The sequence below is a fragment of the Photobacterium minamisatsumaniensis genome, from assembly GCF_050336695.1.
GTDB lineage: Bacteria > Pseudomonadota > Gammaproteobacteria > Enterobacterales > Vibrionaceae > Photobacterium > Photobacterium minamisatsumaniensis.
In genome coordinates this window covers 57,672-101,641 of the sequence record NZ_JAKJSI010000032.1, presented here as the reverse complement: position 1 = coordinate 101,641, position 43,970 = coordinate 57,672, and the positions used below count along the sequence as shown (strand labels likewise).

Sequence of the window (43,970 nt, the reverse complement as noted above, 5' to 3'; positions counted from 1 at the left end):
CCACCTGATCCCATGCCGAACTCAGTAGTGAAACGTAATAGCGCCGATGGTAGTGTGGGGTTTCCCCATGTGAGAGTAGGACATCGCCAGGCTCCCAATTTAGATATTCATATTGAACGATGGATATCGGATAGATACGCGAGTATTTATCACCGTGTGGAGCGGTAGTTCAGTTGGTTAGAATACCGGCCTGTCACGCCGGGGGTCGCGGGTTCGAGTCCCGTCCGCTCCGCCACTTATACTAAACCCGAGTCTAACGACTCGGGTTTTTTTATGCCTGCAGTATGGGAAAAGGACTTTCGAGCCTGCGGCTAGAATTCCGCTTGAATGTAATACCAACCTACATAAGTGCTTGATCAGTCTTACTGGTTAAAACCTCTGTTCTCTACATTAGAGATTTTGTAATTAGAACCACTAGTTACTGCAATATCTGTCTTGATAACAACCATTTTTCCTGCGCAATACTTAGATCAATTACTTATCCAGATTGGTATAAGTAACTAGGTTGAGCCTGCCTATTGTGTCTCTTTAGCGATTGTTAATCGCGGTACTCTATGTATTGGAGCTGAGAGTGCTAATTTCATCACCGTATAAAGTTACCTTCTAAGTTGCTCCGTTTCCGCAGCGATAGGCTTATGCATGTACAACCGAACTTAAAACAATTGAAGTAGTGCGTTTAACAATGGCTCAGCCTGACGACTTTGCTTACAGCAGAGACCTAGTTGAAGTGGCTGAATTGCTTCTTTATCAAGCCGTTTTATCTTATTGCTCATGGGGCTATTATCGATAACAACGTCGGGTGCTATTCCTATTCCACATCCGAGTGCCACCATGCTGACGATAGCTTCATGACCTCCCACTTGTGCATAGATATTGGGTTGTATCTTTTTACTTTTTAGCCAGCGGTCAGCCCGATCTCGTGCCGTTCCAGACTCTGGTAAAATATAGGGTAGCTCTTCCCATGATGGTGGATCAGTTAATTGTTTTTGAAGATTGGCAGGTGGAAGTAATGGTGCAATCACAGACATTGAAACACTATCTAGTTCGATATAGGTAAGCTTTGCTGGCAAACTGTCTGGCCTGGCGGCAATCGCGATGTCAGCTTCATCTTGTTGAACCTTTTCGATGGCTTGAGCGGGATCGCCAGTTATTAATTGAATTTCAACCTGAGGGTACAATTTGCGGAATTTGTTTAAGATATCAGGCAAGTGGCTATAGCTTGCTGTTACAGAACAGAAAAGTTTAAGTTTCCCTCGAAGCTTTATTTTCTGGGTATTTAGCTCTGCTTTTACTTCTTGCCAGTTTGACACTATCAATGCGGCGGTAGGAAGTAGGGTTTTACCTGCCGATGTTAACTCTACACTTCTGTTGTCTCTAATGAATAAGTTTTGTCCCAGCTCATCTTCAAGGCGCTGAATAATGCGGCTTAGTGCTGAGGGGCTAATATGCATAGCTTGGGCGGTTTGGCTAAAGCTATTGGAATCACATAGATGAAGAAATAGTTGCAAGGTTTTTATATTCATATAGCACGTTGCATTTTTTGCAATAAGTTATTGTGAATATATCACTTTGCGCAACAAAGTGAGTGATTTACTATCAGCTTATTCGACAAGTATATGTCGGCCCAAGGAAAAGAATTCACGGAGTTTGTTGTTATGGCTAATTATTTTAATACCCTAAATCTACGCCAGCAGTTAGATCAACTAGGTCGCTGCCGATTCATGGATCGTGCTGAGTTTGCTAATGAAGCCGATTTTCTTAAAGGTAAAAAAGTCGTTATCGTTGGTTGTGGTGCTCAAGGCCTCAATCAAGGTCTAAATATGCGCGACTCGGGATTAAATGTTGCTTATGCCTTACGCCAAGCTGCAATTGATGAACAACGCCAATCTTTTAAAAATGCTAAAGAAAATGGTTTTGAAGTTGGTAGCTACGAACAACTTATTCCTCAGGCAGATCTTGTTGTAAATCTAACACCTGACAAGCAGCACTCTAATGTTGTAGAGACGGTGATGCCATTAATGAAAGAAGGTGCGACACTAGGTTACTCTCATGGATTTAATATCGTTGAAGAGGGTATGCAGATTCGTCCTGATTTGACTGTCGTGATGGTTGCACCAAAATGTCCTGGCACAGAAGTCCGTGAAGAATATAAGCGTGGCTTTGGTGTTCCAACGCTAATCGCTGTGCACCCAGAAAATGATCCACAGGGAGATGGTCTGGAAATTGCGAAAGCATGGGCTGCAGGTACTGGTGGTCACCGTGCTGGCGTACTTGAATCTTCGTTCGTTGCGGAAGTTAAATCTGATTTGATGGGTGAGCAAACGATTTTGTGTGGCATGCTACAAGCGGGTTCTATCGTTTGTTATGAGAAGATGATTGCTGATGGCATTGATGCTTCTTATGCTGGTAAATTGCTGCAATTCGGTTGGGAAACGATCACTGAAGCTCTGAAGTTTGGTGGCGTTACTCACATGATGGATCGTCTATCAAACCCAGCTAAAATCAAAGCGTTTGAGTTATCAGAAGAGCTGAAAGACTTAATGCGTCCGCTATATAATAAGCATATGGATGATATTATTACAGGTCATTTCTCATCTACGATGATGGCTGACTGGGCAAATGATGATACGGATCTTCTAGGTTGGCGTGGTGAAACGGCTGAAACAGCGTTTGAAAACTATCCAGACTCTGATGTTGAAATTTCAGAGCAAGAGTACTTTGATAACGGTATTTTGATGGTTGCAATGGTACGCGCAGGTGTTGAGTTGGCGTTTGAAGCGATGACAGCATCAGGCATCATTGAAGAGTCAGCTTATTATGAGTCGCTACATGAATTACCGTTAATTGCGAATACAGTTGCTCGTAAGCGTTTGTATGAAATGAACGTTGTTATCTCGGATACGGCTGAATATGGTAACTACCTGTTTGCAAATGTTGCAACACCGTTGCTACGTGAGAAGTTTATGCCAAATGTCGCGACTGACGTGATCGGTAAAGGTATAAATGAAGAATCTAATTTTGCTGACAATCAAAAGCTAATTGAAGTAAACGAAGCTATTCGTAATCATCCAGTAGAGTCTATTGGCCAAGAACTTCGTGGCTACATGACTGACATGCAGCGTATTGCTGTTGGTGGTTAGTAACGTCACAAAAAGCTGAATAAAGAAAAGCCCAAATGCCATGCATTTGGGCTTTTTTAATGGACTTAATATAAATAAAGCAGAAGGAGCCCTTTAAGCGTGCTCTTTATTCACTCTTATCTTCACTGCTTAGTTTACTTTCTAGCGCTTCCATCTTTTGCTCAAGAGCGGTTAGCTTTTGACGTGTACGCAATAAAACCTGTGTCTGTACATCAAACTCTTCACGACTCACAACGTCAAGTTTACCAAGCTGTGCTTGGATCACTTGGCGAACTTTTTGTTCAACATCGTTGCCAAGCTCTTTAACGGGCTGTGGCATCGAGTCTTGGATTTGTTTGGCGACTTGCTCAAGTTTCTTTGGATCAAACATAGCGTGGTTCACTCCGTAAGGGGTTTTTAATCTGTTATCGTTATTTTATTCAAATCGATGGAGATTGTCGTTGATGATTGTACAAAATAAAAGAGGCCGCGATAGCGGCCTCTTTAGATTAAGCTTGCAATTAACAATCCCGGGCATCTTTTAATGCATTACGGGCTTCATCTGCTCGCTTTAGTTTCTCTAAGTCCTTATCTTCAAGGAAGACTGGCAAAGGCTTATGAATGCTTGCAAGGTAAGTGTAAATTACCGGTAGCACAAATAAAGTGAAGACCGTACCAATAGCAAGGCCAGAAACAATGACAATACCAATACTGAAGCGCTGTGCGGCACCAGCTCCTGTGGCGTAGAGGAGAGGGATCAAACCAGCAATCATTGCCGCTGTCGTCATTAGAATCGGACGTAGACGGATTTTAGCTGCCTCCATCACTGCAGCCATGCGATCTTTTTGATTGTGCAGTTGCTCCTCTTTTGCTACTTCACAAATCAAAATACCGTGTTTGGTGATCAAGCCAATTAGCGTGATCAAACCTACTTGCGAGTAGATATTCATCGATGCCGCTCCCCATGCCAAGGAGATCAAGGCACCACAAATTGCCAATGGTACAGAAACCATAATAACTAATGGGTCACGTAGCGATTCGAACTGGATCGCCAACACTAAGAAGATGATAGCCAGTGCGAGAGCAAACGTCGTGTACAGAGCATTACCTTCGGTTACAAACTGACGAGCTTCACCCATGAAGTCATACTGGTAACCTGTCGGTAGGGTATTCACCGCTTCATTTTGGAACCAACTAATAGCATCACCCATTGCCACACCTGGCGCAGGTACTGCCCCCACTGTTGCTGAGTTAAGTTGATTGAAGTGAGGCAACGCACGAGGCTCTGCAACAACATCAATATTCACAAGGCTACCTAAGGGGATAGCATTACCGTCAGCAGCTCGTACATAGTAGCCTTTAAGTGACTCTGGGTTCAGGCGGTATTTACGCTCAACCTGTGGAATCACTTCGTATGAGCGACCATTAAGGTCAATACGGTTAACATAACCATCTGCCATCATGGTACTTAAGGTGATGCCGATATCTTGCATGGTCACACCATATGCGCCTGCTTTGTCTTTATCGATCTTGATTTTCATGGTTGCTGAATCGTAGTTCAGATCAAGGTCGGAATAGACAAACATTGGATTACTTTTCACTTTATCCAAAACATCGCTACTTACTTGGAATAAGCTTTCAAAACTGCTTGGTGTGGTAATCACAAACTGAATAGGTAAGCCTGAACCTGCTCCTGGCAACTCAGGCATCTGGAAGGCTGTTACCGCCATTTCAGGAACGTCTTTAACCAAGTCAGTAACGCGCTTAACCACATCTGCCTGACTGGCTTCTCGTTCACTCCACGGTACCATTGAAGCGATACCAAACGCTTGGTTTGAGTTTGGCACCCCTGAGAATACCTGAGCATAGGCGACTTCATCCTGCTCGTTGAGGATGTTGTTGACCTTTTCCATGGTATTTTCGATGTAATCCAAGTTTGACGTTGACGGGGCGGTACCCATCATCATTAACACACCCTTATCTTCAGCAGGGGCAAGTTCACTTGGGATAAACTTAAACAGCAGTGGCAGGGTTCCAAACACGATGAGGGCAAATACAATCACGACTGGACGCATTTTCATAACACCGCCAAGCATTTTCTCGTAGCGGTTTGTCATGCGATCAAGGAAGTGATGAACGGTTAATTCAAACTTGCTTGGCTGCTCATTGGCTTTAAGCATTTTTGAACACATCATCGGTGAGAGCGTAAGGGCGATGATCCCTGACACAAATACCGCACCGGCTAACGTTAAGGCAAATTCCTTAAAGAGTGAACCTGTGATTCCGCCCATCATTGCAATAGGCGCATATACCGCACCAAGCGTCAGTGTCATGGCGATAACGGGAACGGCTATTTCTCGAGTACCAATGATGGCTGCACGAAACGGAGACTCACCTTCTTTTATATGACGGTCGACGTTTTCCAATACAACGATGGCATCATCTACCACGAGGCCGATAGCCAATACCATTGCGAGCAGTGTCATCAAATTCCAAGAGAAGCCAAAAGCTTGCATAACCATTGCCACACCAATTAATGATAGTGGGATGGTAACGATTGGAATGATAACAGCACGGAATGATCCCAAGAACAAGGTGATCACAACAAGTACGATCAGAGCCGCTTCAGCAATCGTTTTGATTACTTCGTTGATGGACTCATTGATTGCAATGGTCGAGTCATACATCACATTCATCTTGATATTATCAGGCATATTGCGCTCAAGCTCAGGCAATAGCTGAAGTACATCGGCTGCAATGTTGATCGGGTTGGCACTTGGTGCTGCGTTAATTGCAGCAACGACGGCCTCTTCCCCATTTGCAGATGCACGGTAAACATCGTGACTTTTCTCTAAGGTTACTTTGGCAATATCGCCTAAGCGGATCACTTGGCCTTCTTTGGTTGAGACAACTAGCTTTTCCAGCTCATCAGTATTGGAGACCTGCGTGTCAGCAGTACCATTGTAAAGAACGAATTCGCCAGTAGCTTGTCCTGTTGCCGATTGATAGTTGTTGGCATTCAGTACGTTCATCACGTCATTAGCCATCAAGTTGTAAGCAGCCATTTTGGCTGGGTCCAACCAGACACGCAGCGCGTATTTCATTCCACCGTATAGATCGACTTTCGACACACCGTTAACCGTAAACAACTGCGGGTTAATCACGCGCTCTAAGTAATCGGTGATTTGGCTCGAGACCAATTCATTACTGGTAAAACCGATATACATTACCGCGGTCGTTGAACCGGTTGACATGGTTACCGTTGGATCTTCTGATTCCTTGGGTAATTGAGAACGCACCGAGTTGGTTTTAGCCAATATATCGGCCAAAGCGGCATTCGGATCGGTATTCAACTTCATCGTAACCGTGATCGTTGATGCACCAAGCACCGAGGAAGAGGTCATGAAGTCGATATTATCAGCCTGAGCAATGGCTTGCTCCAGCGGCTGGGTGATAAAACCCTGGATCAAATCAGCACTGGCACCATAATAGCTAGTACTGACCGTGACCACGGTATTGGTCATGTCTGGGTATTCCCTGACCTGCATTTTAAAAATGGCTTGCAGGCCCAGCAGTGCAATCAAGAAGCTGATTGATACCGCTAAGACAGGACGTTTGATAAAAACATCTGTAAAGCGCATGTGACCTCCGGATTACAGCATTGGTGTTTCGGCTGGAACATCCAGCGAGTCACTTTCAACCATACGAACTTTTGCATGGTTGCTGAGGCGAATTTGACCTGAGGTCACGACGGTATCCCCTGCTTTGACACCACTAAGGACATGAACATATGGGCCTTTACGCTCACCAACTTTTACCACTGACTGGCTCACTCGCAATACACCATCTTCGTCTTCGTTCGCAAGGTACACATTATCCCCGTATAAGGTGAAGGTGATTGCGGTTTGCGGCAGGATGATTTGATTTTCCAGTGTTGGAAGAATGATATGCGCACGTGCGAACATACCACTACGTAGCTGGCCACTGTTATTCGGGATGTCAGCTTGAATTTGCACAAGGCCACTCTGGTAGCTTACTGCTGGTTCGATTGCACTGATCTTGCCGCTAAAGGGTGTTTCAGGGTATGCATCAACAAAGATTTCGACTTCTTGGCCAAGGTGAATATCAGAAATATCCGTTTGTGGCACCGTGAAGCGTAGCTTCATTAAGGTGGTATCTTCTAAGCGTACAACATCAGTTCCCGGCTGGATATATTGGCCAAGGTAGACATTACGTAGGCCAACAACACCATCAAATGGGGCTCTGATAGTACGACGATCTATTGTTGCTTTTAAGCTTTCGATATCAGCCATTAGAGAAAAATAGGAGGCTTCAGATTCGTCAAAGGCCTCTTTTGAAATCGATCCTTTCTTGAATAGGCCACGGTAGCGTTCATATTTGGCTTTGGCGGCTGGCAAACGTGCTTGAGCACTTTTCAAGTTGGCCGCCTCAACATCAGAATCTAGCGTTAGCAGTTGTTGCTCTGCTTTGACGGTTGAGCCTGATTCAAAATCGAGATCTTTGATCACACCAGCAACCTCGGTGGTGATGGTCACGCCTTGGTTTGGTTCTATAAAGCCAATAGCTTCGATAGCGGGAACCCAATTGGTCGATTGAGCTTCGGTGGCAGTAATTGGAAATTCAGGCTCAGGCATATTCGCCATGAACTCAGCTATTTTTTGTTGCTTAAAAAGGTTGAAACCAATCACGCTTCCAAACAGTAAGAAGGCGAGAAATAGCATCACTATCCATTTTTTCATCGTCGGGTGTGCTCCGGTAGTGCTAATGTTTATGTTGAACAATGGCGTCCCAAGAGGCATCGAGAGCAGATTCCATCGCTGTCTCGTTGACTTTGAATACGCCATTAACATGTTTGCGAGCCAAGCAAGCGCATGGCTCAAGGCTTAAAACGCTCAAGATCTCGTTATCTAAATCTTTAAAAAGGCCAATGGCTTTTCCTTCGTTAAATAATCGGTCGACCTTGGCGAACATTTTCTTTTCAAGTAACCGCTGTTCATGACTTTCGCGACGGGGTAAGTTTTCGAACTGGCCACGGTTGATGATGGGGGCATCCTCTTGCGTGGTCATATCCCAAATATTCAGCCACATAGTACGAAAGCGCTGCTTCAAAGGCATATCATCAGACACGTTCTGACTGATTTTGTTCGCGACATAAGACAAAATGTGATCATGAAGTTGCTGAAGGAGATCTTCTTTATCTTCGAAATAGCGATATATTGTGCCTGCCGCAACACCGGCTTCCTTGGCAACCATTTGCATTGAAATACCGTGAAACCCATATATAGCCAGTAGTTTTTCAGTCGCCTGAAGGATCTTTTTTTTCTTGTCGCTCATGTAATGGTTTTGTAACTAAAGTTAATGAATGAATGTTCATTCATCATCTTATGATGTCTGTATTTTTGTGCAAGTAATTTTTTGAATTGTCATGATTAAGGTGCTAAATGGTTGGGTGAATAGACAATGGCTTAGAACCCGTTAAAATGCGTTTGCCAGCCCGATGATTAACACAGGATATGCAATGAAACTGAATCCAAGGCAGAACGAAGCGGTAAAATATGTGGCAGGACCCTGTTTGGTTCTTGCTGGAGCCGGTTCCGGCAAAACCCGTGTTATTACCAATAAAATTGCTTACTTGGTTCAGCATTGTGATTACAAAGCGAGGAATATTGCTGCGCTTACTTTCACCAATAAAGCCGCGCGTGAAATGAAAGAGCGAGTCGGGCAAACCTTGGGACGAGATGAATCTAAAGGGTTAATGGTGTCGACGTTCCATACTCTCGGGCTTAATATTATTCGCCGTGAATATAAATTATTGGGGTTAAAAGCAAGCTTTTCTCTGTTTGATGACCAAGATCAGATGGCCTTGCTCAAAGAATTAACTGAAGCCGAAATCGATGGTGATAAAGACTTACTCAAGCTATTAATATCGAGCATTTCGAATTGGAAAAATGACATGTTGTCGCCGGCGGCTGCGAAAGCGCAAGCAAGCTCGGAACGGGATGAGTTATTTGCTCACTGTTATGAAATGTATCAACGACAGATGAAAGCGTATAACGCACTGGATTTTGATGACTTAATTTTGATGCCAGTATTGCTGCTGCGTGATAATCAGGAAGTGCGTCAACGTTGGCAGAATCGGATTCGTTATTTATTGGTGGATGAATATCAAGATACCAATACCAGCCAGTATATATTCGTAAAACTGCTGGTGGGCGAACGCTCGCGCTTTACTGTTGTTGGTGATGATGATCAGTCCATTTATTCGTGGCGTGGTGCCCAACCAGAGAATCTTAATTTATTAAGCAAAGACTTTCCTAGTTTACGAGTGATCAAGCTGGAGCAAAATTACCGCTCTACCAGCCGTATTTTACGTACTGCAAATATATTGATTGCGAACAACTCGCATATTTTTGAAAAAAAGTTGTTTTCAGAGATCCCTGATGGGGAAATGCTAAAGGTGATCACGGCTAAGAATGAAGATCATGAAGCTGAGAAGGTTGTAGGTGAATTGATTGCCCATCGCTTCTTGAATAACACGAACTACAAAGATTACGCCATATTATACCGAGGTAATCATCAGTCACGTTTGTTTGAACGGGCACTGATGCAAAACCGTATCCCGTATAAAATTTCGGGAGGCACATCATTTTTCTCCCGTGCCGAAATTAAAGACATGATGGCTTACTTGCGACTGCTAACGAATCAGGATGATGACAATGCGTTTTTGCGTATCGTGAATACCCCACGCCGTGAAATAGGGCCTGTCACACTCGAGAAGCTGGGTACTTATGCCAATATGCGCGGCAAGAGCTTATTTGCGGCGAGTTTTGAAATAGGGCTAGAGCAGCATTTATCGGGGCGAGGGCTGGAGTCTTTGCAGCGCTTTACCCGTTGGATTGTTGAGCTTGCCGACAATGCTGAGCGTGGTGATACCGTTGCGGCTGTTCGTCAGCTAGTGCGAGATATCAACTATGAAGATTGGTTGTATGAGACCTCGCCGAGTCCGAAAGCGGCTGAAATGAGGATGAAGAATGTCTCTGATTTGTATAGTTGGATCACCGCTGACTTAGAAGGTGATAACTATGATCAGGAAGTTAAGACGTTGAAGGAAGTGGTACAGCGCCTTACTCTGCGTGACATGATGGAACGTGGTGAAGATGACGATGACGCTGATCAGGTTCAGTTAATGACGCTACATGCCTCTAAAGGTCTTGAGTTCCCATATGTGTACTTGGTTGGTGCAGAAGAAGGTATTTTGCCGCACCAAACCAGTGTTGATGAAGACAATGTCGATGAAGAGCGTCGTTTGGCCTATGTTGGGATCACCCGTGCCCAAAAAGAGCTGACGTTTACTCTATGTAAAGAACGCCGACAGTATGGTGAACTATTAAAGCCGGAGCCAAGCCGCTTCTTGTACGAGCTTCCACAAGATGACTTAGAGTGGGAGGCGGATAAAAAGCCAATGACTCAACAGCAACGAATGGAGAAAGGACAAGCGCATATCGCGAATATTAGATCGCTATTTAAAAAGTAGGGTGATTTAAGCGAGCGATATGTATGAAAAAGGGTTGATGTTTTACATCAACCCTTTTTCGTTTATTTCAATGTGTATTTGACTTATAGCCCATCAATCATGTGATTAATGGCTGCAATGATTTCATCATCGCTACAATCCATACACGATCCTTTTGCTGGCATAGCATTGAAGCCATTGATGGCATGGTCGGCTAAGACATCATTGCCCTTGGCAAGGCGTGCATCCCAATCGGCAGCTTCGCCTTTTTTCGGCGCTCCCATCAGGCCTGAACCATGACAGGCGATACAGAACGTGCCATAAACCGCATCGCCGCTGCGAGGTCCTGCTGCAACAGCGGGGCCAGTAGGTGCTTCCCCTTCAAGATAGACTGAGCCCACTGGCTTGATACGTTCTGCGATAGCTTCGTCTGACATATCGGCAGCAACGGCGGTGCCTGCCAGCGTTATTGCTGTGATGGCCGCGACCATTAGTTGTCGAAGAGTTAATTCCATTGAGCTCACCTTACACTTCCAGATAATTATGTGCGATTGCCATCATAGCGTCCTTGTCACAGTCTTCTGCATGCTTGTTATTAGCTGAACTGTTGATACAAGGGTATGGTTATTGACAAAATGTTTAAATTGTAAAAACAAAGTGATTATATCTGCTTATGTTGTAGTGATAAACCAGCGAGCTGATTTTGTATGATACGAATCAATAGATAATTGCTTATCTTTCCAGCGAACGGAAAAAAAAACGAAAAAAACACTTTACGAATCGGGGCGTGATCCGTAATATCCCTCCCCGTCGATAGGGCAAGGCGCCCGTAGCTCAGCTGGATAGAGCGTTGGCCTCCGGAGCCAAAGGCCGAAGGTTCGAATCCTTTCGGGCGCGCCATTCCGGATAATAAATATTGGCAAGTGACATTGGTGGCTATAGCTCAGTTGGTAGAGTCCCGGATTGTGATTCCGGTTGTCGCGGGTTCAAGCCCCGTTAGCCACCCCATATTAAATGATATTGATTGTTATAATTAGTATCAGAGGTGAGAGACCTCATACAGAACAAAGTCGGTGAATAGCGCAGCTTGGTAGCGCATCTGGTTTGGGACCAGAGGGTCGGGGGTTCGAATCCCTCTTCACCGACCACTTACATTGGTGGCTATAGCTCAGTTGGTAGAGTCCCGGATTGTGATTCCGGTTGTCGCGGGTTCAAGCCCCGTTAGCCACCCCATATTTAGGTAGTGTTTCACTCCCTTGGCTTCAAGCCTAAAATGTTGTCGGTGAATAGCGCAGCTTGGTAGCGCATCTGGTTTGGGACCAGAGGGTCGGGGGTTCGAATCCCTCTTCACCGACCACTATTAAGAACCCCAGTCGAAAGACTGGGGTTTTTTGCATTTATAGCTTTTATCTTCTTATTACCGCTAACCATATCCTGCGACAGTTTTTCAATTTTACCTATACCCTCAAATTTCATCACTATCCTCACTTACCTCTATTTTCAAAAGTGTGATCTTCTGCTGATAACATCCTGTTACATGCGATCATCTTAAAATCCCCTAATTTTCTAGTGTTTATACATGACATTGCCGTTATAGGGAGTTGATTGTTTCTGTTGTGTTAAATGTTATTTTCATATTTGTGCATAAGTATTTATTTCGATTTATTTTTTGGTTATAGCATATAACCAGTATTTCAGCTCAATCCTCTGCGCTAAGCGGGGTTTATTCGTTATACAAATACAAGTAAACGATCTGTTTAATTGCTGTCTAAAGTCGTTTTTTTTGACTACTTATGCTTTTTATATTCATTTTGTCGGTTTTTACTAATGTTTTGTTGCTTTTCTGTGAAATTTTTGACAGATTGTGTCCTGAACATATATTCAGCAAATTATGCTGATTGAAGGGAATCAATTTTTCAGACAGGGCAGAAAGCTGCCAAGCAGTTGGGGTCTGGTAATGGCTTTATTGGAAGTAAAGAACCTACGTATTGAATATCCGTCGCGTCATGGCGTTCACGCAGCTGTTAAATCGTTGTCATTTTCTATTGAACGCGGTGAAATTGTCGGGGTTGTTGGAGAGTCAGGTGCGGGTAAATCAACCGTTGGTAATGCGGTAATCGATTTATTGAGTCCTCCGGGGCGAATAGCCAGTGGTGATGTTTTCCTTGATGGAGAGAAAATATCTGGGCTTGATAATAACCAGATGCGTTCAGTAAGAGGGACAAAAATTGGGTTTATTTTTCAAGACCCGATGACATCATTGAACCCTCTATTTACAGTTGAACAGCAGTTAACTGAAACGATTGTGACCAACCTGAAGGTCAGTCAGGAGGATGCCTTCAAGCGTGCCCTGAACTTAATGGAGCAGGTTGGGATCCCTCAGCCAGAGTTGCGCATTAAGCAATACCCTCACCAGTTTTCAGGCGGAATGCGTCAGCGCGTTGTTATTGCGATAGCACTTGCGGGTGAGCCTGATTTAATCATTGCCGATGAACCCACCACCGCACTGGATGTCTCGATTCAAGATCAAATTCTTAATTTGATCCGTAAGCTGTGTGTAGAGAAAAATGTCGGCTGTATGCTGGTGACTCATGATATGGGCGTGGTGGCCAATGTGACCGATCGGGTTGCTGTGATGTACCGTGGTGATTTGGTTGAGATTGGTGAGACAGAGCAAGTACTGCGTCGTCCAAATCACCCTTACACCCAGAGTCTTATCTCTGCCGTACCTCGCTCTGATATTAAGCTTAAGCGTTTTCCGCTGGTAAGCTACATTGAAGAAGCCCATGAGATGAGCCAGCTCGACGTTAAAAATCACTGGCTGGGACAAAGTGAAGATCAGCGCAGCTATACGGGGGCGTTACTTCAGGTGGAAAACGTTAGTTTACGCTTTATCACCAAAAACTCATTTTTTGAAAGCCGCCGTGAATACGTACAAGCGAATAATGATGTTAGCTTTGAAATTGTTGAAGGTGAAACATTCGGCTTGGTAGGAGAGTCTGGTTCTGGGAAGTCGACGATAGCCCGAGCGATCACTGGTTTATACCCGCCAAACTCAGGCAAAATCACGTTTGAAGGGGTCGATCTTACCGCATTGAAAAATGAAAAAGATCGCCGTCCGTTACGCCGCCAGATGCAGATGGTATTTCAGAACCCTTATTCTTCAATGAATCCACGTATGAAAATTATGGATATCATTGCCGAGCCTATTCGTTTCCATCGATTAACCGAGAGTGAAGCGCAGACGCGACAAATTGTAAATGACCTTCTTGATCATGTCGGGTTAGGTGTTGCTGCGGGTGTAAAATACCCCCATGAGTTTTCTGGTGGCCAGCGTCAGCGTATTTCGATAGCCCGAGCGTTAGCAACCCGTCCTCGTTTATTGATTTGTGATGAACCGACTTCTGCATTAGATGTTTCGGTACAGGCACAAATTCTTAACCTACTCAAAGATCTGCAAGACGAGCTGAATCTCACCATGCTGTTTATTAGTCATGACTTACCAGTGATCCGCCAAATGTGTGATCGTATCGGTGTTATGCAAAAAGGGGAGCTACTTGAAGTTGCACCTACAGAACAGCTGTTTACTGCCCCTAAGCATGCGTATAGCAAACACCTAATTTCACTGATGCCAGAGTTTAAAGGCATCAGTCAAGAAGGACTGAAGTTAGCTTGATTGTTACCTTGGCTCAAAGTATCGCATGAGCCAGTCAAAGTATTCATAACAAGTAATCACAACAGAAAGGGAGTTCGCTCCCCGCATAAAGGAGTTATGCATGAAAACCATTAAGAGTAAGCTAGCTGTTGCACTGATCGCGGCAGGTTTAAGTTTCAGTGCTACAGCTGCCGACATTAAAGTGGCTTACGATGCCGATCCTGTATCGATGGATCCACATGAGCAATTATCTGGTGGTACGCTACAACTATCGCACATGGTTTTTGATCCTCTGGTACGTTTTGATCAAGAGTTAGATTTTGAACCTCGTTTAGCGACAAGCTGGAAACGTGTTGATGATCAAACGTTCCAATTTACCTTACGTCAAGGCGTTAAGTTTCATTCTGGCAATGAGATGACAGCCGATGATGTGGTTTGGACGTTCAATCGTTTGAAAGAATCGGCTGACTTCAAAGCCATTTTTGACCCATTCACTGGTATTGAAAAAGTCGATGCTTACACGATTGAGTTGAAAACGACGGGCCCATACCCATTGGTCTTGCAGACCGCCACTTATATCTTCCCAATGGACAGTAAGTTTTATTCGGGTAAAACGGCCGATGGTAAAGACAAAGCTGACATTGTTAAGCATGGTAACTCTTTTGCATCAACCAATATGTCAGGCACTGGGCCGTTTATCGTGACAGCGCGTGAGCAAGGCGTAAAAGTAGAGTTCGAACGTTTTGCTGACTACTGGGATACACAATCGCCAGGTAACGTAGATAAAATCACACTGCAACCAATCAAAGAGAATGCCACGCGTGTTGCGGCACTGCTTTCTGGTGGGGTAGATATGATTGCTCCTGTAGCGCCAAACGATCACCGCCGTGTTGGACAATCTAAAGATATCGACCTTGTAACAATGGCTGGTACCCGCCTTATTTCTTTCCAAATGAACCAGAACAGTCACGAAGCATTGAAAGATGTGCGTGTACGTCAGGCGATTGTTCATGCAATTAACAATGAAGGTATTGTTAAGCGTATCATGCGTGATTTTGCTACCGCGACGGGCCAACAAAGCCCTGAAGGGTACGCAGGTTATAACGAAGCGCTTGTGCCACGTTTTGATGTCGCTAAAGCAAAAGAATTAATGGCTGAAGCGGGTTATAAAGACGGCTTCAAACTAACCATGATGGCGCCAAACAACCGTTATGTGAATGATGCAAACATCGCACAAGCGGCATCACAAATGCTGGCGAAAATTGGTATTCAGGTTGATTTGAAAACAATGCCTAAAGCGCAATACTGGCCTGAATTTGATGTGTGTGCTGCAGATATGATGATGATTGGCTGGCACTCTGATACCGAAGATTCTGCCAACCTATCTGAATTCTTGACGATGACACGTAATGAAGAAACAGGTCGTGGTCAATATAACTGTGGTTATTATGCTAACAGTGATATGGACAAGTTAGTGGATGCAGCAAATATCGAAACGGATCCGGCTAAACGTTCGCAGATGCTGAAGCAAGTTGAAGCAACGCTATACGATGACGCTGCATTTGTACCGCTTCACTTCCAAAACTTAGCGTGGGCAGCAAAATCAAACGTTAAGATTAAACCGATTGTTAACGCGATGAATTTCCCGTACTTCGGTGATTTAGTGGTAGAGAAGTAATCACTACCAGATAATGCATCGGGCCTGAAAGGGCCTGATGTTGTTTTAAGGACGAAATAAGGGGCAAGGAATGTTGACGTTTCTGGTCAAGCGCCTGTATCAGGCACTGATAGTGATGTTTGTGATCAGCTTGGTGGCTTTTGCCATTCAGGATAACCTGGGTGACCCGTTACGTGAGTTAGTTGGTCAATCGGTCTCGGAATCGGAGCGCCAAGCGTTACGCGATGATTTAGGGTTGAATGACCCCTTTGTAACCAAATATGCGCGCTTTGTTGGCAATGCTGTACAAGGTGATTTAGGGACATCTTATTTCTTTAAGCGTCCAGCGCTTGATGTCATTTTAGATAAATTGGTGGCGACACTTGAACTGGTGTTTGGCGCCGCGGTGATCATTATTGTGGTTTCTATTCCGTTGGGGGTGTATTCCGCCATTAAACCCAATAGTTTTATGACTAAAGTGATTATGGCTTTCAGCAGTATCGGAATATCCATTCCGGTCTTTCTTACCGCCATCATGCTGATGTATGTTTTCTCGATTGAGTTAGGTTGGTTACCCTCTTATGGGAGAGGCACCACCACTGATACCTTTGGGTGGCAGTCAGGTTTATTCAACCTTGACGGTTTAGCGCACCTTGTCTTGCCGTGTGTGGCGCTAGCGTCGATTATGTTACCGCTTTTTATTCGTTTAGTTCGCTCCGAAATGCTGGAAGTCTTGAGCTCCGAATACATTAAATTTGCGAAAGCAAAAGGGTTGGCATCCAATAAAATTTATTACCAGCATGCGCTGAAAAATACCATGCTACCAGTGATCACGGTAGGTGGGGTACAAATCGGTACCATGGTTGCCTATACCATACTAACAGAGACTGTTTTTCAGTGGCCGGGCACTGGCTTTTTGTTTCTTGAAGCGATCAACCGTGTCGATACACCGCTCATTACCGCCTATGTCATTTTTGTTGGTTTGATTTTTGTCGTTACCAATACCATTGTCGATTTGCTCTACGGGCTGATCAACCCCACTGTCAATCTTACTGGTAAGGGAGAGTAACGATGTCTTCTACTCCAATGCATTATCCAAGTCGCTGGGAGCGATTTAAAAACTCCGACATTATTTATTACTTTCTAAAAGATAAAGTGGCGATGGTGAGCTTTGCGCTATTCATGGCCTTTTTCCTGAGTGCGCTATTTGCGCCATTGATTGCCCCCTTTAATCCGTACGATCTGAGCCAAATTGACATCATGGATTCAGAGATGGCGCCTGTTTGGATGGAATATTCTGATCCTCGCTTCTTGCTAGGAACGGATCCACAAGGGCGAGACATTTTGTCGACCATTCTCTATGGCATGCGGGTCTCTTTGATGATCGGCCTGCTGGCTGTCGCGGTACAGATGGTTTTAGGGGTGGTAATTGGTCTATCTGCGGGTTATTACGGCGGGCGAATTGATAGCTTTTTGATGCGCTTTGCCGATATCCAACTTTCGTTTTCAACAATGATGGTGGCGATCATTGTGTCTGCCATCTTCCGTGCAGCTCTTGGCGCTCAGCTATATAGTCAATACGCGGTGATAATGCTGGTGGTGATCATTGGTGTGGCTGAGTGGCCGCAATATGCGCGAACGATTCGAGCCTCGGTGCTGGCAGAGAAGAAAAAAGAATATGTTGAAGCCGCAAAAGTGATGGGCTTTAGGGCGCCTCGTATAATGTTTCGTCATATTTTACCAAACTGCTTATCGCCGATTTTGGTGATTTCAACCGTGCAAGTCGCAAATGCCATTATGTCGGAAGCGGCACTGTCGTTTTTAGGCTTAGGGTTACCCGTTGATCAGCCTTCACTAGGTGCGTTGATAAGTATTGGCTTTAACTACATATTCTCTGGTTCATGGTGGATAACCGCTTTCCCAGGTATTGTGTTGGTATCGCTTGTCTTGGTGATCAATCTATTGGGTGACTGGCTGCGTGATGCCTTTAACCCAAAAATTTACAAAGGGTGATAGCCAAACTGCCCCGAGTCCTCTAAGTTATTCCGGTATAGAACGTTTTTAAATGGAATAATCATGATAGATATCGGGGTGAACCTGACTAATAGCCGATTTGATAAAGATCGCGATGAGGTTATTAGTCGAGCACAACAAGCGGGTGTCAACGGGCTGATCCTAACTGGCACTAGCATTGAAGAAAGCCAGCAGGCGTTGCAGATGGCACGTCGCTGGCCTCAATATTGCTATAGTACTGCTGGTGTTCATCCGCACGACGCCAAAACAGTCGATGATCTAACCTTTCCTCAAATCCGTGACTTAGCCCTATCGCCAGAAGTTGTGGCAATTGGCGAATGTGGCTTGGATTTCAATCGTGACTTTTCCCCCCGCCCGCAACAAGAAGCCGTGTTTGAAGCGCAGCTTGCTTTGGCTGCAGAGCTGAACATGCCTGTATTTATGCATTGCCGTGACGCACATGAACGTTTCATTGATATCCTTAAGCCATGGCGGGATAAATTGCCTGCTGCAGTGTTACATTGCTTTACGGGCAGCGATTCGGAATTACGCGAGTGTTTAGCACTTGATTTACACATCGGTATTACCGGCTGGGTGTGTGATGAGCGTAGGGGGACTGAGCTACGTAATATTGTGCAGTATATTCCAGATAATAGGCTGATGATCGAAACTGATTGCCCTTATCTATTGCCGAGAGATTATCGACCAAAACCTAAATCGAGCCGTAATGAACCCAAATTTTTGCCCCACATTGCGACTGTAATAGCTGAATGCCGCCGTCAACCTGCTGAAGTCGTTATGGCTCAGTCATATACGACCACGAAGGCATTTTTTCAAATTGGATCTCCTGTCACCTGATGGGAGTGGTATTATCAGCAAAAAGAACGTTAACCTTCAACAAGGAGTATGCAGTGTCTGTATCTATTCAGGGCGCGTTTCCAGCTCGCCGAATGCGTCGCATGCGCAAGCATGACTTTAGCCGTCGTTTAATGGCAGAAAACCAGATCTCAGCCAGTGATCTTATTTATCCAATGTTTATCCTGATGGGTAAAAACCGCCGTGAAACAGTGGATTCAATGCCGGGTATCGAGCGCTTGTCTATTGACCTAATGCTGCTAGAAGCGGAATACCTAGCTAAGCTGGGTGTACCAGCGATTGCGCTGTTCCCTGTTGTTTCTCAAGACTTTAAATCCATTTGTGCAGCAGAGGCGTATAACGCTGAAGGTTTAGTACAACGTGCTGTACGTTTACTGAAAGAGCACGTGCCACAGATGGGGGTGATCACTGATGTCGCTCTTGATCCGTTCACAATCCATGGTCAAGACGGCATTATTGATGACGATGGCTACGTAGTTAATGATGTCACTACAGAAGTACTGATCAAACAGGCATTATCACATGCTGAAGCGGGCGCCGATGTTATTGCGCCGTCAGATATGATGGATGGTCGTATTGGCGCTATTCGAGAAGCTCTTGAGGAAGCGGGTCATATCCATACTCAGATTATGGCCTATTCCGCAAAATACGCTTCTCACTATTATGGACCATTCCGTGATGCCGTCGGCTCGTCGGGCAACCTAAAGGGTGGCGATAAGAAAACCTACCAGATGGACCCTGCAAACAGCGATGAAGCATTGCATGAAGTGGCGATGGATATCAATGAAGGCGCAGACATGGTGATGGTGAAGCCTGGCATGCCTTATTTGGATGTGGTTCGCCGTGTGAAAAGCGAATTGCAGGTACCCACCTTTGCTTATCAGGTTTCGGGTGAATACGCGATGCACATGGCTGCGATTCAGAACGGTTGGCTGAAAGAGCGCGAAACGGTGATGGAATCATTGGTGTGTTTCAAGCGTGCGGGCGCAGATGGTATTTTGACTTACTTTGCCAAGAGTGTGGCTGAGTGGTTAGCAGAAGAAGCCGCAGAGCGTGGCGCTGAATTAGACAATAAGCCAGAATAATACCAGCGTGACTAATTTGTTAGAGCGAGGCTATTTAGCCTCGCTTTTCTATGGCTGCACGTTACGATTTATGGGGTTTTGCAATGAAATCAGAGTTTCGGTTGATTGAACTTCATCAATGGCTTGCAGCTTGTCGATCAACACATACTGCAGTTCTTCAATGGACTTACACATCAACTTTACAAAAATATTGTATGCCCCAGTCGTGTAGTAAGCCTCTACCACCTCGTCTAATTCGTTCAGTTTGGCCAGTGCGGAATGATAGTCGCGGGCGGCATTAAGGTTGATGCCAATAAAGCAACAAACGTCATACCCAAGTAATTTCGGGTTTATTATCACCTCTGTGCCTGTAATGATTTCTGCTGCACGCATCTTTTCAACCCGGACATGCACTGTTGCAGGGCTAACATTAAAGCGTTTAGCCATTTCAGCGTAAGGGGTACGCGCGTCGGTCATGAGTGCGTTGAGGATTTCACGGTCGAGATCATCGATTCGAATTGAAGGTGTCATGATGCAAGCAATCCTTTGTTTATACCAGCATGCTCATATCTTATACTGTCCACGCCTAAGTCTCTAAATATAAATAAACAAAGGCAATAAATATCATCTTGACTGGGGGACACTCAGTGTCAGCAAGAATGGATATAACCAATACACAGTCAGACAGGACTTCTTTCTCATTATGCGGTTTCTCGTTGTATGGTTTTTTTTATGGGGCGGGATAGCCTCTGCTCAAGAGCAAGACATCTTAGTTATTCACTCGTATCACCAAGGCATGCAGTGGACTGATTCTCTACAAGCTGGCATAGAAGCGGCAACTGAGCACTCCTCCGTTTCTCTCAGTGTTAGTTATATGGACAGTAAGCGCTATCAATCCAGTACCTACATGGCAGAGTTGCTCGATATTTATCGTGCAAAATTAAAACGTAAGCGCTATCGGGCAATTGTTGCCGCTGATAATAATGCGCTATGGCTGGTGAATCAGCTTGGCGATGTGGTTGGTGACACCCCCGTAGTGTTAGTTGGAGTGAATGGCTACCACCCTAATAAGCACCGTGGATTGGTTAAGGTGGCGGGGGTGCTAGAGCAAAGCGACCCATCTTATAACCTGTCATTGGCCCTGTCTGTTCAGCCCAATCTTCAGCAGGTTTATGTGTTTGCTGATAATACAGCAACGGGACAGGCAAAATGGCAAGGGCTAGTCGACTACCTTGCAGCAAATTACCTCGATCTTGAGGTTACCCGGGTTGAAAATGATACCTTTAGTGATCTTTTTCAGGAGGTTACAGAGCTTCCTCTAAATTCTGCCGTGCTTTTTCTTAGCTATTTCCGCGACAATACCGGCCACTACATGGATAGCGATGATTTTCTCGGTCAACTAACGCAGGCGTCGTCAGCGCCCGTCTATGCTTCATATCAGTATATGCTGCAATATGGGGTGGTCGGCGGTGTAATGACCAGTGGTTTTGAGAAGGGGCAACTAGCAGGCGAGTTATTGCTGAGCATCGTGAATAATCAACTTTCCCAATACCCAGTTTTTGTCAGAAGCCCAAGCAAAAAGATTTTTAACTACCCCGTTATGTCTCGCTGGGGGCTGAATGTTGATAACAGTGATGTGCTGGTGTTGAACCAACCTGCGGGCTGGCTTGAACGCTACCAAAATGAAATCCGAGTGCTCACCGTGTCCTTAGGTTTAATGGGGGGGGTGATCATTCTGCTGAGTATTGTGATTCGTCGGCTAAAAAATGACGAACAGCGGTTAAAGCAGAGCCGTGCTTTATTTGCTGGTGTATTTGATCAGAGCTTTCAATACATCGGGATACTGGATATTAATGGTACTTTGATCTCTGGCAACCTCGCTTTGCAAGGGCTGCTCGGTCGTTCTGCGATGAAATATGATCGTGCAATCTGGCAGTGGTATTGCTGGGATAAAGCGGCAATGCTGCCCCTAAAGCAAGCTTTTGAACGTGTTGAACTCGATCAGCAAATGCGGCTGGAGTTAGAGGTTCAAAGTGCGGAAGATGGCTACCGGATGTTGGATGTTTCGATGAAGCGCTTGCCCTATGGGGTCAGTGGCGAAGCCCAAGTTTTATTTGAAGCTCGAGATGTCACAACGCGCTATCAAATGGAAGAAAAACTGCGAGAGCGAGAGGTGAGTTACCGGCTGCTGTACGAGCAGCAACCCGTCATGCTAATGACCATTGACCGCCAGTCTCGAATTCAATCGGTAAACCAGTTTGCTGCCGATCTTCTCGGTTATAGCAAACGGGAGTTGCTCGGTCATAAAGTGTCTGACTTTTATCATCATGGCGAGCTCAAGCCTCAGCAATTTATTTCGACCGCGAGTGATAGTGAGGACAACAAGGTCTGGCGACGCCAACTGCAATATTGCTGTGCAGATGGGCAGCGTGTATGGATTCGTGAGGTGATCCGTTCGATGCAGTCGAAACAACAGCTGCTGGTGGTCGGGGAAGATATTACCTCAACCCGAGCTCTGGAAGAGCAGCTCGCTTATCAAGCCTGCCATGATTATCTTACCGACTTGTTTAATCGCAATTATTTTGAGCGGCACCTTGAGCAGGTATTGGTTGAAGCGCGAGATAAAGGGGCGCGCCATGCCATGTTCTATATCGACCTTGATCAGTTTAAGGTCATTAATGATACCGCAGGTCACGAAGCTGGCGATGAGGCGTTGAAACAAGTCGCTTGGTTACTGAAAGGGATCACGCCTGAGCAAGCGATGTTGGCCCGCCTTGGAGGCGATGAATTTGCAATTATTTTGCATCATTGCACCTTAGAAGAAGCGGTGAAATTTGGTCGTGAAATATTGTACGTGCTTGATGAAGCCTCATTTTACTGGCAGAGCACCCGATTTAGTTTTAGTGGCTCTATTGGTATTCGCTTGATCGATGAAACGGCGGGTTCGTCTCAGCAGGTGCATGCTCAGGCTGATACGGCGTGTTATGCCGCAAAAGATGAAGGTCGTAATCGACTTCACTTGTACCACCCGGATGACGAAGAATTGCGTCGCCGTGAGCAAGAAATGGCATGTGTTAGCTTGATCCGTAAGGCGCTAGCTGAAAAGCGGCTGGAGTTGTATGCTCAGAAAATAGCACCTCTAGGCGCTGTGAGTACACAGCATCACTATGAAATTTTGGTGAGGATCCGCAGTCAAGACAGCGAGATGATTTCTCCAGCCCTCTTTATGCCAGCAGCCGAGCGCTATAACCTCGCACATTTGATTGATCGTTATGTGGTTAATGAGGTCATTAATTGGTTGCTCGACCATCCAGAAGCGGTATCCGAACTTGAAATGTGTGCCATTAACTTATCTGGCCAGTCAATGGGAGATCGTGACTTCGTCCATTTCTTAATTGATAAGATCAGTGGTTCAGGGCTACCCACTCAAAAGCTGTGCCTCGAAATTACCGAAACGGCGGCGATTGGTAATATGAGTGAAGCTATCCAGCTGTTTACTCGGTTGAAAGCATTGGGTTGTAAGATATCACTGGACGACTTTGGTTCAGGGCTATCTTCGTTTGGCTATTTGAAGCGAATGCCTGTTGATATCATCAAAATCGATGGCATGTTTGTCCGTGATATTGCCGATGATGAAATGGACTTTGCAATGGTCAAAGCGATCAATGAGCTGGCGAAGAAAATGGGCAAACAAACGGTGGCTGAATTTGTGGAAAGTGAAGCGATACTAGCGCACCTTAAAGTGTTGGGTGTTGATTATGCGCAGGGATTTTTATTCGGCCAACCTTTGCCTCTTGCGGAACTGGTTGAGCAATTGAGCGCAGATAAAAAAGTGGTACCGCCAAGTAATTATTGCTGAAACGAGCATCGAGAGGCCGCTTGGGTATATAATCCCACGCCTTATTTTCTGCCGAATGACATAAAATGCAGGATTGTTAATGAACCGGAGAGCCCTGTGCAACTAGCCTTAACTTGTGAAAACTCAGAACGCCAACATGACCTCGACCTGCTTGCTGCTCGATGGGGACTGACTCATGACCCTGAGAGTACGTTTGCGTTGGTTTTGACCGCTGAGCGTTTAGAGTTACGTAAGCTTGATGAACCGAAGCTAGGGGCAGTGTTTGTGGACTTGGCTGGTGGTGCTGTGGCTCATCGTCGCAAATTCGGCGGTGGTCGTGGTCAGGCAATCGCAAAAGCGGTGGGTTTGAAAGGGGGAGTCATGCCAACGGTGGTTGATGGTACCGCTGGCTTAGGGCGTGATGCATTTGTATTGGCCTCGCTAGGCTGTAAGGTGCAAATGGTTGAGCGTCACCCTGTAGTAGCAGCATTACTTGATGATGGTTTACAGCGTGCCAAGCAGGATGGCGACATTGGTGGATGGGTGAGCGAGCGTTTAACCCTATTACATGCTTCTAGCCATAATGCGTTAGAGCAATTAGCCGCTGATCCTGATTTTGTTGCACCCGATGTGGTTTACCTTGACCCAATGTATCCCCACAAGAAAAAGTCGGCGTTAGTTAAAAAAGAAATGCGAGTTTTCCAAACGCTAGTTGGCCCTGACCTTGATGCTGACGCATTATTGGCTCCTGCATTGGCATTAGCGACGAAACGAGTGGTGGTTAAGCGCCCTGATTACGCGGAATTTTTAGCAGATAAAAAGCCGTCAACGGCCATTGAAACCAAAAAAAATCGCTTTGATGTCTATGTCAAAGCTGCGATGAAGTAGCCTTTCAGTTGATGCATTGGTATAAATGATCAAAATACCAATTTACCTGTTAGCTGTTGTTTACCACTATGATGGAAAGAAGGTGGACACCAAGTAGGTTGTCTTTGCTGGAGGAAGAAGTAATGGCAAAGTCATTATGTAAGTATCGTCGTATTGAAATTGCGGATAAGTTTGCAGAGATCAGCAAAATTGTTAGCACACCTAATTTTATTTGCAGCAGTTGTGCCCGCGTTGCCAGTGATAAAACATATTTGTGCAAGCCGAGTGCTTTAACATCGCAGCTTACCACTTCTCCTATTGCTGATTCAGCGGTATCGAAATCTGAAGTTCAAGTACATTTGTCGGCGCTAGAGCAGATTGAACAAACGGAGAGTGCGATTTCACCAGTGGTGACGAAGAAGCAAGCAAAGCAGCTGAAGGCGATAGCAAAAGTTAAAAATAAGCGGTTGAAAAAAGCGGCAAAAGCGGTGAAGCGTTATGATAAAGCGCTGCAAAAAGCCAAGAGAGCATTGCAGCTATAGCAGACGGTGTTCGATCTCCAGATACAAAAAAACCTCCAAGCGGAGGTTTTTTTGTATCTGGCAATTATGATTCTTTGATCAGTACTGCTGTCATTAAGCAGGTGATCACAGAAACAATGATGCCAGAAACGATTAACCAAGGAAGTATATCCATAGTTAGCTATCCATCTGTTGAGCAACAAGAGTATCTATTGAATACTTTTTACATACTGCTAGCAATAGGATAGATATAAGATGAAATGACTGTTAACAATTGGAAACAATTATGTGGTGAAAGACACATAAAGTATGGCTTTAGGGTATAAAAAAGCACCCATTCGGGTGCTTTTTGATGTCAAAATGTAATGTTGCTCAATTGTTAATTTTTAGCTGGTAGTGCCAATGTTAACGCTTGGCGAGATGCATCTGCAGCAGCTTGGGCTTGATCGAGCTTCTCTAGCGTATTCACTAAGTAACCGTAGTCAGCAACATTGGGGTTTAGCGCGATAGCTTTCTCAAAATGCTGTTTCGCTTCTTCCCATTTCTCTTCGTGTATGAATAGCTGCCCTAATGCACTGTGAGTGCTTGGGTTGCTGCTGTCATAACGTAGCAAATCTTGCAGGCGAACAATAGCTGGGTGGTAGTCAGCTAGCTTCAGCGTTGGTACAAGCTCAATGAGGCTGTTGTCATTGTTCTTCTTTAATGTATCACGCAATACGCCGTATGCTTCACTGTCAGCATTATGCTCACTCATGAGGGTTACAAAGCATGCAACTAACTCTGGGCGTAGCTTTGCCTTACGGCTTAGGCTATTCCAGTGACCCATTAAGCCTTCGCTGCCACCTTGCTTGGCAAGGTGCTTCATGATGCCGCATTCTGCTTGTACTTCCAGTACTGCAATATCTTCGGCTTGAAGCACACCCGCTTTTTCAAGCTGAGGTAGAAGTGCGAGTAGTGGTTTCCAGTCTTCAAGCTTTAAGTAGCACTCTTTGAGTAGCGAGAGTAATACTGGATTGCGGCTATGATCTGATTTGATTTCCTGCAATGTTGCCATTGCTTGTTCGTACTGCTGTTGGCGAAACTGAAGTTTGGCACGGGTTAAGGCAACGGCAAGGCTTTGGCTATCAATGTCTGCTGCTTGCTTGAGGTATTCATCACGCTGGCTGGCATCACCTTGACCTTGTGCTGCTTCTGCTGCTGCAAGGTAGTTTAAAAGTGGTGTGTCACTGTGCTTAACGGACTTCACGACCAACTTTTCAGCTTGTCTCCAGTCACCTTCGATGACCTTCATTAAACCCGCTGAGGTTTGTAAGCGTGCTTTACGTGCTTTACGGCCAGAAAACCAGCCGCGCGTCGAGCTACCCAATGAGAATAAGCGTTTTAAGATGGTTTCTAGTAAAAAGAAAGCACCGAACAAGATGACAATGAACAAAATGAGTGTGGTTAGGCTCATCTCGAGAGTCTGGTTTGCTACCGAGATCAGCACGTAGCCTTGATTACCAGCCAGCATCGGCCCGGCAACAATACCGGCGATTAGCGCAGCAACCAGCAACAATAGTTTGATCATGCTGGGTTCTCCTCTGTGCTAAGTGGCTTAACTTGCTGGCGTAGACGATCGCTGACTGCGTCGGTGATCAGAGATTGCGAATTAAGCTGGCTTGGGTAGCTTGCTTCAATATTTTCGCTGGCTAGCGCATCAAGGGTACTAATAAAACTCTGTGCTGCTGGATCGTCCATATTATAGAACTGCTCAGCCCAGTCTTTTGCCATCGCCAGCGAAGTGCTATATAGCTCACCTTGTTCACGGTAAACCGACTTAATGGCTGTTTCTAACTTAGATTTGATATTTTCTTGCAGGTAGAAATCTTGCTTTGGCGAAAGTAGAGGAATAACACTGCCATCACGGGTGCGGTACGTCACGAAGTGCTCACTGAAGTTTTTCAGTGATGTTGTGAGGTTTTGCTTCCAATCATCGACCGATGTGGAGACATCAGCGGCTTCAACGAGATCCGCTTCAGGCAAAATCGCATTAGCAAGGGGTAGATTTGCGACCTGCTGTTGTAGGCTCGTTAAGCGTAGTACAAGGCCGTCACGGTCAACACGCGCCACGGCTTTTAATGCCGTAATATCGGTATGCATCGCTTCGCGAATAGGGGTTAGGCTTGGATCGTTTAGTTCGGCAATGCGGTGGTCTGCAGATTCAAGTAGCACGGTCGCGCTAACGGTATCATGCTCTAACCACAACTTACGACCTGCCATTTTGACGAGGTAGTCCGCTTCTGCGAGCAGCCAGTCATTAGGGCGACGTCCTTTCATTTCGGACAGTGCCATTTGCAGGCCTGTAATGGACTTATTCTGTTGTTCTAGCGATACGCTGGTACTTTGCTGGCTGCTTTGTAGGCTAGTTTGTACCTGACTTAGGGTATCTTTTTGGCTCGCATTCAATGTAGATTGCATGCTGCTGAGTTCTTGTTGCAGCGCAGCCATTTGGGCGTTTTGAGTTAGCGTTTGCTGATGGCCGTGGTAATAAAGGCCCGCCCCCAAAGCGATCACGAGCGCAATAGCGATAGCGCCTGTTTTGCTACCACTTTTCTTTTCGTCTGTTGGTTTTGGCTGTTCAGGGGTCTCTGCGGCGGTTGCTGCTTTCTGAGGCTCTTCGGCTTTGGTTGATGTAGGCTGTTTTGGCGATTGCGCTTTGGCACTCGCGTGACCTTGTTTCTCAGAAGTATTTGTCGCTGCGGATTTTTGGTTATCTGCAGGTTTGTCATTATTAGTTTTTTTATCAGTCATCCGATTTTCCCATCGTGCCTATTTTTCTTAGGGTAGTGAAAAGCGGGCCATTAGCAGCACTTCCCACAGTGGAAATTGTAGTAAAACCAAGCTTTTTTGCTTGATTGGCGATTCGCTGGCTTGGTACGAAAAGGTGGCATTGATAAAACCAAGCTTTAGCATTGTCGGGTACTAACTGTGCCAAATGGCTCAGTTGTTCACCACTAGTGATCACCATTTTTGAGACATGCCGCTGTTGCCATTGCTGGCAAAGCGCTTGACCATCAAGTGGGATCCAGCAGCGCTGATAGGTTGCACAATAACTTACGTTAGCTCCACGTTGTTGCAGAGTGTGATAAATGAGCTCTCGCCCCCCATTACCTCGTAAAATTAATATGCGTTTTCCATTTACATCAGACAGTTCTGGCAGGGCTAGTAATCCTTCACTGTCGCACCGTTCTGTTGGCGACCTTACCGGTTGTTCGGTACGGGATTTCAACATTTCGGCGGTTTTATGTCCGACAGCTATATAATGCACGTTTTTCGGCCAACTGGCACCCACTGACATTAAGTAATTGTGCGCTAAGTTGACAGCATTAACACTGACGGCAATCAGGAAATCATCTTTTTTTAATTGCTGAAGCTGTGAAATTAGCTGCTCAAGCTGTTGACCAGGCTTAATTTCTAACAGCGGCTGGGCAATGGCACTGATCCCCGCCGCATCAAGTTGCTGGACAAGTTGATGGCAGTCGGGTGCGGGGCGGGTGATCAGTACGGTCATTTACGCGTTGCCGTAAAGCTTATCAAGAATGTCTTTAGCACCATCCGCCAGCAGTTGTTCTGCTAACTCGGTACCTAGGCGTTCTGCATCTGCTGCTGGGCCGCTAATTTCGCCGCGGACCATTTTACTGCCATCAGGCTCACCCACGAGGGCGCGAAGCCAAATTTGATCGCCTTGAAGTTCAGAGTAACCACCAATTGGCACCTGACAACCACCTTGAAGGCGATTGTTCATCGCTCGCTCACATAAAACGCGCGTAGAGGTATCTGGGTGGTTTAAAACATTCAGCAAATCACGAACACGCTGATCATCCAAGCGGCACTCGATACCAACGGCGCCTTGTCCTACTGCCGGTAGGCTAGTTTCTGGAGCAATCGCATCACGGATACGGTCTTCCATCTTCAAGCGCTTTAGGCCGGCACAAGCAAGAATAATGGCATCGTATTCACCATCATCGAGTTTACGCAGACGAGTGTTTACGTTACCGCGTAGATCTTTTACCACTAAATCGGGACGCTGGGCTCGAATCTGGCACTGGCGTCGCAGGCTTGATGAACCGACAACAGCGCCTGCTGGTAGTTCATCTATGCTTTGGTAGGTGTTTGATACGAATGCATCACGAGGGTCATCTCGTTCACAAATAGTGACCAAGCCAAGGCCTTCAGGGAAATCGACCGGGACATCCTTCATTGAGTGAACTGCGAGATCAGCACGGCCTTCCAGCATGGCAACTTCTAGCTCTTTAACAAAAAGGCCTTTCCCGCCGACTTTGGCTAGTGGGGTATCTAGAATGATATCGCCCTTGGTTACCATTGGTACTAATTCTACAGACAGTCCAGGGTGGGCTTGCTCGAGGGCATCTTTTACAAATTCGGCTTGCCACATGGCCAGTGGGCTTTTGCGTGTGGCAATACGGATAGGGGTGTCAGTCATAGAATTGGTTCCATTGTTAAGCTAGCTATTTACATTAATCCTATCACTACTGAACCATGATGATAATTCACTTATGGCTGTCAGTGCGATGAAGCAGTATTGTCTTGATATCAGCGATAATTAATGTGATATTGTTCACATAAAGTTCACGTGATAGAACCATTATACGTCGTAAACTGGCGGATCATTCGGTTTGTACTAGCTTCAGGTGAGCAGGGCTATGGAAAGGTCGACTGGCAAGATTGCCGTCCATTCACAAATTGTCATAAAACAGCACTATCTTTACGGTTAATACAAAAACTGTTAGATTGATCACGTTTTTGCTTATGTGTAGAGCCACTTCTACATCATTAATGACAAGATTTGGGCCGCTCTCAAGCTGGCAGCTCTTGGAAGAGTAATTTGCAGAACTATATAGAAACGCTTAAAAGTAGACAGGATCAGCTTAACGAGTTACGACGTGAGCGGGCTCGTGCGGCAATGAATACGCAATCTGAGCAGGTATTTAACCTGCTAAGTGTCTTGCTTCATCATAATCACCCATCAGTCCCCGGCTACCTTGACCAAGCCGTACCGGTGGGGATCGCGGCGTTTGACGTCACTGAGCAACAACAACAGTTTATTGATGACTGTGGGTTGGCTTTTTCAGCATCTGTTACTCCTCCTTCACTTAGTGATGATAAGTGTCCAATTCTTGGTCTTTATGCGATGGGCAGCACTTCATCGTTAGGGCAAAGTCTTACCAGTGATCTTGATATCTGGGTTTGTATCCGTACCGATTTACCTGCTGATGCGCGTGCTGCATTAGATGCTAAATGTTCTCTGGTTTCAGAATGGGCGATGGCAAAAGGGGTGGAAGCAAACTTTTTCCTGATTGACGAGAATCGCTTCCGCGAAAACTTTTCTGAAAAAATGACCGGTGAAAACTGTGGCTCAAGCCAGCACTTATTGCTGCTTGATGAGTTTTATCGTTCAGCGGTACAAATGGCTGGCCAACGCCTTCTATGGTTTATGGTGCCACCTGAAATGGAAGAGTGTTACGACGAATATATCGATTATCTTGAACGAGATGGTTATATCCGCCGTAATGAGTGGATTGATTTTGGTGGGTTGGCTCGCATTCCTGCAGAAGAGTATTTTGGCTCCAGCTTATGGCAGCTATACAAAAGTATCGACTCGCCATACAAGTCGGTGCTTAAGGCGATTTTGCTTGAAGCTTACTCATGGGAATACCCACATACCCAGTTATTAAGTGTTGATGGCAAGCGTCGGTTCTTTGCTATAGATCGCACTGAATTCTGTATGGATGCTTATTTTCTTATGCTCGAAAAGGTCACACGTTACCTTGAGCGCATTAACGATCACCGCCGCCTCGATTTAGTTCGCCGCTGTTTCTATCTCAAAACCCATGAAAAGCTCACTCGAGAGCCGGCTTCAGGCTCGGTACCTTGGCGCCGTAAAGTGCTGCAAGAACTGACGGATAGTTGGCAGTGGTCGCATGAAGTGTTGTTGGAGCTGGATAATCGCCGAGATTGGAAAGTTGAGCTGGTTAAAAGTGCCCATAATGGGTTACTCGACGCGTTAATGCTGAGTTACCGTAACTTGATCCGCTTTGCTCGCCGTAACAACATCACTTCGGCAATTAGCCCGGAAGATATCAGCATTTTGGCGCGCAAACTGTATGCCGCTTTTGAGGTGCTACCGGGTAAAGTGACCTTGTTAAACCCACAGCTCTCCCCTGATTTGCACGAGGAAGATCTCACGCTTATCCAAGTGCCTGCGGGGCGAACAAATACTGCAGGTTGGTATTTGTATAAACAGTCTTTAGACCCGATAGCAATCCTCGGTCGTACGCCGTTAGAGCATAACCGCTACCTGAGTAAACTCGTGGCGTGGGCATACTTCAATGGGTTGCTGACTGAGTCGACATGTTTGCATACCGTCGTACGTGACTCAGCGCTCGACATTGATAAGTTGTATCAGTTGGTGAGTGATATTCGCAATACGTTCCCGATCAGACGTCCACAACCGAGCTTGCAGGCATTATCGAGCCCATGTGAGATCCGCCAACTCGGTTTGTTTGTGAACCTTGAAAGCGATCCAACCACGGAATTAAAAAACCGCTCGGTTCGGTTTGATTTTAAAAATACGGATATTTTTAGCTATGGCCCAGAGCAGGCATGCTTAGTGGGAAGTGTGGATTTGGTATATCGCAATTCGTGGAATGAAGTGCGTACGCTGAATTTTACTGGTGAAAATGCCATGCTCGATGCGCTGAAAACCGTGCTGGGCAAAATGCACCAAGATGCCCTGCCGCCAGAGTCAGTTGATGTCTTTTGTTACAGCAAGCACATGCGAGGCCTGATCCGTAACTTGGTGTATCAATTGGTGGCCGAATGCATTGAAATGCGCTTGAAGCCCGTTGAGCAAGAAAAGCGCCGTCGTTTCAAAGCGATCCGCATTGGTAAACAAACCCATGGACTATTCTTTGAGCGCCGTGGTGTATCAGTGCAGAAACTTGAAAATTCAGTGGATTTTTACAGCTGTATCTCAAGTAATAAACTGATGGGATCGGCTAATCTGGTGATGGGGAAAACCGATGAGCCACATCCACCTGAAATTGTTGATTCTTATGCCAGTGAAGGTTTAATTCAGTTTTTCTTTGAAGACTGCGATGAAGGGTTCAACATTTATATTTTGGACGAAACCAATCGTATTGAAGTTTATCGCCAGTGTAACGGTGATAAGGATGAGATGGTGCATGGGGTAAACCGTTTTTACACCTCAGCCCAGGATCGCTTTAGTTATAGCGCTAATTTTATCAATTTTAACCTGCCACAGTTTTACGATATTGTGTATAACGACCGTGGTGAGGCACAAGTGCTACCATACAAGAGTGGTCAGAAAATCCCGCGACGACCGGCGGCAAAAGCCGCCACCGCAATGATGGGCTTGTCGTCGCGTTAATGACACCGGTAGGCTATGACCAGTCTACCGCTTCTTCTGCATGCAGTGAGCATTCTTGTTTTACCAGTGAAATCAGTTCTTCACCACTGCGTGTACAGTGCCATTCCCCTTCTTTAAATTTGAAGTGATAGCCACCAGATTTAGACGCTAGCCATATCTCATGCAGCGGCTCTTGGCGGTTAATTACGATTTGGCTGCGGTTCTCAAATTCAAGTGTTAGCACGTTGCCAGTGGTCTCATAGTCGATGTCGACACCTGACTCATCAATGCCTTCTTCGATGCTCATTAGCACTTCATCGGCTAACTTATGAAATTCTGTATCATTCATCCCATTACGTCCTATTGCTTTTCCTAGTGTTGGTGCGATTATAGAGGGCATTGAAATGATAATCACTGGCTTTCAAAAATGCGCAAAGGTTTATTAGCAATTTTCGTACTGAGTGTTCTTGCCCTGACCGGCTGTGGTCAGAGTGGGCCGTTATATATGCCTGATGATTCAGAGCAACAGCAACAACAATAAGCGTTGATACAGGGAAGAGACTACATTGGATTACTTTAATTACCAGCAAGACGGTCAGCTTTGGGCTGAAGAGACTCAACTGACTGAACTTGCAGAGCGTTTCGGCACGCCACTTTATGTTTATTCACGTGCGACATTAGAGCGCCACTGGAATGCCTTTGACCAAGCGGTGGCGAATCACCCGCATTTGATTTGCTATGCGGTGAAGGCAAATTCAAACATTGGCGTACTGAATGTACTGGCTCGCTTGGGCTCGGGTTTCGATATCGTTTCTGGCGGTGAACTAGAGCGCGTGATTGCCGCTGGTGGTGAGCCATCAAAGGTGGTTTTCTCTGGCGTGGGTAAAACGGCAGCTGAAATGAAACGGGCGCTGGAGCTAGGCATAAAATGCTTCAATGTAGAATCAGAGCCTGAGCTTGAACGTTTAAATCAGGTTGCTAGCGAGCTGGGTAAAGTGGCTCCCGTGTCTTTACGGATCAACCCAGACGTGGATGCCCAGACGCACCCGTATATTTCAACAGGCTTGCGTGATAATAAGTTTGGTATTGCGTTCGAACGTGCACCTGAGGTTTATCGCCTTGCGCAGCGTTTGCCTAACCTTAAAGTGACCGGTATGGATTGTCATATTGGCTCGCAACTGACGGCGATAGATCCTTTTATTGATGCAACCGACCGTTTACTTTCCCTCATTGATACACTGAAAGCGGAAGGGATTACGATTGATCACCTTGACGTGGGTGGTGGTCTAGGGGTGACTTATAGTGATGAACGACCGCCTGAACCGTCTGATTATGCAAAAGCATTACTGGCACGTTTGACTGAGCACGCTGATCTTGAATTAATTTTTGAACCTGGCCGTGCGATTGCTGCTAATGCGGGTGTGATGTTGACTCGCGTTGAGTACCTTAAGCATACCGAGTATAAAAACTTTGCGATTGTTGACGCGGCAATGAATGACATGATCCGTCCAACGCTATATCAAGCTTGGCAGGCGATCGTGCCCGTTGTACCGCGTGAAGGCCGTGCGAAGTTATATGATTTTGTTGGGCCTATTTGTGAAACGGGCGACTTTATTGGTAAAGATCGCGAGTTGTGCCTTGAACCGGGTGACTTGTTGGCCGTGCGTTCAGCGGGTGCCTATGGTTTCGTGATGTCCTCAAACTATAATACTCGAGTGAGAGCCGCAGAAATCATGGTCGACGGCCCTAAGGCTCACGTAGTGCGTGAGCGTGAGGAGTTGGCGCAGTTATGGCAGTCTGAGCACCTGTTGCCAGAATAACGATAAGGAACATCATGCAGGTTAACTTTTCAAAAATGCATGGCTTGGGCAATGACTTTATGGTGGTCGATTGCGTAACCCAGAATGTGTTTTTTTCGCCGGATTGTATCCGGCGGTTAGCGGATCGTAACCGTGGCATTGGTTTCGACCAGTTATTGGTTGTTGAGCCACCGTACGATCCTGAAACCGATTTCCATTACCGTATTTTCAATGCCGATGGCAGTGAAGTTGAGCAGTGTGGTAATGGCGCCCGTTGTTTTGCTCGCTTTGTCTGGATGAAGGGGCTGACCAATAAGTATCACATTTCGGTTAGCACCAAAGCCGGAAAGATGATGTTAAAGCTTGAGAACGATAATCAGGTCACTGTAAATATGGGTGTACCGATTTTTGAGCCAAGTAAGATCCCGTTTAAAGCTAAGCAAATGGAAAAAACCTATTTGTTACGCGCTGGCGATAAAACACTATTCTGTGGCGCTGCCAGTATGGGCAATCCGCACTGTGTTACCGTGGTTGATGATGTATTGACAGCAGATGTCGATACATTGGGCCCATTACTTGAGTCTCATGAACGCTTTCCTGACCGAGTGAATGTTGGTTTTATGCAAGTGTGCAACCCTAGTGAAGTGAATCTTCGTGTGTATGAACGTGGCGCGGGTGAAACGCAAGCCTGTGGCAGCGGTGCATGTGCGGCGGTTGCGATTGGCCGAATACAAGGCTTATTAGATGAAAATGTAAAGGTCTCACTGCCTGGTGGCGACCTGCATATTCGCTGGCAAGGTGAAGGGCAACCGTTATATATGACAGGGCCTGTCGCCCATGTCTTTGATGGACAAATTGTATTATGACCGATGTATACCAGTTTGATGAGCTGTCGCCAGCCCCTCAAACTGAGTTAACAGAGCAAGAGGTGGCCAATTTTCTGCAGGCCACCCCTGACTTTTTTATCCGGCACCCTGATCTGCTGACACGTATCCAGGTTCACCATACCGATCGTGGTGTGGTATCGCTGGTTGATATTCAATTAGAAAGGTTGCGGGCTCAGGTAGCAGAGTTAGAAGGTAAAATGGCGGGCTTGGTCGGGGCCGCGGCTAAAAATAGTCAGTTATTTGATGTCTTTGCCCAGGCGCAGCAGCAGCTATTCCAAACCCACAATATTTATCAAGCGCTGCTGGTATTAGATGACCTTGCCATGAAGCTTGAACTGGATGTGAGTTTACGTTTGTTTGATAGTCTTGATGACCAATTATTACTTGAACGTCGAGAGTTTGAAGGGCTTCGCCGCTCTCGCTTAGTGTCGCGTCCGGTTTATTTAGGTCGACTGCGTAAACAAGAAAGTGACCTGCTCTTTGAGCTGCCTCCACATTTAGGGTCATTTGTGGTGCTGCCACTCGGTGGGAGCGAACGCCCTATTGGTGTCTTGAGCTTTGCAAGTGCTGATGGCGGACATTTCCAACCAGAGATGGATACTTTGTTTGTTGAGCAACTGGCATTGGTGCTGACAAGGCTGATACACCATTGGGAATACTCTCGCGAGGTTATTGAGTGAGTTTACCGAAAGATCTGGAAAAGCCGCTCGAGCGTTTTTATGAGTATTTACGTAGCGAGCGAGAGCTCAGCCTGCATACTCAGCAGAACTATAAGCGTCAGCTCACGACAATGGCAGAGCAACTGGTCGATTTAGGTGTAACTGATTGGCAACTCGTTGATGCTGGCTGGGTACGACAGCTTGCCAGTAAGGGAAAGCGAGATGGGCTTAAAGCGAGCAGCCTATCAATGCGCCTTTCTGCTTTACGTAGCTTTTTAGATTACTTGGTGTCACAGGGCTTTCTTAAGGCCAATCCTGCGAAAGGGGTTTCTGCACCACGTAAAGCGCGGCCATTACCCAAAAACTTGGATGTTGATGAAATGGATCAGCTGTTGAGTGTTGATGGTGACGATCCGCTGTCTATTCGTGATCGGGCGATGATGGAGCTGATGTATGGCGCTGGTTTGCGTTTGTCTGAATTAGTTAACCTCGACGTGAAAGATATCAGCCTACGTAAAGGTGATATCCGCGTGATTGGTAAGGGTGACAAAGAGCGTATTGCACCGTTTGCTGGCCTTGCCCGTGAGTGGGTTGGCCATTGGTTGAAAGTGCGAGGGCAACTTGCCTCACCGGGTGAACCCGGATTATTTGTGTCAAAGCTCGGCCAACGTATCTCAAACCGGAACGTACAAAAACGAATGGCTGAATGGGGGCAGAAGCAGGCGGTATCCAGCCATATTAACCCACACAAATTGCGCCATAGTTTTGCTACCCACATGCTGGAATCGTCAGGTGACTTGCGGGCGGTTCAAGAGTTGCTTGGTCACGCCAATCTATCAACGACACAAATTTATACCCACTTGGACTTTCAGCACTTGGCAAAAGTCTATGATGACGCTCACCCTCGTGCCAAGCGAAAGTAGTCGCGAGTACTTGCTCCCCCTTTGAGCATTATAATCACTGGAGTTACTGGCCTGCCATGCAGTTTTATCGCAACGTTTCACTCCCCAAAGCGTTAACTTTTGATCTTGATGATACCCTCTATGACAATCGGCCAGTGATCCGGCGTGCCGAACAAGCGATGCATGATTGGCTTGCGGCGAATCACCCTGCGACGACAGGTATTGGACGTGAGCACTGGCTGGCGCTGAAACGGCAATTGGCAGAGGCTAACCCAATGTTGCGCCATGATGTGACGTTATGGCGCTACGAATTGATCAAAATTGGCTTGATGCAGCTTGGCTATTCGCTAATACAAGCAGAGTGCGCAGCCCGCCAGGGGGTTGATGTTGTACTTGAAGTGCGTAACCAAGTCGATGTACCGGAAGAAACACACCGCGTGCTAGGTTTGTTGGCGGAAAAAAGGCCTTTGGTTGCAATCACGAACGGCAATGTTGATATTAATAAAATTGGGCTTGGACAATATTTTGATACGGTATTAATGGCTGGCCGCGATGGCCTTGCGAAACCAGAACCAATTTTATTCGCGAAAGCAGCCACGTTCCTTAAGGTTGCCCCGCAAGATATCTTGCATGTTGGCGATCATCTAGTAACAGACGTTGGTGGTGCAAAAGTTAACGGTTTTCAAGCGTGCTGGTTTAATGACAGTCAACGTCAACTATGCCATGAGTCTCGAGCTAAATGGTTACCTGATCTCGAAATTAGTCAGCTATCTCAGCTATTACGTTTGTTTTAGCGGCTCAAAAGACAGTTTGCTTATTGTAAAAGGACAGCCATGGCTGTCCTTTTTTGTGCCATGTATTTAACTAATGGCTACTCCAATAAGCTTTGCTTGGGCTCATTGCTGATCAGGCGGTCGAGAGAAATCATACCGGCGCCCCAGAAGACATTCACCAGTATCATCATTCCCCACAACTGGTGATCATAGAAGCCTTTTTCCCACAACAACGGGTAAGAGGCCACCGCAATAATGTTGAACACGAACAGTGCGAGTGCCATTGGCCGGGTAAACAAACCAAGGGCAAGGAATACCGGTAATATTAGCTCGGCGGCTGTACCTGAATAGGCGGCAAACTGCCAAGGAATAAGGGGGACTTGGTATTCATACTCGAATAAATAGAGGGTGCTATCCCAGCTGGAATACTTAACCATACCGGATTTGAAAAAGACCCATGCCACCCACAGGCGGGTAAAAAGTAATAGCAGTGGAATGAGAGGATCGGTGATCCGCTGGGCGATATTGTCTATTTGTTTGAAAAAATTCAGCATGCTCATTCTCCCTCGGGCAAGCCGTAGATATCGGCAAAAACGTGTTGTTGGATCAGCTCACCTAGCAGTGCCAACATAGGTGCTGTCGCATTGGCTAAGCATTGATGTTGCTGACTAAGGTGGATCAACGATATTGCATTTGTCGTGGTACTGATGACATGTACCTGCTCGGCGCGGTGCTGAATAATGGCCGACTCAGGCTGGGTTAGGTCAATTTCTTCGATGTTATTGCTGGTGATCATCTGCCAGAGACTCGCCACAGGATAGGCAGAGTTCAGGCATAGCGTTGATTTTGCGACAACCAATCTTAGGGTTGGTAGGTTTTCTTCAGTGATGCGTGCAAGCTTTTCCAGAGGAAAGCTCGGCGTTGCTGGTGGTAATTGACTGACGCTATCCACAGCCCACTCTAAACGCGCTAAATCGGCTAAGTATGGCACCGCTTGAAGTAATTCTGGCTCGCTCTCTATGGTGATGGCAAAGCCATCGCCATAATCACTTACGTCACCTTGGCCAAGCGGTACGGTGAGCACATGCTGGCGAGCCAGTTGGCTAAAACATTCTTCACCAACAACAGCCTGAACGCAGGGATAGGTAGCCTCCAACACTTCAGACAAACTGATAATGAAGTTGTTACGATAAATTTGGATCAGTTGCTCTGCTGGAAAGCGGCCATCACTCACATGTGATACAGCCTGATTTGGCTGGTAGTGCAATGCCTGTGCAAAGTCTTGCTGAAGTTGCTGTAGCGAGCTAGGAGATTGTTTGCCCATTGTGCGCCTCCTGCTCAATGATTAGCTCAGCCTTGCGGGCCTCGGCCAATAAAATGGGTAGCTCAGGTATATCGAGATCCCACTCGATAAGCGTTGGGACAGCACCATGCTGTTTAACCCAGCGGCGGTACAACTGCCACACCGGTTCACTGACCGGTTGGCTGTGTGTATCAATCCATATCTCACCACCATCCACTTGCTTGATGGTAAAGCCGGCTAAATGAATTTCTTTTACGGCATTTGGGTCGAGCGCGGCAATGTATTTGTCGCAGTCAAAACCATGATTTAAGCCGCTGACATAAATATTGTTCAAATCTAGCAGTAAACCGCAATCGGTGCGTTGCTGAACTTGGTGTAAAAACTCCCACTCCGGGATAGTGGAGTGATTGAAGCTCAGGTAGCTGGAAGGGTTTTCAATCAGCATTGGCCTGCCGAGATAGTCCTGCACTTGCATGACCTTTTGGCAAAACACATTGAGGGCTTCTTCGGTATAAGGCAAAGGAAGCAAGTCATTGAAAAACTGTCCGTCGATAGAACTCCAACTCAGATGATCAGAGATAGCGATAGGCTGTATTTCATCGATGAGCTGTTTAAGCTGCATCAGGTGTCGTGGGTCTAAGGGGTCAATTGAACCCAGCGATAAACCAATACCATGGCAACTAATTGGGTAATGATTGGCGATCTCTCTGAGCTGTTGACGGGCGGTTGAGGTTGAAGAAAAATAGTTTTCACTATGAATTTCCAACCAACCAACCTGAGGCTGCTCAACCAGCACTTGTTGGATATGGGGGGAGCGAAGCCCCACCCCAACTATCCTATCGGGCGCAAGCCTGCTCAATTATTTAGCCTCACCTGAACCACCGTTTAGGCGGTCGCATAAACCTTTAGGTACCATGATGAAGGCATCTTTCTGTCCATCAACTTTTGCAGTACCAGCACATGAACTGGTTTTGGTTGCACAGTCATTTTTCCCTGCTTTTGCTACGCCATAGCATTTCTCTTTCGCATCGGCAGCAACAGCGGTTGTTGTCGTTAAGGCAGTACCTGCCAGTGCCAGTAAACCAGAAACAGCAGTAGCAACGGCAATGTTAGACTTTTTCATAAAACTTCCTTTGTGTGGGGTATGAGCTGACTAATAGGTTAATTGGAGTGACTTAAGATGAGCTGCTTGAGCTACCGTTTAGACGATCACATAGGCCTTTGGGAACCATGATGAAAGCATCTTTTTGGCCATCAACCTTGGATGTACCAGCACATGAACTGGTTTTGGTTGCACAGTCATTTTTCCCCGCTTTTGCTACGCCATAGCATTTTTCTTTTGCGTCAGCAGCAACGGCTGTCGTTGTGGTTACTGCAGTACCTGCAAGAGCGAGTAGGCCGGTTACTGCGGTAGCAAGTGCGATATTTTTTGTCTTATTCATGATCATTCCTCTTTTAATACGCTGACTGTTGCAAATAAGGAGCAACATTTCCTTTTCGCTATCTGGCACCTTGTTGGTGCTCTCGAAACATAAGAAAGGGCGAGTAGGATTTTTATTTCACACTTTCTTAAGTTTTTTTACTTTTAATTAACAAATGCAATTTCAATGATAGAACAAATTTATTTGGCAATAGATTAAGATGGTGAAAAATTAACCGAATGAATACATGTCAGGCTATTGATAACCATGTGAATAAGCGGCGGAGCGCGACCGAGATATAGGCTTCATCTCGCATCTGACGCGAGTTTGTGGTTATAATCGATACCATTGTATAAATAACCAGTAGATAGCGATGGACGTTTCACTCCTGTTAGATGGCCTTAATGACAAGCAACGAGAGGCGGTGGCTGCGCCGTTGGGAAATCACCTAGTTCTAGCGGGAGCTGGAAGTGGCAAGACACGTGTCTTGGTGCATCGTATTGCTTGGTTGATGACGATTGAGCAGGCGTCGCCTTATTCAATTATGTCGGTGACGTTTACCAATAAAGCGGCGGCAGAAATGCGTGGTCGAATAAATGAACTGATGCACGGTTCATCCGCAGGCATGTGGAATGGTACCTTCCATGGCTTATGTCACCGTATGCTACGCGCCCATTACCTCGATGCGAAACTGCCTGAAGATTTCAATATTCTTGATTCCGATGATCAAATGCGTTTATTACGCCGCTTGATCAAAGCGCAGAACCTTGATGAAAAGCAGTGGCCTGCACGTCAAGCTGTTTGGTATATCAACGGTAAGAAAGATGAAGGTTTGCGCCCGCAGCACATAGACACCTTTAATGATCCTGTTGAGCAAACTTGGCTACGTCTTTATACCGCATATCAAGAAGCGTGTGATCGTGCTGGCTTGGTCGATTTTGCTGAATTACTCCTTCGTGCTTTCGAGTTATTAAAAAGTAGCCAGCATATTCGGGAGCACTATCAAGCGCGCTTTAAACATATCTTGGTCGACGAATTCCAAGATACCAACAACATTCAGTTTGCTTGGTTACGTATGATGGCGGGGCCAGACTGTAACGTCATGATCGTAGGCGATGATGACCAATCTATTTACGGTTGGCGTGGGGCAAAGGTTGAGAATATTCAACGTTTCCTTAATGACTTTAAAGACGCTTCATCCATTTTCCTTGAGCAGAACTATCGTTCGACTGGCAATATCCTGAAAGCAGCCAATGAACTGATCGCCAACAATAATGAACGCATGGGTAAGAACCTCTGGACTGATGGCGCAGAAGGTGAGTTGATTTCAATTTATTCAGCGTTTAATGAATTGGATGAAGCGCGTTTTGTTGTTGGTAAAATTAAAGAATGGCGAGAAAAAGGTGGGGCGTTAAGTGATGCAGCGATGCTGTATCGCAGCAATGCCCAATCACGTGTTTTGGAAGAGGCGTTAATTCAAGAGGGAATGCCATATCGTATCTACGGTGGAATGCGCTTCTTCGAACGTCAGGAAATTAGAGACTCGTTGTCTTACATGCGTTTGATTGCTAACCGTAACGATGATGCTTCGTTTGAGCGAGTGGTAAATACGCCAACACGAGGCATGGGTGATCGTACGCTAGACACCATTCGCATGGCTGCCCGTGATCGTGGTGCCACGATGTGGCAAGCCAGTATCGCTTTGTTGGAAGAGCAAGTCCTCGCTGGTCGTGCTGCGAACTCACTGCGTCGTTTCATTGAACTGATTAATGCGCTTGAGGATGACACCCGCGACTTGCCGTTATATCAGCAAACCGATGAGGTGATCCGCAACTCTGGCCTGCGCAGTATGTATGAGCAGGAAAAAGGCGAGAAAGCGCAAGCCCGAGTCGAGAACTTGGAAGAATTGGTGACTGCAACTCGCCAGTTCGAAGTGCCGGAAGAAGCGGAAGAAATGAGCCCGCTATCGGCGTTCTTGTCGCATGCGGCACTGGAAGCCGGTGAAGGTCAGGCCGATGAATTTCAGGATGCTGTGCAGCTAATGACGATGCACAGTGCCAAAGGTTTGGAATTCCCTATGGTGTTTATGGTCGGGGTTGAAGAAGGGATGTTCCCAAGCTCACGTACTACCGAAGAAGTCGGTCGTTTGGAAGAAGAGCGCCGTCTGTGTTACGTGGGGATGACCCGTGCGATGCAGAAGCTGTACATCTCTTACGCCGAGATGCGCCGTCTATACGGTAAAGATAACTTCCATAAACCATCACGCTTTATTCGTGAAATCCCAGAGCAGCATGTTGAAGAAGTGCGGATGAAGGCGAAAGTATCTCGCCCTGCCAGCAGTGGCCGTTTTAGCCAAACACAGGTGAATGACAACTTCAATCAGACCGGATTTAGCTTGGGTCAACGTGTCCAACATCCGAAATTTGGTGAGGGGACCATCATTAACTTTGAAGGCAGTGGTGCACAAAGCCGGGTACAGGTTGCGTTCAATGGTGAGGGTATTAAGTGGCTGGTGACACAATACGCCAAGCTTGATCCGATGTAACCGCGGTACAATGAACCAATGAAAAATAACAAGCCTGTGAGCAATTTTGCTCACAGGCTTGTTTTTTTATTGGTATCTTTTGCTCCTTAAGGCTTATCACGTGGTGTTAGTGGGCTATTACTTTTCCTTCCCGACGGGGATCGGCAGCACCTTTCAATGATTTTCCATCCATGCTGATCGCCTGCACTCCAGAGTTCAGCGGTTTGATCTGGGTGTTGAAGCCTAGCGCTTCCAGTTTCGGCGCCCATTCTTCGGCGGCTGTACCTTGTTCGAGCTCAAAGCTGCCAAAGCGATTATTCATATTAGGCAGGTTGATCGCTTGTTGTAAGTCCAAGTTCCAGTCAAGGTAGCCAACCAGCGTTTTGGCGACATAGCCAATGATCTGGCTGCCGCCGGGTGAGCCAATTGCTAGGTAGGGTTTATTCTCTTTCATTACGATAGTCGGTGCCATCGACGAGCGCGGGCGTTTGCCTGGTTCAATACGGTTGGCAATAGGCAGGCCGTTATTGTGGCTGCGAAAAGAGAAGTCCGTTAGTTCATTGTTGAGTAAAAAGCCACGTACCATTAAACGAGAACCAAAGCCATTTTCGATAGTGGTGGTGATTGAGATAACGTTGCGATCTCTATCAACAATCGAAAAGTGGCTGGTGGAAGGGAGCTCTATCGATTCATCCATAGCGAAGCGCATTGCATGTTGCCAAACGGGTTGGCCTGCAGAAACCTTGGTGAGTGCTTTGTCGGTATTTAACAGTGTTGCCCGTTGCTCTATATAATCGCTAGCCAGCAAGCCCTCTGTTGGCATCGGGACATAATCGCTATCTGCCATATAGTGGCCACGATCAGCAAACGCAAGGCGCGATGCATCGCCCAGTAAACGCCAGCTATCTGGGTTATTTGGTCCCATTTCAGCAAGTGGATAATGGTTGAGCATGCCCATAATTTGCCCGAGGGTGAGGGCGCCAGAGCTTGGTGGCCCCATGCCGCATACCTCATACTTCCGATAAGGCGCACATACCGCAGGCCGTTCTTTGACTTGGTAGATGGCGAGATCCATCGCACTCAATACCCCGGGGTTATCAGGTGCTTTTCTTACGGTATTAACGATGTC

The 43,970-nt window shown here is 46.1% G+C and carries 37 protein-coding genes, 6 tRNA genes and 1 rRNA gene (1 of these 44 only partly in view); 26 read left to right on the top strand and 18 right to left on the bottom strand.

Translation table 11 applies throughout. From position 1 onward, the window contains the following. Together rrf and L4D78_RS17805 are read left to right on the top strand one after the other, a co-directional pair. A 5S ribosomal RNA gene (gene rrf, locus L4D78_RS17810) occupies window positions 1–92 on the top strand; the annotation flags it as partial. 66 nt (window positions 93–158) lie between these two features. Then, window positions 159–235, top strand: a tRNA-Asp gene (locus tag L4D78_RS17805). Between the two features lie 418 nt (window positions 236–653). Here the strand turns inward: L4D78_RS17805 and ilvY are convergent. Beyond that, window positions 654–1,523, bottom strand: coding sequence for an HTH-type transcriptional activator IlvY (ilvY, locus tag L4D78_RS17800; protein WP_428468183.1), 870 nt, complete (start codon window positions 1,521–1,523; stop codon window positions 654–656). A gap of 132 nt (window positions 1,524–1,655) precedes the next feature. Between ilvY and ilvC the strand changes: the two genes are divergently transcribed. Then, window positions 1,656–3,140 (top strand): ketol-acid reductoisomerase, encoded by a 1,485-nt coding sequence (ilvC, locus tag L4D78_RS17795; protein WP_428468182.1) that lies wholly within the window; start codon window positions 1,656–1,658, stop codon window positions 3,138–3,140. A 106-nt stretch (window positions 3,141–3,246) separates the two neighbouring features. Here ilvC and ubiK read toward each other — a convergent pair whose 3' ends face one another. The 4 genes from ubiK to L4D78_RS17775 all read right to left on the bottom strand — a co-directional run bounded on the left by ubiK (window position 3,247) and on the right by L4D78_RS17775 (window position 8,474). Next, window positions 3,247–3,510, bottom strand: a complete 264-nt coding sequence (gene ubiK, locus L4D78_RS17790; RefSeq protein WP_428457803.1) for a ubiquinone biosynthesis accessory factor UbiK — start codon at window positions 3,508–3,510, stop codon at window positions 3,247–3,249. 130 nt (window positions 3,511–3,640) lie between these two features. Then, window positions 3,641–6,760 (bottom strand): multidrug efflux RND transporter permease subunit, encoded by a 3,120-nt coding sequence (locus L4D78_RS17785; protein WP_428468181.1) that lies wholly within the window; start codon window positions 6,758–6,760, stop codon window positions 3,641–3,643. A 12-nt stretch (window positions 6,761–6,772) separates the two neighbouring features. Then, on the bottom strand, window positions 6,773–7,879 hold the full coding sequence (locus L4D78_RS17780; protein WP_428468180.1) for an efflux RND transporter periplasmic adaptor subunit: 1,107 nt from the start codon (window positions 7,877–7,879) through the stop codon (window positions 6,773–6,775). Window positions 7,880–7,901: 22 nt separating this feature from the next. Beyond that, the gene (locus L4D78_RS17775; protein WP_428468179.1) at window positions 7,902–8,474 is read right to left on the bottom strand and encodes a TetR/AcrR family transcriptional regulator; all 573 of its coding nucleotides are present in this window, start codon (window positions 8,472–8,474) and stop codon (window positions 7,902–7,904) included. A 184-nt stretch (window positions 8,475–8,658) separates the two neighbouring features. Here L4D78_RS17775 and rep point away from each other — a divergent pair, with 184 nt between their 5' ends. Further along, window positions 8,659–10,674, top strand: coding sequence for a DNA helicase Rep (gene rep, locus L4D78_RS17770; RefSeq protein WP_428468178.1), 2,016 nt, complete (start codon window positions 8,659–8,661; stop codon window positions 10,672–10,674). 83 nt (window positions 10,675–10,757) lie between these two features. On the opposite strand, the gene L4D78_RS17765 is transcribed toward rep, so the two are convergent. Further along, a complete protein-coding gene (locus L4D78_RS17765) occupies window positions 10,758–11,168 on the bottom strand; it encodes a c-type cytochrome (protein WP_428468177.1) in 411 nt (136 codons plus the stop codon). 308 nt (window positions 11,169–11,476) lie between these two features. Between L4D78_RS17765 and L4D78_RS17760 the strand changes: the two genes are divergently transcribed. The 11 genes from L4D78_RS17760 to hemB all read left to right on the top strand — a co-directional run bounded on the left by L4D78_RS17760 (window position 11,477) and on the right by hemB (window position 19,939). Next, a tRNA-Arg gene (locus tag L4D78_RS17760) sits at window positions 11,477–11,553 on the top strand. Window positions 11,554–11,585: 32 nt separating this feature from the next. Further along, window positions 11,586–11,661 (top strand) — tRNA-His (locus L4D78_RS17755). A 63-nt stretch (window positions 11,662–11,724) separates the two neighbouring features. Continuing rightward, window positions 11,725–11,801 (top strand) — tRNA-Pro (locus tag L4D78_RS17750). A gap of 9 nt (window positions 11,802–11,810) precedes the next feature. Further along, a tRNA-His gene (locus tag L4D78_RS17745) sits at window positions 11,811–11,886 on the top strand. Window positions 11,887–11,933: 47 nt separating this feature from the next. Beyond that, window positions 11,934–12,010: transfer RNA gene (locus L4D78_RS17740), tRNA-Pro, on the top strand. A gap of 600 nt (window positions 12,011–12,610) precedes the next feature. Beyond that, window positions 12,611–14,329: a dipeptide ABC transporter ATP-binding protein gene (locus L4D78_RS17735; protein ID WP_428468176.1), complete on the top strand. Its 1,719-nt coding sequence runs from the start codon at window positions 12,611–12,613 to the stop codon at window positions 14,327–14,329. A gap of 100 nt (window positions 14,330–14,429) precedes the next feature. Next, window positions 14,430–15,986 (top strand): ABC transporter substrate-binding protein, encoded by a 1,557-nt coding sequence (locus tag L4D78_RS17730; protein WP_428468175.1) that lies wholly within the window; start codon window positions 14,430–14,432, stop codon window positions 15,984–15,986. Between the two features lie 70 nt (window positions 15,987–16,056). Continuing rightward, window positions 16,057–17,034, top strand: coding sequence for an ABC transporter permease (locus tag L4D78_RS17725; RefSeq protein WP_428457795.1), 978 nt, complete (start codon window positions 16,057–16,059; stop codon window positions 17,032–17,034). 2 nt (window positions 17,035–17,036) lie between these two features. Beyond that, window positions 17,037–17,978 carry an ABC transporter permease gene (locus L4D78_RS17720; protein WP_428468174.1) on the top strand — a complete coding sequence of 314 codons (942 nt, stop codon included), beginning with the start codon at window positions 17,037–17,039 and terminating at the stop codon, window positions 17,976–17,978. Between the two features lie 63 nt (window positions 17,979–18,041). Beyond that, window positions 18,042–18,836: a 3'-5' ssDNA/RNA exonuclease TatD gene (tatD, locus tag L4D78_RS17715; protein ID WP_428468173.1), complete on the top strand. Its 795-nt coding sequence runs from the start codon at window positions 18,042–18,044 to the stop codon at window positions 18,834–18,836. A gap of 53 nt (window positions 18,837–18,889) precedes the next feature. Then, the gene (gene hemB, locus L4D78_RS17710; protein WP_428468172.1) at window positions 18,890–19,939 is read left to right on the top strand and encodes a porphobilinogen synthase; all 1,050 of its coding nucleotides are present in this window, start codon (window positions 18,890–18,892) and stop codon (window positions 19,937–19,939) included. Between the two features lie 48 nt (window positions 19,940–19,987). Here the strand turns inward: hemB and asnC are convergent, their stop codons facing one another. Beyond that, on the bottom strand, window positions 19,988–20,449 hold the full coding sequence (gene asnC, locus L4D78_RS17705) for a transcriptional regulator AsnC (protein WP_428468171.1): 462 nt from the start codon (window positions 20,447–20,449) through the stop codon (window positions 19,988–19,990). Between the two features lie 172 nt (window positions 20,450–20,621). On the opposite strand from asnC, the gene L4D78_RS17700 reads away from it, so the two are divergent. From L4D78_RS17700 to L4D78_RS17690, 3 genes are all read left to right on the top strand, one after another. Next, window positions 20,622–23,777, top strand: coding sequence for an EAL domain-containing protein (locus L4D78_RS17700; protein WP_428468170.1), 3,156 nt, complete (start codon window positions 20,622–20,624; stop codon window positions 23,775–23,777). A gap of 96 nt (window positions 23,778–23,873) precedes the next feature. Continuing rightward, a complete protein-coding gene (locus tag L4D78_RS17695) occupies window positions 23,874–24,644 on the top strand; it encodes a class I SAM-dependent methyltransferase (protein WP_428457789.1) in 771 nt (256 codons plus the stop codon). 122 nt (window positions 24,645–24,766) lie between these two features. Continuing rightward, window positions 24,767–25,165: a hypothetical protein gene (locus L4D78_RS17690; RefSeq protein WP_428468169.1), complete on the top strand. Its 399-nt coding sequence runs from the start codon at window positions 24,767–24,769 to the stop codon at window positions 25,163–25,165. A 358-nt stretch (window positions 25,166–25,523) separates the two neighbouring features. Here the strand turns inward: L4D78_RS17690 and L4D78_RS17685 are convergent, their stop codons facing one another. Genes L4D78_RS17685 through hemC form a run of 4 tightly spaced genes read right to left on the bottom strand, consistent with a single transcriptional unit; the run spans window position 25,524 to window position 29,627 of the window. Beyond that, window positions 25,524–26,711 carry a heme biosynthesis HemY N-terminal domain-containing protein gene (locus L4D78_RS17685; RefSeq protein ID WP_428468168.1) on the bottom strand — a complete coding sequence of 396 codons (1,188 nt, stop codon included), beginning with the start codon at window positions 26,709–26,711 and terminating at the stop codon, window positions 25,524–25,526. Beyond that, the gene (gene hemX, locus L4D78_RS17680) at window positions 26,708–27,934 is read right to left on the bottom strand and encodes a uroporphyrinogen-III C-methyltransferase (protein WP_428468167.1); all 1,227 of its coding nucleotides are present in this window, start codon (window positions 27,932–27,934) and stop codon (window positions 26,708–26,710) included. Before hemX ends, L4D78_RS17685 begins: the two co-directional genes overlap by 4 nt. Continuing rightward, a complete protein-coding gene (locus tag L4D78_RS17675; RefSeq protein WP_428468166.1) occupies window positions 27,927–28,694 on the bottom strand; it encodes a uroporphyrinogen-III synthase in 768 nt (255 codons plus the stop codon). Before L4D78_RS17675 ends, hemX begins: the two co-directional genes overlap by 8 nt. After that, window positions 28,695–29,627, bottom strand: coding sequence for a hydroxymethylbilane synthase (hemC, locus tag L4D78_RS17670; RefSeq protein WP_428468165.1), 933 nt, complete (start codon window positions 29,625–29,627; stop codon window positions 28,695–28,697). It lies immediately after the preceding gene. A 402-nt stretch (window positions 29,628–30,029) separates the two neighbouring features. Here hemC and L4D78_RS17665 point away from each other — a divergent pair, with 402 nt between their 5' ends. Continuing rightward, entirely contained in the window at window positions 30,030–32,594 is a 2,565-nt protein-coding gene (locus tag L4D78_RS17665; RefSeq protein WP_428468164.1) for a class I adenylate cyclase, read from the top strand. Window positions 32,595–32,607: 13 nt separating this feature from the next. Here L4D78_RS17665 and cyaY read toward each other — a convergent pair whose 3' ends face one another. Continuing rightward, window positions 32,608–32,922, bottom strand: coding sequence for an iron donor protein CyaY (gene cyaY, locus L4D78_RS17660; RefSeq protein WP_428457782.1), 315 nt, complete (start codon window positions 32,920–32,922; stop codon window positions 32,608–32,610). Between the two features lie 78 nt (window positions 32,923–33,000). Between cyaY and lptM the strand changes: the two genes are divergently transcribed. From lptM to yigB, 6 genes are read left to right on the top strand one after another with little or no spacing between them, the layout of a single operon-like run. After that, window positions 33,001–33,114, top strand: a complete 114-nt coding sequence (gene lptM / locus L4D78_RS17655; protein WP_428468163.1) for an LPS translocon maturation chaperone LptM — start codon at window positions 33,001–33,003, stop codon at window positions 33,112–33,114. A 25-nt stretch (window positions 33,115–33,139) separates the two neighbouring features. Then, a complete protein-coding gene (lysA, locus tag L4D78_RS17650) occupies window positions 33,140–34,393 on the top strand; it encodes a diaminopimelate decarboxylase (RefSeq protein ID WP_428468162.1) in 1,254 nt (417 codons plus the stop codon). Window positions 34,394–34,407: 14 nt separating this feature from the next. Next, window positions 34,408–35,238, top strand: coding sequence for a diaminopimelate epimerase (gene dapF, locus L4D78_RS17645; RefSeq protein WP_428468161.1), 831 nt, complete (start codon window positions 34,408–34,410; stop codon window positions 35,236–35,238). Further along, window positions 35,235–35,939 carry a DUF484 family protein gene (locus tag L4D78_RS17640; RefSeq protein ID WP_428468160.1) on the top strand — a complete coding sequence of 235 codons (705 nt, stop codon included), beginning with the start codon at window positions 35,235–35,237 and terminating at the stop codon, window positions 35,937–35,939. Before dapF ends, L4D78_RS17640 begins: the two co-directional genes overlap by 4 nt. Beyond that, complete coding sequence (xerC, locus tag L4D78_RS17635) at window positions 35,936–36,841, top strand: tyrosine recombinase XerC (RefSeq protein ID WP_428468159.1); 906 nt, start codon at window positions 35,936–35,938, stop codon at window positions 36,839–36,841. The genes L4D78_RS17640 and xerC overlap by 4 nt, the downstream gene beginning before the upstream one ends. A 56-nt stretch (window positions 36,842–36,897) precedes the next feature. Next, window positions 36,898–37,614, top strand: a complete 717-nt coding sequence (gene yigB / locus L4D78_RS17630) for a 5-amino-6-(5-phospho-D-ribitylamino)uracil phosphatase YigB (protein ID WP_428468158.1) — start codon at window positions 36,898–36,900, stop codon at window positions 37,612–37,614. A gap of 77 nt (window positions 37,615–37,691) precedes the next feature. Here yigB and L4D78_RS17625 read toward each other — a convergent pair whose 3' ends face one another. The 5 genes from L4D78_RS17625 to L4D78_RS17605 are packed head-to-tail and all read right to left on the bottom strand — an operon-like array spanning window position 37,692 to window position 40,338. Continuing rightward, a complete protein-coding gene (locus L4D78_RS17625) occupies window positions 37,692–38,147 on the bottom strand; it encodes a DoxX family protein (RefSeq protein WP_428468157.1) in 456 nt (151 codons plus the stop codon). Between the two features lie 2 nt (window positions 38,148–38,149). Continuing rightward, the gene (locus L4D78_RS17620) at window positions 38,150–38,917 is read right to left on the bottom strand and encodes an HvfC/BufC family peptide modification chaperone (RefSeq protein ID WP_428468156.1); all 768 of its coding nucleotides are present in this window, start codon (window positions 38,915–38,917) and stop codon (window positions 38,150–38,152) included. Next, a complete protein-coding gene (bufB, locus tag L4D78_RS17615) occupies window positions 38,898–39,755 on the bottom strand; it encodes an MNIO family bufferin maturase (RefSeq protein ID WP_428468155.1) in 858 nt (285 codons plus the stop codon). Before bufB ends, L4D78_RS17620 begins: the two co-directional genes overlap by 20 nt. After that, entirely contained in the window at window positions 39,756–40,019 is a 264-nt protein-coding gene (locus tag L4D78_RS17610) for a BufA1 family periplasmic bufferin-type metallophore (RefSeq protein ID WP_428468154.1), read from the bottom strand. 52 nt (window positions 40,020–40,071) lie between these two features. Then, the gene (locus L4D78_RS17605; protein WP_428457771.1) at window positions 40,072–40,338 is read right to left on the bottom strand and encodes a BufA1 family periplasmic bufferin-type metallophore; all 267 of its coding nucleotides are present in this window, start codon (window positions 40,336–40,338) and stop codon (window positions 40,072–40,074) included. A 352-nt stretch (window positions 40,339–40,690) separates the two neighbouring features. On the opposite strand from L4D78_RS17605, the gene uvrD reads away from it, so the two are divergent. Beyond that, window positions 40,691–42,862 carry a DNA helicase II gene (gene uvrD, locus L4D78_RS17600; RefSeq protein WP_428468153.1) on the top strand — a complete coding sequence of 724 codons (2,172 nt, stop codon included), beginning with the start codon at window positions 40,691–40,693 and terminating at the stop codon, window positions 42,860–42,862. Window positions 42,863–42,968: 106 nt separating this feature from the next. Here the strand turns inward: uvrD and ggt are convergent, their stop codons facing one another. After that, window positions 42,969–43,970: the 3' portion of a gamma-glutamyltransferase gene (gene ggt / locus L4D78_RS17595; RefSeq protein WP_428468152.1), read on the bottom strand. It continues 786 nt past the right edge of the window; only the last 1,002 of its 1,788 coding nucleotides appear in the window; its start codon lies off the right edge, out of view; it ends in the stop codon at window positions 42,969–42,971.

Bases quoted from the DNA above. Each gene is read 5' to 3' on its own strand.
- hemX (WP_428468167.1), bottom strand. From the start codon at position 27,934: ATGACTGATAAAAAAACTAATAATGACAAACCTGCAGATAACCAAAAA.
- L4D78_RS17610 (WP_428468154.1), bottom strand. From the start codon at position 40,019: ATGAAAAAGTCTAACATTGCCGTTGCTACTGCTGTTTCTGGTTTACTG.
- L4D78_RS17700 (WP_428468170.1), top strand. From the start codon at position 20,622: ATGCGGTTTCTCGTTGTATGGTTTTTTTTATGGGGCGGGATAGCCTCT.
- uvrD (WP_428468153.1), top strand. From the start codon at position 40,691: ATGGACGTTTCACTCCTGTTAGATGGCCTTAATGACAAGCAACGAGAG.
- dapF (WP_428468161.1), top strand. From the start codon at position 34,408: ATGCAGGTTAACTTTTCAAAAATGCATGGCTTGGGCAATGACTTTATG.
- L4D78_RS17730 (WP_428468175.1), top strand. From the start codon at position 14,430: ATGAAAACCATTAAGAGTAAGCTAGCTGTTGCACTGATCGCGGCAGGT.
- L4D78_RS17685 (WP_428468168.1), bottom strand. From the start codon at position 26,711: ATGATCAAACTATTGTTGCTGGTTGCTGCGCTAATCGCCGGTATTGTT.
- asnC (WP_428468171.1), bottom strand. From the start codon at position 20,449: ATGACACCTTCAATTCGAATCGATGATCTCGACCGTGAAATCCTCAAC.
- yigB (WP_428468158.1), top strand. From the start codon at position 36,898: ATGCAGTTTTATCGCAACGTTTCACTCCCCAAAGCGTTAACTTTTGAT.
- L4D78_RS17675 (WP_428468166.1), bottom strand. From the start codon at position 28,694: ATGACCGTACTGATCACCCGCCCCGCACCCGACTGCCATCAACTTGTC.
- L4D78_RS17690 (WP_428468169.1), top strand. From the start codon at position 24,767: ATGGCAAAGTCATTATGTAAGTATCGTCGTATTGAAATTGCGGATAAG.
- lptM (WP_428468163.1), top strand. From the start codon at position 33,001: ATGCGCAAAGGTTTATTAGCAATTTTCGTACTGAGTGTTCTTGCCCTG.
- L4D78_RS17765 (WP_428468177.1), bottom strand. From the start codon at position 11,168: ATGGAATTAACTCTTCGACAACTAATGGTCGCGGCCATCACAGCAATA.
- L4D78_RS17725 (WP_428457795.1), top strand. From the start codon at position 16,057: ATGTTGACGTTTCTGGTCAAGCGCCTGTATCAGGCACTGATAGTGATG.
- cyaY (WP_428457782.1), bottom strand. From the start codon at position 32,922: ATGAATGATACAGAATTTCATAAGTTAGCCGATGAAGTGCTAATGAGC.
- L4D78_RS17735 (WP_428468176.1), top strand. From the start codon at position 12,611: ATGGCTTTATTGGAAGTAAAGAACCTACGTATTGAATATCCGTCGCGT.
- tatD (WP_428468173.1), top strand. From the start codon at position 18,042: ATGATAGATATCGGGGTGAACCTGACTAATAGCCGATTTGATAAAGAT.
- ilvC (WP_428468182.1), top strand. From the start codon at position 1,656: ATGGCTAATTATTTTAATACCCTAAATCTACGCCAGCAGTTAGATCAA.
- L4D78_RS17605 (WP_428457771.1), bottom strand. From the start codon at position 40,338: ATGAATAAGACAAAAAATATCGCACTTGCTACCGCAGTAACCGGCCTA.
- ubiK (WP_428457803.1), bottom strand. From the start codon at position 3,510: ATGTTTGATCCAAAGAAACTTGAGCAAGTCGCCAAACAAATCCAAGAC.
- L4D78_RS17720 (WP_428468174.1), top strand. From the start codon at position 17,037: ATGTCTTCTACTCCAATGCATTATCCAAGTCGCTGGGAGCGATTTAAA.
- L4D78_RS17775 (WP_428468179.1), bottom strand. From the start codon at position 8,474: ATGAGCGACAAGAAAAAAAAGATCCTTCAGGCGACTGAAAAACTACTG.
- L4D78_RS17625 (WP_428468157.1), bottom strand. From the start codon at position 38,147: ATGCTGAATTTTTTCAAACAAATAGACAATATCGCCCAGCGGATCACC.
- L4D78_RS17780 (WP_428468180.1), bottom strand. From the start codon at position 7,879: ATGAAAAAATGGATAGTGATGCTATTTCTCGCCTTCTTACTGTTTGGA.
- L4D78_RS17785 (WP_428468181.1), bottom strand. From the start codon at position 6,760: ATGCGCTTTACAGATGTTTTTATCAAACGTCCTGTCTTAGCGGTATCA.
- ilvY (WP_428468183.1), bottom strand. From the start codon at position 1,523: ATGAATATAAAAACCTTGCAACTATTTCTTCATCTATGTGATTCCAAT.
- hemC (WP_428468165.1), bottom strand. From the start codon at position 29,627: ATGACTGACACCCCTATCCGTATTGCCACACGCAAAAGCCCACTGGCC.
- L4D78_RS17620 (WP_428468156.1), bottom strand. From the start codon at position 38,917: ATGGGCAAACAATCTCCTAGCTCGCTACAGCAACTTCAGCAAGACTTT.
- L4D78_RS17640 (WP_428468160.1), top strand. From the start codon at position 35,235: ATGACCGATGTATACCAGTTTGATGAGCTGTCGCCAGCCCCTCAAACT.
- rep (WP_428468178.1), top strand. From the start codon at position 8,659: ATGAAACTGAATCCAAGGCAGAACGAAGCGGTAAAATATGTGGCAGGA.